The following is a 57,671-nucleotide window of genomic DNA, read 5'->3' as shown; positions in this document are numbered from 1 at the left end:
GGGCGGTGCGGATGTCCCACAGATCGTCCTTGTGCTCGGAGAGGAACAGCTTGAAGAGGATCTGCAGCGCCTCCCTGTCATGCTCCAGCCGGCGCAGGGCATCCTCCAGATCCAGCACGCCCATGAGGGCCGGCGGCTTGACCTCGATGGGCACCTTGGGCTCCCCGCCGCTGCTCTTCACCCATTGCAGCAGGTTGTTGTAGAGATCGAGCTTGCTCACCGGCTTGGTGACATAGCCGTTCATGCCGACGCCAAGGCAGCGCTCCCTGTCCCCCGGCATGGCGCTGGCGGTGAGGGCGATGATGGGCACATCGTGCTTGTCCACCATCTTGCGGATCTGGCGGGTGGCATCCAGCCCGTCCAGCACCGGCATCTGCAGATCCATCAGGATGACGTCAAACGGCTGCTCCGCCACCTGCTCCACCGCCTCGCGGCCGTTGTCCACCACGGTGACCTTGGCCTCCACCCGACGCAGGTACTCCAGAATGAGCTGCTGGTTGACCCGGTTGTCCTCGGCCAGCAGCACCCGGGTACCGCGCAGCAGCTCCCGGAACTGCTGCTGATCCCCCTGGGCCTCCGCCTGGCGGACCTTGCTGTCATGGGAGCTGCCGTTGAGCAGTTCGTCCACCTTGGCCAGCAAGGCGTTTTCGGTCATGGGCTTGGCCAGGAAATGGGTCAGTCCCATGCTCTCCATCCGCCCGTGCAGCCCCTCCCTGGACCAGGCGCTGGTCATCAGGACAGGCAGGCGCCGCCACTGGCTGTGCTGGTACATCTCGAGGGCCAAGTCCAGGCCATCCTCCTGACCCATGCGCCAGTCGAGGATGGCGAGGCGGATGTGATGCCCCTCTTCCCGCAGCACCTGACGGGCGCGGGAGAGGCTGTTGACCGTGATGACGGACGCCCCCGCCCGCCCCAGGATGTCCTTGGCCAGCTCCAGCACCAGCTCGTTGTCATCCATCATCAGGATCAGGGGCTGGTGATCGAAGAAGACCCGGCGCCCCGAGACCCCGTACACCGCTTGGGAGATGGGGATCTCGAACAGGAAGGTGGAGCCCACCCCGGGCTTGCTCTGCACGGTGATCTCCCCGCCCATCAGCCCCACCAGGCGCTGGGAGATGTTGAGGCCAAGCCCGGAGCCGCCATATTTGCGGGTATTGCCCGCCTCCAGCTGGGTAAAGGGCTGGAACAGCTGGGCCTGTTTCTCCGGGGCGATGCCGATGCCGGTATCCCGCACGCTGAAACAGACCCGCATGGGATGCTGGCTGGTGAGGGTGATGGCCACCTCCACCTCGCCCCGCTCGGTGAACTTGATGGCATTGTTCACCAGGTTGACCAGCACCTGACCGAGGCGCAGCGGATCCCCGCGCAGAAAGTCGGGCACGGCGGGAGACTTGTTGATGATGACCTCGATGTGTTTGCGCTCCGCCAGATCCGCGAACATGGCGGCGAGGGAGTCGAGCTGCTCGCTGAGATCGAAGTCGATCTCCTCCAAGGTCAACTTGCCGGACTCCACCTTGGTGAGATCCAGAATGTCGTTGATGAGCAGCAGCAAGGTGTCCGACGAGGATTTGATCTTGTTGAGATAGTCCCGCTGCTGGGGATCCAGACTGGTTTGCAGTGCCAGGGCGCTGAAGCCGATGATGGCATTCATGGGGGTGCGGATCTCGTGGCTCATGTTGGCCAGGAAGTCGCTCTTGGCCTGGGCCAGCAGCGCGGCATGGCGAGAGAGCTCGCTCAGCTTCTGGTTGCGACGCCACAGGGTCGCGGCCACCAGCGAGAAGCAGAGCAGCGCCCCCCCCAGCACCATCAGGTAGAAGCGGCTCTTGAGGGAGGAGGCCCGCTCCAGCTTGCTCTGCTTCCAGGCGGGCAGTGAGCTCAGCCCCTTCATCTCCACCACCTGATTGCGCAGGCGATGGTACTCCATCACCTGCTGATTGAACTCCTGGCCCAGCCGGACGAGGGCCGCGACCCTCGGCTGCTCGCCATAGCGGTCAAGCAGGTGCTGCTGGAGTTGCAACAGTTGCCGCTGCTCGTTCTGATCCCAGCTGCGTCGGAGGTAGTGGTGCAGGCGCATGAGTTCGGTTAGGTCGCGGTACTGCGCCTCACCGACCGGCAGGGTGCCTTGCAACGCCTTGAGCTGGCCCTGGAAGCGGGGAGCCAGATACTCGATGGTCATCTCCATGGTGTAGAGCCTGGCGAGATCCAGCAGATAACCGTCGATGTCCCGCTGCAACGCCTGGGAGCCGGGGTCGTCCACCGACTCCGGATCCTCGTGCACCAGCCTGACGAATCTGTCCAGGTGACTGGAAAGCAGGCTCAGGCGTTGCTGTACGCTGCCATCGCTGGCCTTCTCGCGCCCCAGCAGATAGACGGTATCGGTATTGACCCGATTGAGCACTATCTCAGCCGCCACGCTCAAATCGAAGGCACGCTGCTGCTGGCTGAGCAACTGCCAGCAATAGGCAGAAAAGCCCACCAGCGATACGATGATAAGGCCAAAGACAACACGATTGCCCCGTGCAACACTCTTCATCCCGTCTCGATTCTCATGTCATGGTCGGCCATCCGGTGACATCAGGTCACGGCCGGAGGCCAACTGTGAAAAACCACTGAGTGCTATGTTACCGTTAGTCGGCGCTCTGATTGCAATAAAGATGTTGCCGGGCCATGAAATAAGGAAGCAATTATGTCACTTGTCACCACCTATTGTAGCCAATGCTTTACCCGCAACCGCCTGCCTGTCGAAAAAGCAGACTCAAACGCGAAGTGTGGCCGTTGCCGTCACGCCCTCTTCGAACAAACCCCGGTGGCGGGGCGTCAGGCCAGCTTCGATGCCCTGATCCAGTCCGACATCCCGGTGGTGGTGGACTTTTGGGCAAGCTGGTGTGGCCCCTGCCTGCAGTTTGCCCCCGTCTTTCAGGAGGTCGCCCGGGAGCTTGAGCCCCGCCTTCGCTTCGTGAAACTCGATACCGAGCAGGAGGCCGCCATCGCAGGTCGCTATGGCATTCGCAGCATTCCTACCCTGATGGTCTTCCAGCAGGGGGAGATCCTGGCACAGCGCAGCGGCTCCCTGCCCAAGAGCCTGTTCAAGGAGTGGCTGCTCTCCTTCACCTCCCCCGTCAAATGAAAATAAAATGTTTCATTTCTGTTTGATTGAAGATCCATTTTCACTTGACTCTGTGAGTCGCCACATGATTTGACCATATCCCCCTGTTTCAAACAGGGGGATATATGTAACCTCGGCATCACAACAACAACCATAAATTAACCGAGAGAACGTTATGCACACATCGGCTGTACCTCCGACTCCCCCCTCACGCTGGCTGGACATCAAGTCCGGGATCGTCATCCTGGATCTGCTCCTGCTCTGCGCCATGCTGGCATGGCTCCCGTTTGACCCCATGGTCAACAAGGGGCTGGCCATCCTGATCTTCATCGCCATCCTCTGGCTGACCGAGGCGGTGAACATCACCATCACTGCCATCTCCATCCCGGTGCTAGCCACCCTGCTCGGGGTGTTCGATATGAGCAAGTCGCTGACCGACTTTGCCAACCCCGTCCTGTTCCTCTTCTTTGGCGGCTTTGCCCTCGCTGCAGCCCTCTCCAAGCAGGGACTCGACACCCAGATCGCCGGCAAGGTGATGCAGCTCGCCAAGGGACACCTGGGCTGGGCTTCCATCGTGCTCTTCACCATCACGGCCGCCCTCTCCATGTGGATCAGCAACACCGCAACCGCGGCCATGATGATGCCGCTGGCCCTCGGCATGCTGAAAGGGCTGGACGTTCACAAGGAGCGCCGCACCCTGGTCTTCGTGCTGCTTGGCGTCGCCTATAGCGCCAGCATCGGTGGCATCGGCACACTGGTGGGCAGCCCCCCCAATGCCATCGCCGCCGCCCAGATGGGCTTGGGCTTCACCGACTGGCTGGAGTTCGGCATCCCCGTGGTGATCATCTTCATGCCGGTAGGCATCAGCCTGCTCTACTGGGTGACCCGTCCCAATCTCTCCCACCAGGTCAGCACCGAGCAGGTCACCATCGAGTGGACAGGTCAGCGCAAAGTGACCCTCGCCATCTTCCTGACCACGGTGCTGCTGTGGATTGGATCCCAACCTCTTGCCAAGGCGCTGGGCGGCATTCCCCAGTTCGATACCCTGATCGCCATGGGCGCCATCCTGGCCATCGCCATCAGCCGCGTCGCCAGCTGGGATGACATCAACCAGAACACCGACTGGGGCGTGCTGCTGCTGTTCGGGGGTGGTCTCACCTTGAGCGCCATCCTCAAGCAGACCGGGGCCAACGCCTTCCTGGCGGAGCACCTCTCCAGCGGCCTCTCCTCCATGCCCATCTTCGTGATCCTGCTCTGCCTGGCCGCCTTCGTGGTGTTCCTGACCGAGCTGGTCTCCAACACCGCCACTGCCGCGCTGCTGGTGCCGCTGTTCGCCGGGGTGGCCGAGGCTCTGGGGGTCTCCCCCATCGTGGTCTCGGTGCTGATCGCCGTCGGCGCCTCCTGTGCCTTCATGCTGCCGGTGGCCACGCCCCCCAACGCCATCGTCTTCGCCAGCGGCCATATCCAGCAGCGGGAGATGATGCGGGCCGGCCTGGTACTGAACCTGGTGTTCACCGTCATCCTGACCATGCTGGCCTATTTCATGGGGGATATCCTCCACTGAGGTTCGCCCCCTAATGCCCCTCCAAGCCCCGCATCGCCGGGGCTTTTTCTCGCCCCGAAACCACCGCACTCCCTACCCGCGAGATCACGGCGACATTAACTTGCACTTAAGAAATCGCCTCCATGACGCTGACAACGGCCATCACGCAGCCATGGCTGACGATGGCGATGATCATGTACATCACGACAAGGGGTCACCTCATGGGTAAGACGATGCAGAACAACCGTGAAATCAAAGTATGGGATCCGGTGGTCAGGGGATTTCACTGGGCCACTGTGCTGTTGTGCGTGCTGAATCTCTTCATCCTTGAAGAGGGGGCGCGCAACCACCGCTATGCGGGATATGCGCTGGCCGGACTGCTGGCACTGCGCATCGTATGGGGATTCATCGGCTCCTATCATGCCCGCTTCGCCCAGTGGCTGCCGACACCGACCGGCGTCATCACCTATCTCAAGGAGACGATCAAGGGGCGCCACCCCTACTATGCCGGTCACAATCCTTTGGGATCCTTGATGATACTGCTGCTATTGACCTGCCTTGTCGGCACCGCCGCCAGCGGGATCATGACCGAATACGGGCCGCTCTCCGGCACCCATCGCATGGAAGAGATCCACGAGTTCTTTGCCAAGGGGCTGCAGGTGACCATCTTCGTCCATGTACTGGCCGTCATCGCCCTGGATCGCCTGGTACGGGGCGATCTCGTCAGGGCGATGATCACCGGCAAGAAACGGGTGCCGGCGGACACCCGGGTGGTCGACAGGCCCTGAGCCTCTCTCAACCCGACAGATGAAAAAAAACCCCGCATCGCGGGGTTTTTCACAGGAGCAGACATCAGCCGACGCTGCAGCTCGTCAGTTTCCAGATCCGGTCTACGTAATCCTGGATGGAGCGGTCGGAGTTGAACTTGCCCATGGTGGCAGAGTTGATGATGGCTTTCTTCGCCCACAGGGCCGGATCCCGGTACCAGGCGTCGATCAGCTTGTGCGCCTCGGAGTAGGACTCGAAATCCGCCAGGGTCAGGTAAGGGTCTCCCCCTTCCAGCAAGGAGCGCTTGATGGAGGCCAGCTCACCCGGACGACCCGGCGTGAAGTAGTCGGTATCAAACCAGTCCAGCACGGCTTTCAGTTCGGAGTTGGCGTAGTAGAAGTCATACGGGTTGTAGCCGCGCGCCTTCAGGGACTTCACCTCGTCCACATTCAGACCGAAGATGGCGCAGTTTTCGGCACCCGCCTCTTCGGCGATCTCGATGTTGGCTCCATCCAGCGTCCCGATGGTGATGGCACCGTTCAGCGCCATCTTCATGTTGCCGGTACCGGATGCTTCGTAACCTGCGGTGGAGATCTGCTCGGAGACATCCGCCGCCGGGATCAGCTTCTCGGCAAGGCTCACGCGGTAGTTCGGCATGAACACCACTTTCAGCTTGCCCTGAATACGGGCGTCGTTGTTGACCCGCTCCGCCAGCTTGTTGATGGCGTAGATGATGTCCTTGGCCAGCTTGTAGCCGGGCGCCGCCTTGGAGCCGAAGATGAACACCCGCGGATGCATGTCATAGTCCGGGTTCGCCAGCAGGCGACGGTAGAGCGCCATGATGTGGATGAGGTTTAGCTGCTGGCGCTTGTACTCGTGCAGACGCTTGATCTGAACGTCGAAGATCGCCTCCGCGCTCACGTCGATGCCGGTTTCCGCCTTGATGACCTTGACCAGCTTCTCCTTGTTGTGGCGCTTGATGGTCATGAACTGCTGCTGGAACGCCTTGTCGTCGGCAAACTTCACCACGCTGCGCAGCTTGTCCAGTTGCAGCGGCCACTCCTTGCCCACCACCTCGTTGTAGAGTTCGGCCAGTTCCGGGTTGCAGGCCAGCAGCCAGCGACGGGGAGTCACACCGTTGGTGACGTTGCACATCTTCTCGGGCCACAGCTCGGCATACTCGGGGAAGAGATCTTCCTTCACCAGCTTGGAGTGGATCTCGGCCACACCGTTCACCTTGGAGGAGCCGATGACGCACAGGTTGCCCATGCGCACCTTGCGCACGTCACCCTCTTCGATGATGGAAAGCTTGGCCTTGATGGCATCGTTGCCCGGCCACTTGGGCTCCACCAGCTCGTTCAGGAAGCGGGCGTTGATTTCGTAAATGATCTCGAGATGGCGCGGCAGTACCTTCTCGAACAGGCTGACGGACCACTTCTCCAGCGCTTCCGGCAGCAGGGTGTGGTTGGTGTAGGAGAAGACCTGATAGCAGATGCCCCAGGCGGTATCCCAGTTCAGCCCCTCTTCGTCCACCAGCACGCGCATCAGCTCGGGGATGGCCACGGTGGGGTGGGTATCGTTGAGCTGGATGGCGATTTGCGCGGCAAAGTTGCTGAAGTCACTGCCATGCACCCGCTTGTAGCGACGCATGATGTCCTTGATGGAGCAGGCGCAGAAGAAGTACTGCTGGATAAGGCGCAGCTCCTTGCCGGCGTCGGTCTCATCGTTCGGGTAGAGCACCTTGGAGATGGTCTCGGCCTGGGCCTTTTCGGCCTGGGAGTCGATATAACCACCGGCGTTGAACACGTCCCAGTCGAAGAACTCGGAGGCGCGGGATTCCCACAGACGCAGGATGTTGACGGTGTGACCACCGAAGCCGACCACCGGAATGTCCCAGGGCACCCCTTTGATCTTGCGACCGGCGTGCCACACCTTCTTCAGGCCACCCTTGTCACCAAAGACGGTCTCCACGTAGCCGTAAAGCGGGATCTCCTGCACCGATTCCGGGCGGCAGATCTCCCAGGGGTTGCCATATTCGCGCCAGGAGTCCGGACGCTCGATCTGACGGCCATCCTGAATTTCCTGACGGAACAGGCCGTGCTCGTAGTGAATGCCATAGCCCACCGCCGGGTAGTTCAGGGTCGCCAGGGAATCGATGAAGCAGGCAGCCAGACGACCCAGGCCGCCGTTGCCAAGGGCCATGTCAGGCTCTTGTTCGCAAAGATCGGTCAGTTCCAGACCGAGTTCACCCAGCGCCTCTTCACAGACTTTGTAGAGGGAGAGGTTGTGCAGGTTGTTGGAGGTCAAACGCCCCATCAAAAATTCAGCAGAGAGATAGTGAATCGCACGAGTATCTTTCTTGAAGTGAGTCTGCTGAGTACGGGTCAGGCGCTCGTACACCTGTTCATTGACGGCGGCAGCGGTCGCTTTCCACCAGGCATCCGGAGAGGCTTTCTGTTCGCTTGTACCCAAGGTAGAACGCAGGTGACGCACGATACTCGCCTTGAGCTGATCTTTATCCAGTTGGAGATCCTGGTCTGTCTTCTTCTTGGTAGCCATAAACCATTTTCCTTCGTTACAAATAAAAAATGTCATCCCATCGGGGGGACCGGCGCTGTTGTTATCTCAGAATATGCTCCGGCGGGGGCATACTAGCTAAAGCCAAGGGTTTAAAAGTTAACGTGAGTCACACTTTAACGCATAAAAATGACAGTTTCACCATGAAAACCCTTTCCTTTAGTCCGCCTGAATGAAATATAAATTTCGTTTTAAATCATGGCGATACAAGAAAACAAAAAAGATAGTTTCATGAATAGGTTTTCAATGATTGCCTGTGACTGAAAATACGTGAAAATAACCGTCAACACGGGAGAAATTGAAAGCGTTTTCAATTCGCACCTCCTCGTCAGGTAATAAAAAGGATGCCCCAATCGGAGCACCCTTTGATTTCAATTAACCATGCGCCTTGAACTGATTGCTCATAGGGTCGTAGTGATACCCGATCTGTTGCAGACGGGTAGCCAGCTGATCTTCTGTCATGTCGTAGTAAGCCAGCAGCTCTTCCAGACCATCACACTCCAGCCGCAGCTTCTCGTTGATGATCCCGAGCAGAATGTTCGCATCCAGTCGTTGCAAGGTACTGACGTCCATCTCGCTCCCTCCTCTCCCTATACAGGACTGTATAACCATGAGCGCCGACCCGAAGTTTGTCTACAGGTTAAAAAACACCCTGTATAAGGAAGATATAAATATCCTTTTTAATCATGTAGTTAAAATCATCCCCTGTTAAACGGCTCACACTTTTAGCCACAAATGACTTGTCACTCCTTGCGAACAGAACTACTGTATGCGCATACAGCATGGTTATTCATACAGGAACGACATATGAGCCAGCCCCTGAATCTTTGCCCCCCCTCCTCCTCTGCCGGTCTGATCACCACCTGGCCCACTCGCCATCAGAGCAAGATGGGACAAGAGCAGCGGCGCGGCCCTCTCCATCAGGAAGCGCCGCTGCTCGATGCCCTGGGGCAACTGAGTCAGTCTGACAGTGGCTGGATCCTGCTCGTCGCCCCGCCCGGTCTGCCCGCCGCCGCGCAATTGCAGGCCAGAGGGATCAATCCTGCCAGGGTGCTTGTCGTGCACGCCCCCAAGATCAAGAATTGGCAGCGCCTGCTGGAGCAGAGCCTGATCAATGGTCACTGCGCCGCCGTGCTGACCTGGCTGCCCGAACAGGTCGCCCTGGACCGGAGCACATTGAGCACCCTGGGCCAGCGTGCCGGTGTCCTGACCCGCTTCTTCGAGCCCGCAACCCCTCTGGGTGGGGCACTGAGCTACGGCGGCCAGGATATCTACCTGAACCACTGATCGCCCCTTCGGCGTGACAGCCAATGCGCCGGCATTGCCCACCGGGTTATCCAGGCTTCCGACCCGGGATGCCATGGCGACAAAGACAAAGCAGCACAGCAGCACAGCAGCACAGCAGCACAGCAGCACAGCAGCACAGCAGCACAGCAGCACAGCAGCACAGCAGCACAGCAGCACAGCAGCACAGCAGCACAGCAGCACAGCAGCACAGCAGCACAGCAGCAGTAAATTAGCTCAGGCCCAGACCGTCAAATGAGGCCCGCAAAAAAGGCGACCCGAAGGTCGCCTTTCAACATGCTGCTGTACGGAGGCTAATCGCTCTCCGTTTGCATCGAAGTCCGATTGATCAAGCCAGCTTGGTCTCCAGCTCGGCAATCTTGGCGGACCAGTAGGCCGGGCCGGTCTCGTGGATGTTGTTACCCTGGGAGTCGACCGCCACGGTGACCGGCATGTCTTCCACCTCGAACTCGTAGATGGCCTCCATCCCCAGATCGGCAAAGGCCACCACGCGCGCCTTCTTGATGGCTTTCGCCACCAGATAGGCGGCGCCGCCCACCGCCATCAGGTAGACAGCCTGGTGCTGCTTGATGCTCTCGACCGTCTTGGGGCCGCGCTCGGACTTGCCGATCATGCCGATGAGGCCGGTTTCTCCCAGCATCATGTCGGTGAATTTGTCCATCCGGGTGGACGTGGTGGGGCCAGCCGGGCCGACCACCTCGTCACGCACCGCATCGACCGGGCCCACGTAATAGATGAAGCGGTTGGTGAAATCGACCCCTTCCGGCAGTCCTTCACCTTTTTTCAGCATGTCGGCGATGCGCTTGTGGGCGGCGTCGCGGCCGGTCAGGATCTTGCCGGAGAGCAGCACGGTATCGCCGCTCTTCCAGCTGGCAAGCTCTGCCTTGGTGATGCCATCCACGTTGACCCGGCGCACATTACCACCGGACTCACGGGTGATCTCCGGCCAGTCTTCCAGCCTGGGGGGTGTCAGCTCCGCCGGGCCGGAGCCATCGAGTTCGAAATGCACGTGACGGGTGGCGGCGCAGTTGGGGATCATCACCACAGGCTTGGAGGCGGCGTGGGTCGGTGCGGATTTCACCTTCACATCCAGCACCGTGGTCAGGCCGCCCAGCCCCTGGGCACCGATCCCGAGCTTGTTGACCTTGTCATAGAGCTCGACCCTCAGCTTCTCTTCGGTGGTCTCGGGACCACGGGCAATCAGCTCCTGGATGTCGATGTGCTCCATCAGGGCTTCCTTGGCGAGCACCGCCGCTTTCTCGGCAGTGCCGCCGATGCCGATGCCGAGCATGCCGGGCGGGCACCAGCCAGCCCCCATGGTCGGCACCGTCTTGAGCACCCACTCCACGATGTCGTCGGAGGGGTTGAGCATCACCATCTTCGATTTGTTTTCGGAGCCGCCCCCCTTGGCCGCGATACTCACTTCCACCTTGTCGCCGGGGATCATGTCGATGTGCACGACAGCGGGGGCATTGTCTTTGGTGTTCTTGCGGCTGCCGGCCGGATCCGCCAGCACGGAGGCGCGCAGCGGGTTGTCCGGATTGGTATAGGCGCGGCGGGTGCCCTCATCCACCATCTCCTGGACCGTCATGTCGCTGTCCCACTGTACCTGCATGCCGATCTTGACGAAGCAGGTGACGATACCGGTATCCTGACAGAGCGGGCGATGACCTTCGGCAGACATGCGGGAGTTGATCAGGATCTGGGCCAGGGCATCCTTGGCGGCCGGGTTGATCTCGCGGTCATAGGCGGCCTTGGCGGCCTGCACGAAATCGAGGGGGTGGTAGAAGGAGATGTACTGCAGGGCGTCAGCAATGGAATCGATAAAGTCCTGTTTTCTAATGATGCTCATATCATCCTCACTGGTCCTTGTTATCGCTTGCGCGAGCAAGGGCTTCCATATGAGCCGGGCCTTCGGCAGGTGGCAAATGCACCTGGAGCCGGCAGACTGCGGCGTGTTTTTATAACGGTGTTTTTCTTAAAAATGCCGGCGGCCATGATACGCTTGACCACCCGAACCGGCTAGGGAGCCGGGCGCAAACTGTTGCCTATGTAACAAAAAATGAAACCAAGACTGCATATCCACCATTTCGACCCGCAGGCCTCGCTCCACACCTGGTTTGCCTGCCTGCAACACCAACCCTGGGCCATCCTGCTGGAATCCGCCGGCCCCCTGGGGGCTGACAACGGTTTTGACATCATCAGCGCCGATCCGCTTGCCACCCTGGAAACCCGGGGTACCAGCACCTGCCTCACCCGGGATAACCACCAGCACCATCATGACGGCGATCCCCTCGCCCTGCTCGCCAAGACCCAGCGAGCCCTGCTTGGGGAGCGCGTTGAGGATGACTCGGGATTGCCGTTTATCGGGGGGGCCCTGGGACTCTTTGGCTACGATCTGGGCCGACGATTCGAGCGTCTACCCGCAGTGGCGCAACAGGACATCCAGGTGCCCGACATGGCGGTCGGGATCTACGACTGGGCGCTGCTGCGAAATGTCGCGACGGGACACTGGCAACTGGCCCACTGGGGTGATGACGCCGGCCTCGCCCGCAGGCTCGACTGGCTGATGGCGCAGCGCGAACGCCCCCCCCTCCCCCTTCGCCTGACCGGCCCCTGGCAGAGCAACATGACGCGGGCCGAATACGGAGACAAGTTTGCCCGTATCCAGGCCTATCTGGCGGCGGGGGATTGTTACCAGATCAACCTGACCCAGCGCTTCAGCGCCCCTTATCAGGGGGATGAATGGTCCGCCTATCTCGCCCTGAGCGCCGCCAACAAGGCGCCGTTCTCCGCCTTTATCCGCCTGCCGCAAAGCGCCATTCTGAGCCTCTCCCCGGAGCGTTTCCTGCTGCTCGACAAGCGCCATATCGAGACCAAGCCCATCAAGGGCACCCGGCCTCGCCACCCGGATCCCGCCCAGGATGCCAGGGTGGCCGAGTCACTCGCCAACGCCGACAAGGACAGATCGGAGAACCTGATGATCGTCGATCTGCTGCGCAACGACATCGGCCGGGTGAGCCGGCCGGGATCGGTCACTGTGCCGCATCTCTTTGCCGTGGAATCCTTCCCGGCGGTGCATCACCTGGTCTCCACCATTCACGGAGAGCTGGATGCGCGCTGGCAAGAAGTGGATCTGCTGCGGGCCTGCTTCCCCGGCGGCTCCATCACAGGGGCTCCCAAGATCCGGGCGATGGAGATCATCGAGGAGCTGGAGCCGGTGCGGCGCAATGCCTACTGCGGCAGCATCGGTTATCTGAGTCAGCACGGAAGGATGGATACCAGCATCTGCATCCGTACCCTGATCGCCGAAGCCGGTCAGCTGCACTGCTGGGCGGGGGGCGGCATCATCGCCGACTCCGATCCCGACGCCGAATATCAGGAAACCTACGACAAGGTGGCCCGCATCCTGCCACTGCTCAATACCCTTTGATCCCATCCGGCCCTGCGGGGCCGACACAAGGAGACCCATGGAGATGACGAGTGCCGAGCTGCTGACCCGCTTTTTGCTGCAGCGCCCCGCCCCCGCCCATCGCCTGGCACTGGCCGGGCTCAAACCTGCCGCCGTGTTGATCCCCCTTGTGGAGCGCCCCGAGGGCCTGTATCTGCTGCTGACGCGCCGCAGCACCGCCCTGCGCCACCACCCGGGACAGATCAGCTTTCCCGGCGGGCGCCAGGACCCGGAAGACCGGGACCTCATTCACACCGCGCTCAGGGAAACCGAGGAGGAGCTTGGCATTCCCCCCTCCCAGATCCGGATCATCGGCAGCCTCACCCCTCTCAATACCGTCTCGCGCTACGATGTGCTGCCGGTCCTCGCCATGCTCGACCCAGGCTACGGGCTGACCCTGAGCCAGGACGAGGTGGCCCAGGCCTTCGAAGTCCCTCTCGCCCACGTGCTGGATCCGGGGCAGCACATAGCCCTGAGCCTGCCAAGGGCGGACGGTCGTCACACCATCTATTGGATCCCTTGGGAGCAATCTTTCATCTGGGGAGCCACTGCCAGCATGATCCGCCAGCTTGCCCAGCACATCTCGACATAACATTTCGATAACATGATGAGGTGGGAAATTATCCAGTTAACATTCAAATAACACTGCATTTGATAAATAAATTTTGATTTTTTATTCTTTTGATCACATTTCTACAAGAAAGTACGGGTTTCAGCCGCACAAAGGTGAATTTGATCAACATTTTTGATTAAAAAGAAAGTATTCTTGCGCCGACTAATTAAAACCACACATTCGGGGTGAGACACATGTCCAATACTGTCACTGGCGCACAGGATGTTGCAGCCGCACAGGAGCAAGGAATCAGCTCGGTCCAATCTCGCGGTTGGAATAAACAAGACACCACCTGGGTGATCAGCCTGTTCGGTACCGCCGTTGGTGCAGGCATCCTGTTCCTGCCCATCAACGCCGGCATGGGTGGCTTCTGGCCGCTGGTGGTGATGGCGCTGCTGGTCGGCCCCATGACCTACCTGGCCCACCGTGGTCTGGCGCGCTTCGTGCTCTCCTCCAAGCAGCCCAATGCCGACATCACCCAGGTGGTGGAAGAGCACTTCGGCGTGGGTGCCGGTAAATTGATCACCCTGCTCTACTTCTTTGCCATCTACCCCATCGTGCTGATCTACGGCGTGGGCATCACCAACACGGTGGAAAGCTTCCTGGTCAACCAGTTGCAGATGACGCCGCCCCCGCGCTGGATCCTCTCCATCGTGCTCATCATGGCCATGATGTCCGTGATGCTGGCTGGCGAGAAGCTGATGCTGAAAGTGACCGAGTTCCTGGTCTATCCGCTCATCGCCATTCTGGCGGGCATCTCCCTGTACCTGATCCCGGACTGGACCGGTGCGGCCCTGAATCAAATGCCGAGCACCAAGGACTTCGCCACCACCCTGTGGCTGACCATCCCGGTGCTAGTCTTCTCCTTCAACCACAGCCCGGCCATCTCCAGCTTCGCCCTGGCCCAGCGCCGTGATCACGGTGAGCATGCCGTCGCCAAGTCCGACGCCATCCTCAAGCGCACCGCCATCATCCTGCTGGGCTTCGTGATGTTCTTCGTCTTCTCCTGCGTGATGAGCCTGACGCCGGCCCAGCTGGCAGAAGCCAAGTCCCAGAACATCGCCGTGCTCTCCTACCTGGCCAACCAGCATGCGAGCCCCATCATCTCCTACTTCGGTCCGCTGGTTGCCTTCGTGGCCATCGTCTCCTCCTTCTTCGGCCACTATCTGGGTGCCCGTGAAGGTCTGAAAGGGATGATCGTCCAGAACATGCGCAACTCCGGCAAGGCACCGAACCACAAGAAGGTGGAGCTGTTCATCATCGCCTTCTTCATCCTGACCCTGTGGGGCGTGGCCGTGATCAACCCCTCCATCCTCGGGATGATCGAATCCCTGGGTGGCCCCATCATCGCCACCATCCTGTTCCTCATGCCCATGTACGCCATCAAGCGCGTTCCGGCCATGGCGAAATACCAGGGCCAGATCAGCAACGTCTTCGTGGCGACCATGGGCCTCATCGCCATCTCCGCCATCCTCTATCAACTGGTCGGTTAAGCCTTCCTGCGATACCGTCGGGCCAGCATCTGGCCCGGCGCCTCCCACAGCCCGGCAGATCTTCTCTGCCGGGCTGTGTTCGTTATGATCATCAGGCACTGAGCTCAGATGATCAGAGTCCTCAGATCAGAGACAGCCCTTTCACCCACTCTCTTTCCCCTTGGTGACAGCTTGCCGCTCATATTCCTTCGCCCATGACACACGACCAAGGCGTGCTGCGTTATCCCGTCATCTGCCGCACGCCATCGGCCTTGCCAGGCAGAACACCAGAGCCCTTGTCCTTGCCAGGGACGCCCGCTCTTCGGGGTTTAGCCCAGAGAGCCGACACCCCCACCCAATGGAGCCTTTCTTCGAGGCACTCAGGGAAAGTACCGGCCACAGGGCGCAGGCAAACCGCCGAGAGGGCCTTGACCGGGCTTCTCGTGCAGAGCGACCGAAGAACAGATGACCCCTTCGATCACCAGAGGGGATGCCACAAGCCGCCATGCTGACAGCACAAACAGCCCGATATGCCCGGCCGAATGCAGCGCCGGGCACGTTGGTACAGGGAATGGCGTGTTGGCGGTGGCGAGAACACGAAGGCGGCCAACGGGCCCCTCCCGGGAAATCACACAGGGGGATCCGAGCACTGTCAATGCCATGACACGGCGAGAAGGTGCAGGGCGCCTGACGCGCGCGCAAATAAAAAGCGCCCTCCGAAGAGGGCGCCTGTGCAGAGCGGAACGTCTGAGGGGATCAGGCTTCGCGGCTGGGGACCGGGGCGGCATCCAGCAGGCTCTCATCCTCGGCCATGCAGGCCGCCGCAGTGAACAGCACGTCGGTGGAGCTGTTGAGGGCCGTTTCGGCGGAATCCTGCAACACCCCGATGATGAAGCCAACGGCCACCACCTGCATGGCGATGTCGTTGCTGATACCGAACAGGCTGCACGCCAGCGGGATCAGCAGCAGGGAGCCGCCCGCCACACCGGAAGCGCCACAGGCACTGATGGTGGCGACGACGGAGAGCAGAATGGCGGTCGCCATGTCCACTTCCATCCCCAGGGTATGCACCGCCGCCATGGAGAGCACGGTAATGGTGATGGCGGCGCCGGCCATGTTGATGGTGGCCCCCAGCGGGATGGAGACCGCATAGGTGTCTTCCGGCAGGCGCAGCCTCTCGGCCAGGGCCATGTTGACCGGAATGTTGGCGGCGGAGCTGCGGGTGAAGAAGGCGGTCACACCGCTCTCTTTCAGGCAGGTCAGCACCAGGGGATAGGGGTTGCGCTTGATCTTCCAGAAGACGATGAGCGGATTGACCACGAAGGCGATGAACAGCATGCAGCCGATCAGTACCACCAGCAGCTGGGCATAGCCAAACAGCGCATCGAAGCCGGTTTCAGCCAGGGTGGAGGCAACCAGACCCAGGATGCCGAGCGGAGCGCAACGGATCACGGCCTTGACGATGGCGGAAACTCCGTGAGACACATCGGAAATCAGTGATTTGGTGCTCTCATTGGCGTGACGCATGGCGATACCAAGGCCGATGGCCCAGGCCAGGATGCCGATATAGTTGGCTTCCAGCAGTGCTTTCACCGGGTTGGTCACCACGTTGAACAGCAGGGTCTGCAGCACTTCCGTGATGCCCCCCGGCGGCGTGATCTCGGTAGCGCCTGCCACCAGATGCAGGTTGGAGGGGAAGAGGAAGCTCGCCACCACTGCCACGGCAGCCGCCAGGAAGGTACCCAGCACATAGAGCAGCAGGATCGGTTTCATGTTGGTCTTCTGGCCCTGCTTGTGGCCGATGATCGCCGACATCACCAGCACGAAGACCAGCAGCGGCGCCACGGCCTTCAGGGCGCCGACGAACAGGCTGCCGAGCAGACCCGCCGCCTTGGCCCACTCGGGCATGAACATCGCAAGAAGGATACCGAATACCAGACCGACCAGGATCTGGCTAACCAGACTGGTGCTGTTGACCAGTCGAATGAGGGGGTGTTGTTGTGTCATCAAGTAGTCCCTGTGCACTCATGGTGCGTGAATCATTAGTCCTGTTGGCAACCAGCCCCGCGCATTGGCACCGGTCCGTTGACGGTGACGCCGTGGGCAGCTCTTCTGGTGGATCTGTCCCGTTCGCGTGGGGTTGCGGACAGGAATATCCCATCTGCCATGGTTTTTTTCCACATAATCACTGAAAAATATCAGGGTTACCTCACAAAAAATCTACAACAATGTGATAACACAATATCAACCGCGGTCAAAATGTCATCAAACCAGTCCGATCATCGGCCACCACTGGGCCAGAAGTGATATGATGACGCCCTTTTTCAGGGAGCCTTGCCATGATCACCTCTTTATTGACCCGACACTTCGGCTTTGATCGCTTGCGGCCCGGGCAGGAAGCGGTGATCAGTCGTCTGCTGGCCGGCAAGAGCGCCGCAGCCATCTTCCCGACTGGCGCGGGGAAATCCCTCTGTTATCAATTGCCCGCCCTCGCACTGCCCCACCTGACCCTGGTCATCTCTCCCCTGCTGGCCCTGATGCACGATCAGCTCGCCTTTTTGCGCAGCAAGGGGATCGCCGCCGCCACTCTGGACTCCAGCCAGACAGCGGAGGAAAGCCGGCGCGTGATGCAGCAGGCCAGCGATGGCCAGCTCAAGATCCTGATGATTTCGGTGGAGCGCCTCAAAAATGAGCGCTTTCGCCGCTTCATCGCCCACATCCCCCTGTCACTGCTGGTGGTGGACGAGGCCCACTGCATCTCGGAGTGGGGCCACAACTTTCGCCCCGACTACCTCAAGCTGCCGGATCATCGCCGTGAACTGGCCATTCCCCAGGTGCTGTTGCTGACCGCCACCGCCACCCCGGCCGTCATGGCGGACATGCAGGCAAAATTTGCCATCGACCGGGACGATCTGGTAGTCACCGGTTTCTACAGACCCAATCTGGATCTGGCCGTCCTCCCGCTGGCAGGCACTGCCCGCGATACCTGGCTGCGCGAGGAGCTGCACCGGGATCCGGCCGCCCCCACCATCGTCTACGTGACTCTGCAACACAGCGCAGAGCAGTGCGCCGCGCAGTTACAGGCCAGCGGCATCCGGGCATGCGCCTACCATGCGGGGCTCGATCCCGCCCTGCGCAGCCAGATCCAGCGCGACTTCATGGCTGGCAGACTCGACTGCATCGTGGCCACCATCGCCTTTGGCATGGGCATCGACAAGGCCGACATTCGCCGGGTCATTCACTACGACCTCCCCAAGTCCATCGAGAACTACAGCCAGGAGATAGGCCGCGCCGGACGTGACGGGCTTCCCTCCCGCTGCACCGTGCTGGCGAGCCGCGCCCAGTTGCCGGTACTGGAAAACTTCGTCTATGGGGATACGCCGGACAGGGACGCCATCGCGTACTTGCTCGATATCGTGCGCCAGAGCGGCGCCGAGTGGGAATTCAGCCTGCTGCGCCTCTCCAACGAGACCAACATTCGCCAACTGCCCCTCAAGACCCTGCTGGTCTATCTGGAGATGGCAGGGGTCATTGCACCGGCCTACAGCTACTTTGCCGAGTACCGTTTCAGGTTCGTACTGGAAAAACAGGCGATCCTCGCTCGTTTCAATTCCGAACGCCGCCTGTTCCTGGAGCAGGTCTTTGCCTGCGCACCCCAGGCGCGTACCTGGTGCACCATGGACTTCGAAGCGCTGTGGCAGGGATACCAGGGGGAACGCCAGCGCGCCGCGACGGCGCTGGACTACCTGCAGCAGCAGGGTTGGATCGAGCTTGAAAGCAAGCAGATGACCGAGGTCTATCGGGTGCTGAGCCAGCAAATCGATACCGCGACCCTGGCCGAAGAGCTGCATGGATTGTTTGAAAAGAAAGAGCAGAGCGAGCTGGCCCGCCTTCAGGCGCTGCTGGCCTTTTTCACCTCGACCACCTGCCTCAGCCATGAGCTTGCCCGCTATTTTGCCGACGACGCGGCCCCCGAGCGGTGCGGGCACTGTTCCGTCTGCCGGGGAGAGATCGCCGTGTTGCCGCCGTTGCCATCACCGGGCTTGCCCAACGAGCACGGTTTGCGCGCCTGGTGCGACCCGCTGATCGCCCTCTGCCATCAGCGCCATCCCAGGATCCTGACCCGTTTCCTGTGTGGCATCGCCACCCCGCTGACCACCCGTCTCAAGGCCAGGGATCTGGCCGGTTTTGGCCAGTTGGCGAACCATCCCTTCGCCGAGGTGCTGGCGGCGGTGTCAGCCCTCTATCCCGCCGAATCCTGAGCTTGCAGATTTGGCGCCGTTCAGGCGCTGAAAAAATAAGACCCTCGCGGATGCGAGGGTCAAGCCAACGGAAACGTGCTTAAACAGAGCTTAGTATCTGCACAATCACCCACTCTCTTGCTAAAGCGATGACTGCTCGACACAGGGCCAATCTAGAGCAGCTAGAATGTAGCGTCAATGTAAAAATTAGAGCAAAAACACCAAACAAATAGCATTACGTTGACGTAAGCGACATGCCTTTTCACCCTCTATTCCCTGCCGCCCTTGCCCTTGCTGGCACCGCCCCCTGACAAAACAGAGCGTCACCATTTTCTCCCTCTGGCACACAAAGATTTATTTTTTATGTCTTTGACATTTGCATCACTGTCGTGGCAAAAATAATTTAACAGTCAGTAACATAGGTATGTCACTTACTGCTTCTTCCCGCATGAGGATCGGGAAGCTCCCGCACAAACTTAAACCAATGATGGCGATGGATTACTGGGGGCTGTTGACTAGGCTTAAGAGGTAAACAGAACAAAAGTAGTGATCCACTCTTTTTCAGGGCAAGCGACTATAACGAGGGCTAAGTTATGGGCATCTTCGAGCACTATCAACAGCGGTATGAGAAGGCCAGAGAGGAGGAGTACAGCATCCAGGAGTTTCTGGATATGTGCAAACAGGACAAATCCTGCTACGCCTCTGCCGCCGAACGTCTGCTGACCGCCATCGGCGAGCCGGAAATGATCGACACCTCGACCAATCCACGTCTCAGCCGTCTCTTTTCCAACCGCGTCGTCGCGCGTTATCCCGCTTTCAAAGACTTCTATGGCATGGAAGAAGCCATCGAACAGATTGTCTCCTACCTCAAACATTCCGCTCAGGGCCTGGAAGAGAAGAAACAGATCCTCTATCTGCTCGGACCGGTTGGCGGCGGTAAATCCTCGCTGGCAGAGAAACTCAAATCCCTGATGCAAAAAGTGCCCATCTATCGCATCAAGGGCTCACCGGTGAACGATCACCCCTTCTGCCTGTTTGACATCGACGAAGATGGCGAAATCCTCGAGAAGGAGTACGGCATCCCTCGCCGTTATCTGCGCCCCATCATGTCTCCCTGGGTCGCCAAGCGCCTTCACGAGTTTGGTGGCGACATCACCAAGTTCAAGGTGGAGAAGGTGAACCCCTCCATCCTCGATCAGATCGCCATCGCCAAGACCGAACCGGGGGACGACAACAACCAGGACATCTCCTCCCTGGTCGGCAAGGTCGATATCCGCATGCTGGAACACTTCGCCCAGGATGATGCCGATGCTTACTCCTACTCCGGTGCGCTATGCAAGGCAAACCAGGGGATGATGGAGTTCGTCGAGATGTTCAAGGCCCCCATCAAGGTGCTGCACCCGCTGCTGACGGCGACGCAAGAGGGGAACTACAACGGTACCGAGGGGCTCTCCGCTCTCCCCTTCGACGGCATCCTGCTGGCCCACTCCAACGAATCCGAGTGGCAGCAGTTCCGCAACAACAAGAACAACGAAGCCTTCCTAGACCGGGTTTACATCGTCAAGGTGCCCTACTGCCTGCGCGTCTCGGAAGAGGTGAAGATCTATGAAAAACTGCTGTTCAACAGCGAGCTGACCGAGGCCAAATGCGCACCGGGTACTCTGGAGCTGCTGGGTCAGTTCTCGGTGCTGTCGCGACTCAAAGAGCCGGAAAACTCCAGCCTCTACTCCAAGATGCGAGTCTATGACGGCGAGAGCCTCAAGGACACGGATCCCAAGGCGAAGAGCTACCAGGAGTATCGCGACTATGCCGGTGTCGACGAGGGCATGAACGGCCTCTCCACCCGCTTCGCGTTCAAGATCCTCTCCCGCGTCTTCAACTTCGACCACGCGGAAGTGGCAGCCAACCCGGTGCACCTCTTCTATGTGCTGGAGCAACAGATAGAGCGCGAGCAGTTCCCGCAAGAGCTGCACGATCGCTATCTGGAGTTCATCAAGGGTTACCTGACTCCGCGCTACGTCGAGTTCATCGGCAAGGAGATCCAGACCGCCTACCTCGAGTCGTATTCAGAGTACGGTCAGAACATCTTCGATCGCTACGTCACCTACGCCGACTTCTGGATCCAGGATCAGGAGTATCGTGACCCCGAAACCGGCCAGCTGTTTGACAGAGCGTCTCTCAACAGCGAGCTGGAGAAAATTGAAAAACCTGCCGGGATCAGCAACCCGAAAGATTTCCGCAACGAAATCGTCAACTTCGTGCTGCGGGCCCGGGCCAACAATGCAGGCCGTAACCCCAACTGGACCAGTTACGAGAAGCTGCGCACCGTGATCGAGAAGAAGATGTTCTCCAACACGGAAGAGCTGCTGCCGGTTATCTCCTTCAACAGCAAAACCTCGGCCGAGGAGCAGAAGAAGCACGATAACTTTGTCGAACGGATGATGGAGAAAGGCTACACCCGCAAACAGGTGCGACTGCTCTCCGAATGGTATCTCAGGGTACGCAAGTCATCCTGACCCTGCCGTGTTCAAGGGGGAGTTATGGCGCATTTTATCGACCGCAGGCTCAACGGCAAAAACAAAAGCGCTGTCAATCGGCAGCGCTTCATCCGCCGCTACAAGAAGCAGATAAAACAAGCGGTCTCGGATGCTGTCTCCAAGCGCAGCATTCAGGACGTGGACAAGGGTGAGAGCATCAGCATCCCGACCAAGGACATCGGGGAACCCCATTTTCATCAGGGTCATGGCGGCAAACGGGAGATGGTGCATCCGGGCAACGACCAGTTCGTATCTGGTGACAAGATTGACCGGCCCAAAGGGGGTGGCGGCGGCCAGGGGAGTGGCGAGGGCCAGGCCTCGGATCAAGGAGAGGGCGTCGATGATTTCGTCTTCCAGATCTCCAAGGACGAGTACCTGGACTTGCTGTTCGAGGATCTGGAGCTGCCGCGGCTGCAAAAGACCCAGCTCAACCAGCTGATGGAGATGAAGACCTACCGGGCCGGCTACACCTCCAACGGGGTGCCTGCCAACATCAACGTGGTGCGCTCCCTGCAAAATTCGCTGGCGCGGCGCATAGCGCTGCAGGCAGGCAAGAAGCGTCAGTTGCGTGAACTGGAGGAGCGCCTGGCTCGGCTGGCCTGCGAGCCCAACGACCATTTCGCCGAAATGGCGCAACTTGAAAAAGAGATCAGGGAGCTGAAGCGGAGGATCGATGCAGTCCCCTTTATCGACACCTTCGACCTCAAATTCAACAACTTTGTCAAACGGCCCGTCCCCTCGAGCCAGGCGGTCATGTTCTGCCTGATGGACGTTTCCGGCTCCATGGATCAGGCCACCAAAGAGATGGCCAAGCGTTTCTATATCCTGCTTTATCTATTCCTGAGCCGGACTTACAAGAATGTCGAGGTGGTCTACATTCGCCACCACACCCAGGCCAAAGAGGTGGACGAGCACGAGTTCTTCTACTCCCAGGAGACCGGCGGCACCATCGTCTCCAGTGCGCTCAAGATGATGAACGACATCATCAACGAACGTTATCCCGCCAACCAGTGGAACATCTATGCGGCGCAGGCCTCTGATGGTGACAACTGGGCCGATGACTCACCCCAGTGCAGGGAGATCCTGATGCGCGACATCATGCCGCGGGTGCGTTACTACTCCTACATCGAGATCACTACCCGCGCCCACCAGACCCTGTGGCACGAATATGAGGCGGTGGCAGAGCAATACGCCCACTTCGCCATGGAGCACATTCGCAAGGTCGAGGACATTTATCCGGTGTTCCGGGAATTGTTCAAGAAGCAAGCGGCTTGAGGGATCACATATGGTAGAAACCGCAAGAAAGATAGCGCCACTGGACGATGGTCCTGACTGGAACTTCGATCTGCTGGAGCTTTATCACCAGGAGATAGCCCGGGTCGCCAAATTCTATCGGCTCGACACCTATCCCAACCAGATCGAGGTGATCACTGCAGAGCAGATGATGGATGCCTACTCCAGCGTGGGCATGCCCATCGGTTATCAACACTGGTCATTCGGCAAGCGCTTTATCCACACCGAACGCAACTACAAGCGCGGCCAGATGGGACTGGCCTACGAGATCGTCATCAACTCGGACCCCTGCATCGCCTATCTGATGGAAGAGAACACCATGCCGATGCAGGCGCTGGTCATGGCCCACGCCTGCTATGGTCACAACTCCTTCTTCAAGAACAACTATCTGTTCAAGGCCTGGACCGATGCCTCCTCCATCATCGACTACCTGTTGTTTGCCAAGAACTACATCACCGAGTGCGAGGAAAAACACGGCATCGATGCGGTGGAGAAACTGCTCGACTCCTGCCATGCCCTGATGAACTTCGGGGTGGATCGTTACAAGCGGCCCCAGAAGATTTCTCTGGCCGAGGAGAAGCGACGCCAGAAGGCGCGGGAAGATTATCTGCAAACCCAGGTCAATGAGCTGTGGCGTACCCTGCCCAAGCAGCACAAGATTGCCGGGGTGGAAGACAGGCGCTATCCTGCCGAGCCTCAGGAGAACATCCTCTATTTCATCGAAAAGAATGCCCCCCTGCTCGAGCCCTGGCAGCGCGAGGTGGTACGTATCGTGCGCAAGATCAGTCAGTACTTCTACCCGCAGAAGCAGACGCAGGTGATGAACGAGGGCTGGGCCACCTTCTGGCACTACACCATTCTCAACCACCTCTATGACGAGGGAAAAATCAGCGATCGCTTCATGCTGGAGGTGCTGCACAGCCACACCAACGTGGTCTATCAGCCCCCCTACAACAGCCGGTATTACTCGGGGATCAACCCCTACGCCCTTGGCTTTGCCATGTTCACGGACCTGCGTCGCATCTGCGAACACCCGACCGAGGAGGACAGATACTGGTTCCCCGATTACGCTGGCACCAACTGGGTCGAGACATTGCATTTCGCCATGCAGAACTTCAAGGACGAAAGCTTCATCAGCCAGTTCCTCAGTCCCAAGGTGATGCGAGACATGAAGCTCTTTGCCATCGATGACGACGATCTGAAGAACTACCTCAAGGTGTCCGCCATTCACAATGAAGAGGGCTACCGGCTGGTGCGTAGCACCCTGTCCGCTCAATACAACCTGAGCAACCTGGAGCCCAACATTCAGGTCTACAACGTGGCAGTGAAAGGCGATCGCTCCCTGACCCTGCGCTATGTTCCCCACAACCGCATCCCCCTTGGCGAGTCACGCCACGAGGTGCTAAAGCATCTTCATCAGCTGTGGGGCTTCGATGTGGTGCTGGAGCAGGACAATGGCGAGCTATCCGCAGATATCATCGGCCGTTGTCCGGACCGCAAGAGCATGACCTGACGTCAGTGCCGGGCATAAAAAAACGCGCCATCAGGCGCGTTTTTCTTGGATCAGGGCAATCAATTGTCACACAGGTTGCTTGGCATGTCCTGACGCAGACGGGTCCAAAGCTTGCCAGACTCGATACCGTACTGGCGTACCGTCATGAACACGGCTTCGTGATCCTTGGTTTCGGCCAGCTTGCGCAGCGTCTTGTAGTAGGCATCTGCGGTTTCCCGCGCCTGCTTGTCCGAGAAGTAGTAGCGGCCAACCCGGCTGTACAAGCCCTTGAAACCGTTGAGGATCAAGGCATAGATGGGGTTGCCAGAGGCAAACGAAAGCTGGTGATGCAAACGGTAGTCGAAGTCCGCATAGGCCTCGGCCGTGTTCTCCACATCATCGGCACCACGCAAGATCTCGGCGGCCTGTTCCGGGTTGTTGCGAATGGCGCCACGGATGAAGATGGTGCAGATGTTGGTCCGGGCGGAGAGCAGTTGTGCCACCAGATCAGGCACCTTGTCCTGATCGAGACGCGCCAGGGTCTCCAGGATGTTGAGACCGGAGGTTTCCCAGAAATTGTTGACCTTGGTCGGTTTGCCATGCTGGATGGTGAGCCAGCCATCACGGGCAAGGCGCTGCAACACTTCACGCAAGGTAGTGCGAGTCACGCCGATCAATTCGGACAGCTCGCGCTCCGCCGGCAGAATGGATCCAGGAGGAAAGCGATTGTTCCAGATGGACTCGATGATGTATTCCTCGGCAAACCCGGCAGGGCTTTGCGCTTTAATGACCATGTAATGACTCTGTTGTAGTGCGTAAAAAGGCCCCCGAATAATAGCAAAGCCGGTCATGCTGGCAAGCAGAAGGTCGGTCCTCTGCTCACATTACCCCGATCTTTTTGTTAAAAATATGTATGCGACGACAAGTGAGGAGTCAACCAACACCAAATGATGGGAATATAAGCGTTTGCTCGCTGGGCAAGTTCAGCGACCTTATTTATAGTTATCGCTCCCTTGATTAAAATCATGTGCAATCAATCTGATACAGGTGAATATCCGGATGTTCGGCTCGGGTCGGGCTCGACTGCATAGACGCAGATATCAACAACAGAACAGAGAACCATCATTATGCCAATCAGCCTAGGGCGCGCGTTTACAAAGAACTTTTTGGGCAATGCTCCGCGATGGTACAAAATTGCCATCGTTCTATTCCTGCTGATCAACCCGATCATTTTCTACGTTGATCCCTTCTTGGCCGGCTGGCTGCTGGTTGTCGAGTTTATTTTCACCCTGGCCATGGCCCTCAAGTGCTATCCGCTGCAACCGGGCGGACTCCTGGCCATCGAAGCCGTGCTCATCGGCATGACCTCCGCCAACCAGATAAAACATGAGCTGGTGGCCAATATCGAAGTGCTTCTGCTGCTGGTCTTCATGGTGGCCGGCATCTACTTCATGAAGCAGTTGCTGCTCTACGTCTTTACCAAGATGCTGGTGCGCATCCACTCCAAAACGTTGCTTTCTCTCGCCTTCTGCCTGGTGTCTGCATTCCTCTCCGCGTTCCTTGATGCCCTGACCGTGATCGCCGTGGTCATCAGCGTCGCAACCGGCTTCTACGCCATCTACCACAAGGTGGCCTCCCGGGATGAGTCCGGCAATCTGCATCATGATGACGAAGAGATTGACGAGCTCTCCCGCCAGCATCTGAACGAATTTCGTGCCTTCCTGCGCAGCCTGATGATGCACGCCGCCATCGGTACCGCCCTGGGGGGCGTCTGCACCCTGGTCGGCGAACCCCAGAACCTCATCATCGGTGAACAGGCGGGGTGGCACTTCGGTGAATTTGCCATTCGCATGGCGCCAGTCACCATTCCGGTCTTCATTTGCGGCCTGCTGACCTGCATCCTGGTCGAAAAATTCCGCTGGTTCGGTTATGGCGCCCGCTTGCCCGAGCCCGTGCGTCACATCATGGAATCCTACGAGCGCGACGAAGACGCACAACGTACCCCGCAGGACAAGGCCAAGCTGATCGTCCAGGCGCTGATTGCCACCTGGCTTATCACGGGTCTTGCCCTCCATCTGGCTGCTGTTGGGCTGATCGGCCTGACGGTCATCGTGCTCGCGACGGCGTTCACCGGCGTGACTGAAGAACACGCGCTTGGCAAGGCATTCCAGGAGGCTTTGCCATTCACCGCCCTGCTCACCGTCTTTTTCAGCGTGGTGGCGGTCATCATCGATCAACAGCTGTTCAAGCCGGTGATCCAGTGGGTACTGGCGGCCAAGCCGGAGGATCAGCTTGCCCTCTTCTACCTGGCAAACGGTCTGCTCTCCATGGTCAGTGACAACGTCTTCGTCGGCACCGTCTACATCAACGAGGTGAAGACCGCCCTGATCAACGGCGCCATCAGCCGGGAGCATTTTGATCTGCTGGCCGTGGCCATCAATACCGGCACCAACCTGCCATCGGTCGCCACCCCCAATGGCCAGGCCGCATTCCTGTTCATGCTCACCTCAGCCCTCGCTCCCCTGCTGCGCCTCTCTTATGGCCGCATGGTCTGGATGGCGCTGCCCTATACCCTGGTGCTGGGGCTTGTCGGATTTTTCTCCGTGGAACTGCTCCTCGGTCCTGTAACCGAATGGTTCTATCAGGCAGGGTGGTTGCTGGATCATGGGGCACTGCCACTGCCCACCCCGTCCACACACTGATCATGAAAGGGGCTGTTCGGCCCCTTTCTTTTCAGATGGGGCTCTGCTCTAATTCAGCCACTATTTTTCTCTGAGAGATCAATCAGATGATCGAGTATCTTCGCCGCATTGCCAGTCATCGCCTGGCCTGGGGATTGCTGGCAGCCTCCGCTTTCGCGCTGGAACTCTGCGCCCTCTTCTTCCAGCACGTGCTGGGTTTGCACCCTTGCGTGATGTGCATCTATGAACGTATCGCCCTCCTCGGCGTGCTCACCGCCGGGCTCCTCGGCATGGTCGCGCCAGAGCGCTGGTACCTGCGCTGGAGTGCCATGCTCCTGTGGGGTTACAGCGCCTTCTGGGGCCTGAAACTGGCGCTCAAGCACGTGGATTACCAGATGAACCCCTCCCCCTTCAACGTATGCGAAGGGTTTGTTGACTTCCCTGCCTGGGCACCACTGGATAAATGGGTTCCCTGGATGTTCTACCCGGACGGCGACTGCAGCGAGATCAGCTGGCAGTTCCTCGGTTTCTCCATGCCGCAGTGGCTCGTGGTCATCTTTGCCGCCTACCTGCTGGTGTTCGTCATCGTGGCTGCTGGCAACCTGATAAAAGGGCGCTGCTGCAACTAGTCGTTCACTCGACCCTAAGAAGGGAGCCCGTGGCTCCCTTTTTATCTCCTCTTATCGCCTCACGGCCCCATGCCCAGGGGGCCGGCTCCCCTTCTCCCTGTTCTGCCAATGAAGTGGCTGCCTGCAGGTGTGCATCATCGTAACAGGCCACAAGCGGGTCAAAGGGCGCAGCGGCGACCTGCCACTCAGCCAACCAACAAGAAGGGAGCCATAGGCTCCCTTCTTTCATGTCGTGCACGGCGATGTCACGCGCCTTCGGAGGTAGCCTTGCTGGCACTTCTCCTGGCCTTCACCATGCCGATCACCATGGGCAACAAGGAGACCGCGATGATGCCGAAGATGAGCAGGGTAAAGTTGTGGCGCACTACCGGCAGATTGCCAAAGAAGTGGCCGGCATAGACGAAGGAGAGCACCCACAAGAGCCCCCCCACCAGGTTGAACGCCAGGAAGCGGGGATAGGTCATAGCCCCCATGCCCGCCACGAAGGGGGCGAAGGTCCGCACTATGGGCAGGAAACGGGTGATGATGATGGTCTTGCCGCCATGCTTGGCATAAAAAGCATGGGTCTTGACCAGATAGTCCCGACGAAAGATTTTGGAATCGGGGTTGCGAAACAGCTGCTCACCGAAGAAGTGGCCTATGGTGTAGTTCACCACGTTGCCGAGCACCGCGGCGATGATCAGCACGGCGGCCAGGGTGTGCACGTCCAGCACGCTGCCCACTGTGAGGGCACCTGCAGCAAAAAGCAGGGAGTCCCCCGGCAGGAAGGGAGTCACCACCAGCCCGGTTTCACAGAAGATGATGAGAAACAGGATGGCGTATACCCAGACGCCATAATTCTCGAACAGCTCTTTCAGATGCACGTCAACGTGCAGAATAAAGTCGATGGCAAAGAGGATCAGATCCATTTTTTGGTACCCATGAAGTGAACGGCGTGGAGTCTACGCCAATGAGACCTGGCTCACAATCTCCCCATGGTCCCCTTTTTCGAACCCCATGAAGGGAGTCATTCAATCCCCCCTTCTTTTCCCCTTTCCCTGAACGTAGGCTTCGGCTCACTCGGCCTTGTCCAGAGCGGCCAGCACCTCGCCGGGCAGGCATTTCTCCCAGCCCCACAAGAGGAGCAGCAACAGGGTCGCGTCGTCGAGCCAGCCAAGGAGAGGCACCACATCGGGGACAACGTCCACCGGGCTGATGCCATAGAGCAGGATAAGGATCACCAGCCCCTTCGCCCACCAGGGTGTGCCTGGGTGGCGAAAGCCCTGATAGAGGCGGCGCAAACGCCGCCAGATGAGCCAGCGTCTGGCGCTCATGACTCGATCAGCTCGCCGCGCAGCCGCTGGATCTGATCCCGCAGCGCCGCCGCCTGTTCGAACTCCAGATCCCGCGCATGCTGGAACATCTGCTCTTCCATCCGCTTGATCTCCTTGCTGATCTCGCTGGCAGAGCGGGCATGGTACTCCCCTTGCGGTTCGGCAGCCTTGCGACTCCCCTTGCCGGCCTTGCCCGCCGTGCGGCTGCCCCCCATGTCCATCACATCGCCGATGGCCTTGTTGAGCCCCTTCGGCACGATGCCGTGTTCCAGGTTGTGGGCGTGTTGCAGGGCGCGGCGCCGCTCGGTCTCTTCAATCGCGACCTTCATGGAGTTGGTGATGGTATCGCCGTAGAGGATCACCTTGCCGTTGAGGTTGCGTGCCGCCCGGCCGATGGTCTGAATGAGGGAGCGGGTGGATCGCAGGAAGCCCTCTTTATCCGCATCCAGAATGGCCACCAGGGAGACTTCCGGCATGTCGAGGCCTTCGCGCAGCAGGTTGATGCCCACCAGCACATCGAACTTGCCAAGGCGCAGGTCGCGGATGATCTCCACCCGCTCCACGGTATCAATGTCCGAGTGCAGATAGCGCACCCGTACCTCGTGATCCGCCAGGTATTCGGTCAAGTCCTCCGCCATCCGCTTGGTCAGTGTCGTGACCAGCACCCGCTCCTCCACGGCGACCCGCTTGCGGATCTCGGAGAGCAGATCGTCCACCTGGGTGGTGACCGGTCGCACTTCCACCTCGGGATCGAGCAGGCCGGTGGGACGCACCACCTGCTGCACCACGTCACCGCCGGACTTCTCCAGCTCGTAGGGGCCCGGGGTCGCCGAGACGAACACCGTCTGGGGCATCAGCGCCTCGAACTCGTCGAACTTGAGGGGCCGGTTGTCCAGCGCCGAGGGAAGCCGGAAGCCGTACTCCACCAGGGTCTCCTTGCGGGATCTGTCCCCTTTGAACATGGCGCCGATCTGCGGCACCGTGACGTGGGATTCGTCGATGATGAGCAGGCCGTCCCCCGGCAGGTAGTCAAACAGGGTGGGCGGCGGCTCACCCGGCGCGCGACCGGAGAGGTAGCGGCTGTAGTTCTCGATACCGGAGCAGTAACCCAGCTCCTGCATCATCTCCATGTCGAACTGGGTGCGCTGGCTGATGCGCTGCTCCTCCACCAGCTTGTTGAGGCTCATCAACTGCTCACGCCGCCCCTTGAGCTCCTCCTTGATGTGCTCGATGGCACCCAGGATGGTCTCCCGCGGGGTGGCGTAGTGGGTCTTGGGGTAGATGGTGTAGCGCACCACCGTCTGCTCGATGGCGCCGGTCAGGGGATCGAACAGAGAGAGGCGTTCTACCTCTTCATCAAACAGCTCCACCCGCAGGGCCAGCTTGTCCGATTCGGCGGGGTAGATGTCGATCACCTCCCCCCGCACCCGGAAGGTGCCGCGCTGGAAGGCCATGTCGTTGCGGGTGTACTGCAGTTCGGCGAGGCGGCGCAGGATATCCCGCTGATTGATCACGTCCCCCACTTTGAGGTGCAGCATCATGCTGAGGTAGGCCTGGGGATCCCCCAGACCATAGATGGCCGACACCGAGGCGACGATCACCACGTCGCGCCGCTCCAGCAGCGCCTTGGTGGCTGACAGCCGCATCTGCTCAATGTGATCGTTGATGGAGGCATCCTTCTCGATGAAGGTGTCCGTGGTCGGCACATAGGCTTCGGGCTGGTAGTAATCGTAATAAGAGACGAAATACTCCACCGCGTTGTCGGGGAAGAACTCCTTCATCTCCCCATAGAGCTGGGCCGCCAGGGTCTTGTTGGGCGCCAGGATCATGGTGGGACGATTAAGAGTCGCGATGACGTTGGCCATGGTAAAGGTCTTGCCCGAACCGGTCACCCCGAGCAGGGTCTGGTGGGCCAGTCCCGACTCGATGCCATCGAGCAGCTGGGCGATGGCCCTCGGCTGATCCCCGGCGGGTTGAAACTGGCTGGCCAACTGGAATAACTTGCTCATGACGACTCCCGGCAAAAAACGGCAAGGGTGCAGTGTACCCCGAGTTGAAGGAGCTGGGTATCCGCTCACCCTCCCTGATGGCTATTGACCCCGAAATACGACCTCTGTATGATGCACCTCCTTGCCTGATGTTCCCCCGTAGTTCAGTCGGTAGAACGGCGGACTGTTAATCCGTATGTCACTGGTTCAAGTCCAGTCGGGGGAGCCAATTCCTCACCATCTCGGTGCAAGTTATCCACTTTAGTGCTTTCCTCTTCCAATTTTAATGCACAAGCCCTCCTCTGCGGCCTGACTCCCTTTTGATCTCCCGATACTGACCAGCAGCGTTTTGTTCTGCTGCGCATAACTATTTGATTTTTATAGAAACAATTTATTGCAGGTATTTTTTGAACAGTCCTTGCAGCCCAGTATTGGCGCGGCTTTCAGCCTGATCGCCAAGTTTCATGAACAGGGTTATCCACAGTTTCTGTGGGTAACTTGACCAAAGCCACGGTTCATCTGGGCTGGCAGCCATTGTCCCCGGTTTGCGATGGCTGCCCCCGCTCTTCCCCATTTTCTGCTGTTTTTCCCTTCCCCCCTAAATGGGATGAATCGACTCGCGGTGCTGCCTGTGGGTGATTTTTTTTCGCTATGCCGCATCCTGCGGGTCAGCCCTCGCCGGATGAGTCATGAGTCTCTTTTGTAACCCTTCAATTTCCTCAGTGGAAAATGCTGAAAAACGTGCCCGTTTGCTCCCCATGCAGCAGGTAATAAATTGTCCACAGGAGCGTCATCCCCTCCCGGCTCGACAGCATATTTCACTCATTGACAGCGGGCCTTGCAGCGTAAAATAGAGGTGTTTTCCCCAGCCCCCCCTCGCATCCCTATCTTCACCGAAGAGACCAGCACTTAACTGGCTGTTAATCCGCTTTGGCGCTTCTTTCTTGATACAGGATCCGGCACAATATCGGCCCCACTTTTTTCCTCGGTTTTTCCGGGCATGACCATAGATTTCGTGACACTGCTACATCAAAGCGACTCCCTGCTGCTGTTCGTGGTACTGGCCTTCGGGCTGCTGCTGGGCAAGGTACGCATCGGCAACTTCCAGATAGGCAACACCATAGGCGTGCTCTTCACCGCCCTGCTGTTTGGCCAGATGGGATTCCAGTTTTCCACCTCCACTGAAAACGTCGGCTTCATGCTGTTCATCTTCTGCGTGGGGATTGAAGCGGGGCCGCACTTTTTCAGCGTCTTCCTTCGCGACGGCATCCACTACATCACCCTGACCCTGGTGATCCTGCTGTCGGCCCTGCTGCTGACCGTGGGGCTCGCCAAGTTCTTCAATCTGGGGCCCGGCATGGCCGCCGGCATTCTGGCAGGTTCCCTCACCTCCACGCCGGCCCTGGTGGGGGCCCAGGACGCCCTGCGAAGCGGATTGCTCAACCTGCCCCACCAGACAGACATGCAGTCGGTGCTCGACAACATGGGGATAGGCTACGCCCTGACCTACCTGGTGGGCCTGGTGGGCCTGATGCTGGTGGTGCGCTACCTTCCTTCCCTGGCCAGGCTGGATCTCAACACCGAGGCCCAGAAGATCGCCCGCGAGCGGGGGCTCTCCGACAGCGAGAGCCGCAAGACCTATCTGCCCATCATCCGCGCCTATCGGGTCGGCCCGGAGCTCGCCGCCTGGATCGGCGGTCGTACCCTGCGCGAAACCGGCATCTATCCCCACACAGGCTGCTATGTGGAGCGCATTCGCCGCAACGGCATTCTGGCCAGCCCCGATGGTGACGCCGTCATTCAGGAAGGGGACGAGATCGCCCTGGTGGGCTACCCCGAGAGCCACGAGAAGCTCGACGTCAACTACCGCAACGGCAAGGAGGTGTTCGATCGCAACCTCCTTGACCTGCAGATCGTCACCGAAGAGATCGTGGTGAAGAATGATGCCGTGGTGGGTCGCCATCTGGTGGAGCTCAACCTCACCGAGAAGGGATGCTTCCTCAACCGGGTGGTCCGCTCTCAGATAGAGATGCCGTTCGATCGCAACATCATGCTGCAAAAGGGCGACGTGCTGCAGATCAGCGGCGAGAAGCAGCGGGTCAAGCTGCTGGCCAACAAGATAGGCTTCATCAGCATCCACAGCCAGACCACGGATCTGGTGGCCTTCGCCACCTTCTTCGTGCTGGGCCTGCTCATCGGCTCCGTCTCCCTGGTGTTCGGCCAGATAGAGTTCGGCCTCGGCAATGCCGTCGGTCTGCTGCTGGCGGGGATCCTGATGGGCTACCTGCGTGCCAACCACCCCACGGTGGGCTATGTGCCACCAGGCGCCCTGCGCCTTGCCAAGGATCTCGGGCTCGCCGTCTTCATGGTGAGTACCGGCCTCAAGGCGGGGGGCGGCATCCTCGATCACCTGAGCGAAGTGGGGATGGTGGTGCTCTTCTCCGGCATGCTGGTGACCACCTTGCCGGTGCTGGTAGGCTACCTGTTCGGTGTCTGGGTGCTGAAAATGAACCCGGCCCTGCTGCTCGGCGCCATCACGGGCGCACGTACCTGCGCCCCGGCCATGGACGTGGTGAACGAAGCGGCCAACAGCTCCATCCCGGCGCTCGGCTACGCCGGCACCTATGCGGTGGCCAACGTCATGCTGACCCTGGCGGGCTCCTTCATCATCGGCTTCTGGTTCTAGCCGCCGAGTACCTGCCCGCCCATGAAAAAAGGGAGCCTCGAGGCTCCTTTTTTTCATGGGCGGGCACTCCTGGATGGAATAGTGGAAATCGTGCTATGGGGACGGGTCTATCAAACCCAATAAGCTAAATCCTCTACAAGGCGCCACTTACACTCAATAAAACGAGCGAGGTGTAAGTGATGAAACGCGCATGGATGATTGTGATCTGGTGGTTCTGCTCCCTGATGCCAACCTGGGGGGCCGAATCCGGCAAGCAGGTGGCCCCCGAAGCAGGGACGGAGAAAAGCGCCCTGAGCTTTGAAAACGACGAGTTTGCCAAACCCAGGCTGGGAGATCTCGACGTCATGCTGGAGCAGCGCACCATCAGGGTGCTCACCACCTACAACAAGACAGGATTTTTCATCACCAAGGGCGTGCAACGGGGGGCCACCTACGATGCCTTCATGCAGGTGGAAAAGCGCCTCAACGAACAGTTGCGCAAGCAAAAGGCGATCAAACGCCACCTCAAGGTGCACTTCGTCTTCATTCCCGTGGCCCGGGAAGCCCTGCTGACCTCCCTCATCGAAGGCAAAGGCGACATCGCCGCCGCCAACCTCACCATCACGGACAAACGCAGGCAACAGGGTATCGCCTTCACCGATCCCCTGCTTGAAAACGTGCGGGAGCTGCTCGTCTCCGGCCCCCTCTCCCCCAAGGTGGAAAGCGCCACCGATCTCGGGGGCCAGCGCGTCTTCGTGCGCCCCTCCTCCAGCTACTACGAGAGCCTGCTCGCCTACAACCAGGCCCGCAAGTCGGCGGGAGAGCCCCTCATCGACCTCCAGCCCGCCTCGGAGGTGCTCGAAGATGAAGATCTGGTGGAGATGGTGAACGCAGGCCTGCTCCCCTTCATCGTCATGGACGAGCACAAGGCCCGCTTCTGGAAAAAGATTTTCCCCAGGATCACCATTCACGATACCCCCGTGTTCCGGGAGGGGGGCGTCATCGCCTGGGCGGTGCGCAAGGAGAGCCCCCAGTTGCTCGCCATGCTCAACGAGCAGATAAAGGCGCTGCGCGGCAAGGCGACGGGGGACGAGATCCTGGCCCGTTATCTCAAGCAGAACAAGTTCGTCAAAAGCGCCGCCGCCGAGGCGGAGCGCAAGAAATTCCTGCAGGTGGTCGAGCTGTTCCGTGAATATGGCGAACGCTATGACATGGACTGGCTGCTGATGGCGGCCCAGGGCTACCAGGAGTCAGCCCTCAACCACCAGGCCCGCAGCCATGTGGGCGCCATCGGCATCATGCAGATCATGCCCGCCACCGGCAAGGGGCTGAAGGTCGGCGACATCCGCAAGCTCGAGCCCAATATTCACGGCGGCGTCAAATACATGCGCTGGATGATCGATCACTACTATGCGGACGAGCCCATGACCGCCCTCGACAAGGCCCTCTTCTCGTTCGCCTCCTACAATGCCGGCCCCGCCCGGGTGGCGCGGCTCCGCACCGAGGCCAGAAAACGGGGGCTGGATCCCAACGTCTGGTTCCACAATGTCGAGTACGTGGCGGCAGAGAAAATCGGCCCCGAGACGGTCACCTATGTGGGCAACATCTACAAGTACTACATCGCCTACAAGCTGGTGATGGAGCAGGTGGCCCTGCGCCAGCAGGCGAGCGATGCCCTGAAACAGGAGGCGAAGGAGGACGTCAGCACATCGGCGGCGAAACCGACCCAGTGATCCTTGCCGGACGAGGCGCCCATGGCGCCTCGTCTCTGTGCACATCCTTCTGTGGCCCGTGACCAGAATGAACACAATGGGCACAACAGCCTTAATAGCCATTACGGTCAGATTGTTTTCCAATCAGACATGATTAATTAACCTTCTTGCAACAATCACAAGGAGAGCACCATGTTGCAAGGAACCCTCAAACGCACCCTGATCGGTAGCCTGCTCGCACTGAGCGTCGGCGCCCACGCCCAGATCAACGAAGTCCACTTCCTGATCCCGGGCGGCGCTGGCGGCGGCTGGGATACCACGGCCCGCGGCACCGGTGAAGTGCTGGCCAAGTCCGGTCTGGTCAAGACCGTCTCCTACCAGAACATGTCCGCCGGTGGCGGCGCCAAGGCCATCGCCCACCTCATCGAGACCTCGGCCCAGTCCGACAAGACCCTGATGGTCAACTCCACCCCCATCATCGTCAAATCCCTCTCCAAGGAGCTGCCCCAGTCCTTCCGTGACCTGACGCCAGTGGCCGCCATCATCGCCGACTACCAGGCACTGGCGGTGAAAGCGGACTCCCCCTATCAGAACTGGGCCCAGCTGCTGGCAGCCTACGAGGAGAACCCGGCCAAGGTGAAGATCGCCGGGGGTTCCGCCCGTGGCAGCCTGGATCACCTGGTCGCCGCCCTGACCTTCAAGAACGCCGGGGCCGACGCCAGCAAGCTGCGCTACGTCGCCTACGATGCCGGTGGCAGCGCCATGGCCGCCGTGCTGGCCGGAGAGACCCAGGCCATCTCCACCGGCTTTGGCGAGGCGATGGAAGCGGTCAAGTCGGGCCAGATGCGGATCCTCGGGGTCACTTCCGACAAACGCCTGCCGGGGGCGGAGCAGATCCCCACCTTCAGCGAGCAGAACAACCCCACCGTCTTCGCCAACTGGCGCGGTTACTTCGCCTCCCCCACCATCAGCCCGGAGAAATCCGCCGAGTTTGCCGCCCTGCTCAAGCAGATGTACGACAAGCCGGAGTGGGAAGTGGTCCGCACCCGCAACAGCTGGACCAACCTCTACAAGTCGGGTCCCGAGTTCACCGCCTTCCTCGACGGCCAGGAGCAGCAGATCGGCGGCCTGATGCGCGAACTCGGCTTCATCAAATAACCCTCGCTGTCCCATCGCAGGCGGGCGCAGGCCCGCCGCTCATGTTGGAGTCAAAAGATGAACATTACCAAGGAGCGACTGGGGGGTCTGCTGTTTCTGCTGCTCTCCCTCGCCTATGGCTACTACGCCACCGAGATACCGGGCTACCCCGGCGACGAATACGAACCCTTCACCGCCAGCACCCTGCCCTATGCCCTGGCCGGGATCGGGGCGCTGCTCTCCCTGCTGCTGGTGCTCTTCCCCGGGGGCGAGCCCCTGCGCCGGGAAGAGGGGGACTGGCGCCGGGTCTTCATCCTGCTCGGGCTCATGGTCATCTACGGACTGGGGCTCACCTGGTTTGGCTTCGTGCTCTCGACCATCGCCTTCCTGAGCGTGGGCATCCGGGTGCTCGGTGAGCCCAGCCTGCGCTACGGCCTGATGATCAGCGTCCCCTTCTCCATCGGCTTCTGGGCCCTGCTCACCAAGGGGCTCAACGTCTATCTGGAGCCGGGTCGCCTGTTCACCCTGCTCGGTTTCTAAGGAGTCACCATGTTAGACGGAATCTTGCAAGGACTCGGCACCGCACTGCTGCCGGTCAACCTGATGATGGTGGTGCTTGGCTGCTTCATCGGCACCTTTATCGGCATGTTGCCGGGCCTTGGCCCGGTCACCGCCATCGCCTTGATGATCCCCATCACCTATGGCCTGGATCCGGCCTCCGGCATCATCTTGATGGCGGGGGTCTATTACGGCGCCATCTTCGGGGGCTCCACCTCCTCCATCCTGATCAACGCCCCCGGCTGCTCCGCCACCGTGGTCACCGCCTTCGACGGCTATCCCCTGGCTTGCAAGGGACAGGCGGGCAAGGCGCTGGCCATCGCCGCCTACGCCTCTTTCACCGGCGGCACCCTCTCCGCCATCATGCTGATGGTGGCGGCGCCCCTGCTCGCCAAGGTCTCCCTCTCCTTCCAGTCGGCGGACTACTTCGCCCTCATGGTGCTGGGCCTCTCCGCCGTGGCGGCCTTTGCCGGCAAGGGGCAGGTGCTCAAGGCGCTGATCATGGCGCTGTTCGGCATCATGATCTCCACCATCGGCATCGACCGCAGCGTCGGGGTGGACAGGTTCACCTTCGGGTTGCCGGATCTGCGTGACGGCTTCTCCTTCCTGCTGCTGGCCATGGCCACCTTTGCCCTCGCAGAGATCCTGATGGCGGTGCTGCGCCCCGGCAAGGACAACAGCGAGGAAGAGGCCAGGCAGATGCAGCAGCTCGGCAGCCTCAAGCTCAGCAAGGAAGAGGTCAGGGAGATCGCGCCTCCCATCGCCCGATCTTCGGTGCTGGGCTTTCTCATCGGCGTGCTGCCGGGAGCCGGTGCCACCATCGCCGCCTTCATGGCCTATGGGGCCGAGCGCAACATCGCCGGCAAGCAGCGCCAGGAGCAGTTCGGCAAGGGCAGCCTGCGCGGCCTGGCCGCCCCGGAAGCGGCCAACAACGCCGCCTCCACCGGCTCCTTCGTACCCCTGCTGACCCTGGGGATCCCGGGCTCCGGCACCACGGCCCTCATCCTGGGCGCCCTGGTGGCCTACGGCATCCAGCCAGGCCCGCGTCTGTTCATGGAGCATCCGGACGTCTTCTGGTCGGTGATCATCTCCATGTATCTGGGCAACGTGGTGCTGTTGATCCTGAACCTCCCCCTCATCCCCTACCTGGCCCGGGTACTGGCGGTGCCGCGCCCCGTGCTCATCCCCATGGTGCTGCTGTTCTCCCTGACCGGGGTCTATCTGGTCTCCTTCAACACCATGGACATCCATGTGATGGCCATCGTTGCACTGATCGCCATCGGCCTGCGCCTGCTCACCTTCCCCATGGCCCCCATGCTGCTCGGCTTTATCCTGGGGGGCATGCTGGAGGACAACCTGCGCCGGGCCCTGGTGATCAACGACGGCAGCCTGAGCTTCCTGTGGGAGCGCCCCATCACCCTCGCCTTCACGGTGATCACCCTGACCATGTTGCTGCTGCCCGTCTGGCAGTGGTGGCAGGCTCGCCGGGCCCCCAAGGGGGAGCCTGCCACCAGCCACTGAATCGATGAGCCTCTGCCACCTCTGAACCCTGACCATAACGCGCAGAGACCTTGATGCCCACGGGAAGCAAACCCTGATAAAAAGAGCGCCGAAAGGCGCTCTTTTCTTGTCTGGACAACAGGTTCCGGGCGACCGGATCACGGCTTGCGGTAACGCCGCTCCGGCCGCCCGACGGTGCCATATTCGAGCTCGGGGCTCGCCAGTCGCTGCCCCACCAGAAATTCCAGATAGCGGCGCGCCGTGGTCCGGCTCACCCCTATCCGGCTGCCTATCTCCTCGGCACTGGCGGCCTCCGGAGTCAGGGCCGTCAGCACCCGCTGCAGGGTGAGAGCATCGATGCCCTTGGGCAGTCCCTCTGCCGCCACCTGCTGCAACGGCGTACCGAACAGGGTGTCCACCGCCTGCTGGTCGATGTCGGCCAACGCCGCCAGGGCGGCGATGCTCTGACGGTACTTCTCCAGGGTGTCGCGCAGCCGCTCGAACACCACGGGCTTCAAGATGAAATCCACCACCCCGAGGCGCATCGCCTCCTGCAGGGCAGCAGCTTCCCGCGCCGCGGTGAGCAGGATCACATCCAGACTCGCCCCCGCCTGGCGCAGCTCTCTCAATAGCGAGAACCCCTCTCCATCGGGCAGCCAGACATCCAGCAGCACCAGATCGGGCCGGAGGATCCCTATCTGCTCCCTGGCATCGAACAGGGTCAACGCCACCCCCAGCACCTCAAAACCGGCGAGGCGCTGCACGAAGCGGCGGTGGATCTCGGCAATGGCGGGATCATCCTCGACGATCAGGATCTTGATCACTCACACCTCCTTGGGAATGTAACAGACGACGCAACTTCCCTGCGTCGTGGCTTCGATGGTGATCTCCCCCTGCAGGGCATCCAGGGTCTTGCGCACCAGGGAGAGCCCGATACCGTGTCCTGGCTCGGGCTTGCTGCTGACCCCCTGTTCGAACAACCTGTCCGCCAACTGCGGGTCGATGCCGCCAGCCCCATCCTCCACCTCCAGCACCAGATCCTGCCCCAGATCGCTCAAGGAAACCCGGATGGGCTGATAGGGCGCACCGTGGCGGCGGGTCGCCTCGAAGGCGTTGTCGATGAGGTTGCCCAGCACCGTTACCAGCTGGGAACCGCTGACACGGGCAGGAATATCGTGCAGACGGGCATCGGGATCGATCACGAGCTCAAGACCGAGCTCGTGGGCCCTGTGGTATTTGCCGAGCAGCAACCCCGCCACCTTGGGTTTGGCGATGGCCCCCATCAGGAAGCCGAGCAGGGTCTGCTCGGTGGCCGCCTCCCGCCCGATGAAGGCGAGCGCCTCCCGGGTGGCACCGAGCTCAATGAGGCCGGCGATGGTCCCGAGCTGGTTGTTGTGCTCGTGGGTCTGCACCCGCAGCAGATCGCTGTAGGCCTGCACCTGGGAGAGCTGGGCGCTGAGTTCCGCCAGCTCGTCCTTGCGGCGAAAACTCGACACGGCGCCGATCAGCTTGCCCTCGCGCACCAGCGGCAAGCGGTTGACGATGAGGGACTGGCCGTTGAGCACTATCTCCTCGTCAAACTGGGGGGTCTGCTCTTGCAGGATGGAGAGCATGCGACTGCCCGGCAGCAGGTGACCAATGGGCTGGCCGATGGCGCTCCTGGCGGTGGTGTCGTCCAGGCGCAGCAGCTTGATGCCGTTGGGGTTCAGGGAGGTGAGGCGCCCTTGCTCGTCGATGGTGAGGATCCCCTCGCGCACCGTGCGCAGGGTACAGTCGAGCTCCGCATAGAGACGCCCCATCTGCTCGGGTTCAAAGCCGAATATCGCCTTCTTGTAGCGCCGGGCCAGCCAGGCGGCTGCGACACTGTTGAGCACCACAATGAGCAATGTCATGGCCAGGCCGAAGCGCAAATAGCCCTGCAGATCCGCATCGATGTCCCGCACCAGATAGCCGACCGACACCACCCCGATGATCTTGCCCATCTCGTCCCGGATGGGCCCCTTGCCGCGCACCGAGACCCCAAGGGACCCTTGGGCCCTGGAGATATAGGCTTCTCCCTGCAGGGCACGCTCGGGATCATCCCCCACCATGGCTTTGCCAATCCGGTCCGCATTGGGGTGCACCAGGCGGCGTGCCTGCCTGTCCCCGATGACGATGTAGCTGGCCCCGACCTCGGCGCGGATCCGCTCCACCAGGGCATTGAGGCGGACCGTATCCGCCCGCTTCACCCCGGCGATGACGCCGGACTCCCGCGCCACCAGCCGTGCCACATCCAGGGCCTGATCCCCCACCTCACGGTAGCGCTGCTCGGCGACATAGTAGTAGCTGGCACCGCTCAGCAACACCAGTTGCAACAGACTGACCAGACAGAGAATGAGCAGGAAGCGTCCTTGCAACCCGAGCCTCATGCCTCCTTGTCGCCTCGCAACAAGTCGAGCAGCAGACTGCCATCGCGCAGGGCCTTGTGCACCTGCACCGAGGTGGGTTTGGTGGGATCTTCGTAGAAGTGGGTGGATTCAATCTGCAGGCGCACCAGGTACTCGGCGGGCAACTGGCTTGCCAGGGACTGGTGCAACATGGGGAAGAGCAGTCGATCGGCCCGGGTGATCTCCCCCCCAAGCAGCAGCTTGCCCGGATTGAGCAGGCAGATGAGGTTCGCCAGCACCCGGGAAAGGCGCCCTGCTGCCTGGTGCAGGATGTCCTGACACAGGCTGTTGCCGGCCAGCGCCAGCTCGCACAGCTCGCGTATGGTGACGCTTTCGGGCAGATCGAACTCCTGCATCCGTTCACGCAGCTCCCGATATTGCGCCTCCAGCGCCTGATTGGTCACGAGGGTGCAGGCGCAGCCGAAGCCACCGCAGTAGCAGCGCTGGCCATAGGGTTCGAGCTGCAGGTGGCTGAGATCCCCGAGCAGAGCCGACTCGCTCTCGATGAGCTGGCCATTGACCACCATGCCGACCCCGATGTCGTTGTGCACGAACACCAGCACCGCATCCGAGCAGTTCCTGGCGGCGCCCCACTCCCGCTCGGCCTGGATCCAGGTGCGCACGTCGCCGCTCACCAGCACGGGTACCGAGAAGGCTTCCTGCAGGGTGGGACCGAGGGGCCAGTTGCGCAGATCGTAATAGGGAAAATGCTTGACCATGCCGGAGTGGCGCTCCACCTGGCCGGGCAGGCAGAGGGCGATGCAGGCCAGACGCAACGCCTTCTTGGGCAAAAAGCCCTCGATGGCCCGCACCAGGCTGGCCAGCAGCTCGGCACGCTCCGCCTCGTTGAAGACATGGCGATGGCGCGCCAGGGAGTGACCAGCTAGGTCAAACAGGGCCATGTCCACATAGCCGCGCCCCAGACGCATGGAGAGAAACTGGAAGCGGCGCTCGTTGATGCGCAGCAGGGTCTGGCGACGGCCACGCCCCACCGAGCTCTCGCCGCAGGTGACCACCAGGCCGCCGTCCAGCAGCTCGCGGGTGATCTTGGTGATGCTGGCCGGCGACAGGCCGGTCAGACGGGACAGATCGGTACGGGACAGCTCCTTGTGCTCCTCCAGGCTGGCATAGACCAGGCCGTAGTTGAGCTGACGGATCAAATCGATACTGCCTTTCACGATCTCATTCATAGGGTTGGGGCTAACGAAAGGAACGAATGGCGCGATTTTCACACATTCTGCGCCGATCCCCAAATTTGCCGTCTGGAAATCCTGTCCAGACGGCAAAAATGTGATTAGTAACGGAAGCGGGAGACGAGTTGGCGCAATTTGTCACCCGTGCCTGCCAGGGCGCGGGTGGTGGTGCTGGACTCCCCGGACGCCTCGGTCAGCTCGCTGACGATCTGCTGGATGGCCACCAGGTTCTTGTTGATCTCCTCGGAGACCGCGTGCTGCTCCTCGGCGGCCGTGGCGATCTGGATGTTCATGTCGTTGATGGTGCCGACCGCCGCCACCATGCTGTCCAGGGAGCTGGCGATGTGGCTCGCCTCCTGCACCGTCTCCTGGCTGCGTGCCTCGCTGGCCTGCATCACCTCCACAGCCTGCTTCACCCCGCCCTGCAGGCGCTGGAGCATCTCGTTGATCTCCTTGGTGCTCTGCTGGGTACGGCCCGCGAGGGATCGCACCTCGTCAGCCACCACCGCAAAGCCGCGCCCCTGCTCGCCCGCCCGGGCCGCCTCGATGGCGGCGTTGAGGGCCAGCAGGTTGGTCTGATCGGCGATGCCGCGAATGACCTCCACCACGGAGCCTATCTTGCCGGTCTCATGGGCGAGCTGCTCGATGACCCCGGCCGCCACATGCACTTCGTCCACCAACCGGTTGATGCTGCCGATGGCGCTGTTCACCACGCCGCGGGCCGCATCGGACTCGCGGGCCGCATCGCTGGTGGCGCTGGCGGCGTTGGAAGCGCTCGCCGCCACCTCCTGGGCGGTGGAGCTCATCTCGGTCACCGCGGTCACCACCTGATCCGTCTCCTTGCCGTGGCCCTGCATCTGCCTGTCCGCATGTTCGCTCAGGCTATGCAGCCGATCCACGGCCCCCAGCAACTGGTGACTGGTCTCCCCCACCTGGCTCACCACCGACTGGATCCGCTCGACGAAGCGGTTGAAGGCGGCGGCCAGCTGCCCCACCTCGTCCTTGCTCTGCACCTTGAGGCGCTGGGTCAGATCCCCGTCCCCGTCGGCGATGTCGTTGAGGGCTGCGACCGCATCCGCCAGCGGGCGGGTGACCCGGTTGCCGATCACCACGGTGGCCGCCAGGGTCACCCCCAGGATCACCAGGATGAACAGCACCCCGGTTTTCAGGGAGCCATACATGGTCTCCTCCCGCTCGCTACGCAGGGTTGCAAGCTCATTGTCGATGTCGTCGATGTAGAAGCCCGTGCCCACGACCCACTGATACTTGTCGAGCACCAGATTGAAGGAGAGCTTGGGGGCATCCCGCCCGATAGAGGGCTTGTTGGTCCAGTACTCCGAGAAGCCATCTCCTTCCCGCGCCGACTTGATGATCCCCTGAATGAGGAAGGCACCCTTGGTATCCTTGTCCTGCCAGCGGTTCTTCCCCTCCATCTCGGGCCGGGTCGGCAGCAGCACGGTATTGCCCTGATAGTCGTAGACGAAGAAGTAGCCGTCGCTGCCATAGCGCAGCGGCCGCAATATCTCCTTCACCTGCTGGCGCACTTCGGGGCTGTCAGGCTTGCCGTAGCTGCCCTCGATGGCCGTCTTGGCCAGCATCAGATAACTGCTGAGCAGCGCCTTGCGCTCCTTGATTGCCCTCTCCCGCGCCACCACCAGATCCGATTCCAGATCGCTCCTGGCCACCAGGTAGTTGCTGAGATTGACCACCAGGGCCATCAGCAGCACGGGGATGGCCCCCAGTAACAGGATCTTCTGCTTAAGTGTCATTGTGTCACCCTTTGTGCTGTGTTCATTGCTGCATGATGTCTGCCTAAACGGCATGGGAAGCTGGCCGAAAGGGAAGTGCGTTCGCTACAATCCCGCCACCTTTAATTATCGACCAGATGAGCTGACTCATGAACCTATGTCCTTGCGGTTCCTCTCTTTTTCTTGCCAAGTGCTGCGGTGTACTCCACGCAGGCCAGCCCGCCGCCACCCCGGAGCAGCTGATGCGATCCCGCTACAGCGCCTTCGTGCTGGGATTGGGAGAATATCTGGTACACAGCTGGCACCCGGACTATCTGAACGGGCTGACCGCGGCCGACCTCTCATCGACCGACACCCGCTGGGATGGCCTCGAGATCCTCGCCAGCCAGGGCGGCCCCGATGACATCCTCGGCATGGTGGAATTCAAAGCCTGGTTCCTGGAGGGGGACGAACGTCACTGCCTTCATGAGCGCTCCCGCTTCGTGCGCCATCAGGGGCGCTGGGTCTACACCGACGGCGAGCAGGATCCGGCGCCGCTGCGGGTCGGGCGAAACGACCCCTGCCCCTGTGGCAGCGGCAAGAAGTTCAAGAAGTGCTGCGGCTGAGGTTTCCCCTACGCCACCCTCTGGCCAGCCCCCGGGCTGGCCTTCTTTTCCCCGCCATGCTTCCCCCTGCCGCGCCCCGACGGTGACGTGAGGTTCATCACATTTCGCTCATTTCCTCACATTAAATGAGCGTTTACGAACATTAATTTGGCCCATATCAAACATTTCACGTCGTGAAGGCGCCACACTGGCCTCATCTGGAAGAGATGAGACGGGCAAGAATGAAAAGAATCACCACACAAGTCGTCATCATAGGGGGGGGCGCCACCGGCGCCGGCATCATGCGCGATTGCGCGCTGCGCGGCATCGACTGCATCCTGCTTGAGCGGGACGACATCGCCGCCGGCACCACGGGCCGCAACCATGGCCTGCTCCACTCCGGCGCCCGCTACGCGGTGACGGATCAGGAGTCCGCCCGCGAATGCATTCAGGAGAACCGCATCCTCAAGCGGATCGCCAGCCACTGCGTCGAGGACACCGGCGGCCTCTTCATCACCCTGCCGGAAGATGACATCCATTTTCAAAATACCTTCATGGACGCCTGCGCCCTGGCGGGCATCGACGCCCGCCAGCTGGATCCCGCCGAGGCGCTGCGCCTTGAACCCAACGTCAACCCGGCGCTGATCGGTGCCATCCAGGTGCCGGACGGCACGGTCGACCCGTTCCGCCTGGCCGCTGCCAACGTGCTGGACGCCAAGGAGCACGGCGCCCGCATCTTCACCCACAGCAAGGTGCTGGGGCTTCTGCGCACCCAGGATAGGGTGCACGGGGTCAAGGCCATCAACACCCGCACCGGCGAAGCGTTCGAGGTGGAGTGCCAGGAGGTGATCAACGCCGCCGGCATCTGGGGCCAGCAGATCTGCGAGTATGCCGACCTCGGCATCCGCATGTTCCCGGCCAAGGGCTCATTGCTCATCATGGATTACCGCCTCAACCAACTGGTGCTCAACCGCTGCCGCAAACCGGCGGACGCGGACATCCTGGTGCCAGGCGATACCATCTCCCTCATCGGCACCACGTCGAGTCGCATCGATTACCACAAGATTGACCAGCTCACCGTCGAGCCCGAAGAGGTGGAGGTGCTGCTGCGCGAGGGGATAAAACTGGCCCCCATCATGGCCCGCACCCGATTGCTGCGCGCCTACGCCGGCGTTCGCCCCCTGGTGGCGGTGGATGGCGACGAGTCCGGCCGCAACATCAGCCGCGGCATCGTGCTGCTGGATCACGCCGAGCGAGATGGCCTCCAGGGGTTCAACACCATCACAGGCGGCAAGCTGATGACCTACCGGCTGATGGCCGAATGGGCCACCGACTTGCTTGCCAAAAAGCTTGGCAACAGCAAGCCCTGCCGCACCGCCGAGCTGAGCCTGCCCGGCTCGCGGGATCCGGAGAAGGTCTCCGCCCCCGGTCTCTCGGTACCCGCCGAAGGCTCGGCCCAGTACCGCCACGGCGAGCGGGTCATCGCCTTTTTCCGCGACAACCCCAAGGCCAACGCCCTCATCTGCGAGTGCGAGATGGTGACCGCGGGCGAGATTGAATACGCCCTGCGGGAGCTCGACGTGGACAACCTGGTGGACTTGCGCCGCCGCACCCGCCTCGGCATGGGCCCCTGTCAGGGGGAGCTGTGCGCCTATCGCGCCGCCGGCCTGATGCAGGAGTACGGCAAGGCGGACGGTCGTCAGGCCTGCGTCATGCTGCGCCAGTTCCTGGAGGAGCGCTACAAGGGTACCCGGCCGGTGCTGTGGGGCGATGCCCTGCGGGAAGCCGAATTTACCTACTGGATCTATGAAGGGCTGTTCGGCCTTGGTGAGTGGACGGCCCCCCACCTGGTGAGCGAGCCCCCCTTCCCGCTCGATGCCAGCACCGCCAATTCCACCAAGGAGCGCAGCCATGAAATTTGACAGCATCGTGATCGGCGGCGGCATGGCGGGCCTCTCCGCAGCCCTGCGCCTCGCCGAGGCCGGCCAGAAGACCCTGCTGATGGCCTCCGGCCAGAGCGCCCTGCACTTCTCCTCCGGCTCGGTGGATCTGCTGGAGAGCGACGGGGATCCCCGCGCCGCCCTGCCCGTCTTCATGGCGGCCCATCCGGATCACCCTTACAGCAAGGTGGGGATGCAGAATATCGAGGGGAGTCTGGCCGACCTGCAACGCCACTGCGCAGAAGAGGGGCTACCCTTGATGCGCCAGGAACACAACCACCAGCGGCTGACCCCCATCGGCACCCTCAAAGCCACCTGGCTCTCCCCCGACACTTGCGCCTGCATGACCGATGCCCCCGCCCCGGACGCCATCCTGCTCGCCACCCTGGAAGGGTTTCGCGATTTTCACCCGGCGCTCGCGGCGGCGAATCTCGCGACCCACGCCCGTTTTGCCCACAGCCGCATCCTGACCGGGGAAATTCGCCTGCCCCAGCTCGCCCAGTTCAGCCGCAATCCCCACGAGTTTCGCTCCGCCGACATCGCCCGCCTGTTCGACAAGCAGGGGCCTGGCCAGCAGGACCTGCTGGCGGATCTGGCCCGCGAGATCAGCCGCATGGTGCAGGGATGCGGTGTGCCCGACTGTCGCCATATCGTGCTGCCCGCCTGCCTGTCGCTGGGGCTGGTCGGCCCGCGTCTGAGCGAGCTGGAACGGCGCACCGGCTGCACCATCAAGGAGGTGGCCACCATGCCGCCGTCCCTCATCGGCATGCGGATGCAGGAGGCCCTCAAGCGCCGCTTCATGGCCCTTGGCGGCACCTTCCTCACCAGCGAGCGGGTGCTGGGCGCCCGCTATGACGGCGACAAGGTGATCGGGGTGCACAGCCAGCACGGGGAGGATCAGCTGTTCGAGGCGGACCACTTCGTGCTCGCCTCCGGCAGCTTCTTCAGCCGCGGGCTGGAGTCGCGCCTCGGAGGCATTCGTGAACCCATCTTCGATGCCGACGTACTGAGCCTTGCCGAGCGCGACGCCTGGGCCGGCCGCCGCCTGTTCGACCACCACCCCTTCATGGGCTTCGGGGTCAAGACCGACGAGCGGCTGCGGGTGCTGCGCGGCGGCAGGCCCCTCACCAACCTCTACGGCGCTGGCAGCGTGCTGGCGCACTATGACCCCATTAAAGAAGGTTCCGGCTCCGGCGTGGCCGTTGCCACCGGCTGGCAAGCCGCTGGCCATATTCTGGCGGAGGGCTGAGATGAATCACATATTCCCACTCCAACGACACGGCGTGCTGGCCCACGACGATGCCCAATCCAAAGAGGGCTCTGGCTCAGGTGTCGCGGTCGCCACCGGCTGGCAGGCCGCCGGTCACATTTTGAGTTCAGCCCAATGATGATTTCGCCCCATATCCCGTGCCTTCACACCCAACGGGAGGAGAACTGACATGCTACTGGATCATGCCAACCAGACTTTCGATCAGTGCATCAAATGCACCATCTGTACCGCCTACTGCCCGGTGGCCAAGGCCAACCCGGCCTACCCCGGCCCCAAGCAGGCGGGCCCGGATGGGGAGCGGCTGCGCATCAAGAGCCCCGAGCTCTTTGACAGCGCCCTCAAGTACTGCACCAACTGCAAGCGCTGCGAAGTGGCCTGCCCGAGCGGGGTGCGCATCGGCGACATCATCGCCAAGGCCAAACACCAGTACAGCGGCTTCAAACCGGGGATCCGCGAGTTCGTGCTCTCCCACACGGATCTGATGGGCAGCATGTCCACCCTGATGGCCCCGGTGGTCAACTTCACCACCGGCCTCAAGCCGATGAAGCAGGTGCTGGACAAGGCGCTGGGAGTCTCCTCCCACCGGGACTTGCCCAAATACTCACAAGGCACCTTCCGCGGCTGGTACAAGAAACAGAAAGCGAGTCAGGCCCGCTTCGAGCGCCAAATCGCCTACTTCCACGGCTGTTATGTGAACTACAACCACCCCCAGCTTGGCAAGGAGCTGGTGCAGGTGCTCAATGCCATGAACATCGGTGTCCAGCTGCTGGAACGGGAGAAGTGCTGCGGCGTGCCGCTGATTGCCAACGGCTTCATGGACAAGGCCAAGCAGCAGGCGGCCTTCAACATCCAGCAGCTGGAGAACACCCTGCTTGGCAACGAGATGCCGCTGTTGGCCACCTCCTCCACCTGCGGCTTCACCCTGCGGGACGAATATCCCCACCTGCTGGAGCAAGACAACCACAAGGTGCGGGATCGCATCTCCCTGGTGACCCGCTTCCTGTGGAATGAGTTCGATCGGGGCAACAAACCGGCCATGAAGCCCCTCAATCTGCACATCGCCTACCACACCCCCTGCCACCTGGAGAAGATGGGGGGCGTCATCTACACCCTCGAGCTGCTGCGGGCCATCCCCGGCGTCAAGGTGACGGTGCTGGACTCCCAGTGCTGCGGCATCGCCGGCACCTACGGCTTCAAGTCGGAAAACTACGACACCAGCCAGGCCATCGGCCAGGGGCTGTTTGATCAGATAAACCGGCTCAAACCCGATCTGGTCATCACCGACTGCGAGACCTGCAAGTGGCAGATCGAGATGAGCACGGCGTTTCGCTGCGAACACCCGGTGCACCTGCTGGCACGGGCGCTGGCCTGACCGCCATCCCCCCGGTCCGCCCATCATCCCGGGCACCGGCTTGGAGGCGACACGCCCCGGTCAATGCCTGCGCCCCCTCTGGCCGGCATTGACCGGGATCGGCGCGGCAAGGCCCTGACGCCGCCCGGGCAGCCCGATGGGAGGCCCGGGCGGCAAACCCTTTTGGTTGTTTGAACCACCCACACAGTGAAAAGCAGCAACAACACCCACTCTGTTAAAAACCATCTCCCATTACCACCACCAGGAAATATCAAGCCAGCATATTCAGCCAAAAAAAGAGCCGGCATTCGCCGGCTCTTTGCATCATCTCACCCCATCAGGGGTGCTGGATGATCAGGCTGTGCTGATCCAGCATGGATTGCAGGATGTCGTGAGAGGAGGAGCCGCTCAGGTTCCAGCCACTCAGATCCACGTCCTTCAGGGTGATCTGCTGGGTGACATTGCCATCCCCCGCCGGGGAGACCGACAGGCTCACGTCACTCAGGCCGTTGCCGGTGCTGGTCACCGATGCCTGGAGATGACCCAGCAGGCCATCCACGCTGTTGTCGGTCACTCCCTTGAGCAGGTCCGCCAGATCGATCCTGTCCCCCTCCTGGGGACGGAAGTCGGTGATGGTGTCTATCGCCGGAGAGGCCGTCGTCCCCTCGTCACCACTGCCCCACACGAAGAGATCGCTGCCGGCGCCACCGGTCAGGATGTCGTTGCCCTGACCGCCCCGCAGCACATCATCTCCCATGCCGCCCAGGAGGCGATCATTGCCGGAGGAGCCGAACAGCCAGTCCCCCTGATCCGAGCCCAGCAGATCGTGGCCGCTCTGGCTGTGGATGGTGACGGTCTCCGTGGCCGAGCTCAGGGTGCCGCCACCCAGGCTGGATTCGGCACTCAGGGTGAGGGCATGATCCCCCGCCGGCAGATCCTTGAGGTAGATGGGCACGGACTGGTCCATCGGCAGCAACCAGTCGTTGCCATCCGCGTGGCCGACGCTCTGGCCGTGCTCGTCCACCACCTGGGCGCTGCCGAGGTTCTGGATCCGCACCGACAGCTCACCCGGGGCCGGATTGACCACGCTGGCGCTGAGGTTGAGCGGCACCCAGGCCCCTTGCAACGCAAGGATATCGTGGGTGCCGACCCCCAATTGGGGATCGTCCGGCTCGGCCGTCACCTGGATGGCAATCTGGGCGCTGTCGGTCAGGACGCCACCGGCACCGGTATTGCCCTGATCCGAGGTGGTGATGCTCAGGTTGTCCTGACCCCAGAAGTCCCTGGCTGGCTCGTAGTGCAGGTTGCCTGCCAACAGACCGTTGAGATCATCGAGCGACCCGACCAGGGTCACCACGCTGGTCCCCGCCCCCTGCACCGAGACGGCGCCTGCCGCCCCCAGCAGGGTCAGCACACCGTGCTCCACCCGCAGCACCATGGAGATGGGCGCACTGCCCGCATCCACGTCCTTCACGCTGATCCCGGTGAGCGACAGGGAGCCATCCTCTTTCACCTGCAATGAGCCCGGCACCTGGGTGACAGGGGCATCATTGACTGGCTCGACCTCGATGGGCAGCACGTCGGTATCGCTCAGGGGGCCACCGCTGCCGGTGTTGCCAAGATCATTGGTCACCATGGTCAGGGCATCCTGACCATTGAAGTCCTGCTCGCCCTGATAGGTCACGCCCCCTGCGAGCAAGGCATTGATGGCATCCTGGGAACCGCTCAGCACCAGGGTGTTGCTGCCGCTGCCACTCACCGTCACGCCACTGCCCGCCGCCAGTTCCAGGGTACCGTGCAGCACGGAGAGGGTGACAGAGAGGGGGCTGTTGCCCGCATCCACATCGCTCACCTGCAGCCCGTGAATGGTGAAGGGCTGATCTTCCTGCGCCACCTGGGGCGTCGTTGGCAGCTGGTTGACGGGGGCATCGTTGACCGGTTGTACCAGGATGGGCAGCACATCGGTGTCGCTCAGGGCGCCACCGCTGCCGGTATTGCCCCGATCGTCCGTCACCATGGTCAAGGCGTCATTGCCATGGAAGTCCGGGTCGCCCTGATAGGTGACGCCGCCCGAGAGCAGGGCATTGAGATCCGCCAGGGTGCCGGTCAGCACCACATCGCCGGTGCCGTTGCCGGTCAGGGTCACGCCGCTCCCGGCCGGCAGGGTCAGGGTGCCGTGCTCCACCGAGAGGCGCACTTCCATGATGCCGTTGCCCGCATCCACGTCCTTGACCTGCAGACCCTGGATGACGAACGGCTCGTCCTCCTGGGCCACCTGGGGATCATCGGGCAGCACGTTGACGGGGGCGTCGTTGACCGGGCTCACATCGAGATGGATGGTGCCGTTCACTTCGGGGCCGAGGGCGCCGTTGTCCAGGCTCTGAGCCGTCACCTTGATCGCCATGGCGCCGTTGGCGTCGTTGGTCACGAGCTCCACCGCGTCGAGCTTGCCCCCATCCGTGGTGACCTGCCAGCGGCCACCGCCGAGATCCACTACGGTGCCGCTCACCCCGCTCGGCAGGCGGATTTCTGCCCCGTCAGGCACCCCTTCCAGGGTGACGCGCACCTGCTCGGGCCCGTTCTCGTGCACATTGCCGGCATTGCCGCCGGTGGCATGGGTATCCCGGGTCTCCACCCCCAGGTTCAGGGTGATCACATCCCCTTCGGTGCCGCTCGCCTGCTCCTGCATGTCGGTGATGACCGCATCCCCCACCGGATTGACGGTGACGGTGAAGCCCGCACTGGTTTCAAGGGGCAGGGTCAGCCCCTTGTCCAGGGTGAAGGCGCTCAGGGTCAGACTCACGGTGCCGCTGAAGTCCGCAGGCGGGATCAGGGTCAGCTTGGAGAAGTCGGTGCCCACAGGCACCTGCCACACCCCGCCACCGTTGTTGACCGCCGGGGCGGACAGGGTGAAGCCATCCGGCACCCCCTTGATCTGCAGCCCGACGATCTGCTCGGAGCCATCGTTGTCGATGAGGCTGGCCCCCAGCCCCCCCAGGCTCACGCTGCCATCTTCCTGGCCCGTGACGTTCTGGACCGTGAGGTTGGCCGGATCGTTGACCGGCAGCACCTCGAAGCTCACGTTGCCGCTCCAGCTCCCCCGATCCGTGCCCGTGGTGGCGGTATCGAGAATATCCACCTTCACCGCCAGCGGCACCTTGCCGCTGAAGTGCTCCTTGGGCACGAACACCAGATCCTTGAGATCCGCCGGGTCGTTCACCGTGAGAGTGGAGACCGGCTGGCCGTTCTTGTCGAGGAAGTGACCATATTGGGGATCCACGGTCACGACCACCTGCTCCACGGTCTCGAGACCGCCATCGGCCACCGAGGGGCTGATGTCGGCGAGCTTGACCGAGAGATCGAGATGAATGTCGGTGTCTTCCAGGTTGTCAGGCTGACCGTCGCCGTTTACGTCCTTCACGTTCAGTTGCAGCTCGGGCAGGCCGTCCGCCCCGCCGTTGATGTCCACCTCCGGGGTGATGGAGAGGGTGACGTCCTTCTCCACCATCTTGGTGTCACCGCTCACGGTGTCGGTGTTGACCAGGCGCACATTGAAGTGCAGGCCGTCACCGGCATAGTCTTGCGGCAGGGTCAGGGTCAGGCGGTCGAGATCATCGAGGCCGCCCGGCAACTTGATGAGGTACTCGCCGTTGACGAAGTCATAGGTGAGCCCCTGTACGTTGACGCCCGGAGGGAGACCAGTGATGACGATGCTGAGCTCGTCGTCCCCGATGTCCGCCGTGCCCAGGGTCACCATCTGCTTGAGCTGGCTGCCGAAGTTGACGCCGTGATCCTCCACCCCGGTGATGGGGGTACTGTTGTCAAAATCGACATCGGCGGCCACCTGACCCGAGTGGGTCGCGCCATGGAAGTCGGCGCTGGCGGTGATCTCCCGATAGGCCGGGGCGCTCACATCCCCCTCGTTGTTGTCACCAAGGTCGACCACCCTGGCGCTCACCTTGAAGGTGACGGTGCCGGTGAAGCCATCCGGCGAGCGCAAGGCATAACTGCCGAGGGCGTCGTGGGGCACCGTCCAGTTGCCCTTGCCATCGTTGATGCCGCCCACCACCACGAAGCCGGGGGGCAGATCGCTGATCACCAGGTAGTCGATGACCTCATCGCTGCTGGGGTCCAGATCCTCGAACACGAAGACGCCGTCCAGCGGGATGTCGTGCCCGTCCGGGCTCTCCAGCTGACCGGTCTGCACCAGGTTGCCATCGGGCTCCACCACCGCCTGGATATCCACATGCAGGGTGCCGTCGATCACCTTCTGGGCAGTGGCGCTGGAGTCCACATCCACTTGTGTCACCGTGACATGGCTCTGGAGGGTGGTGTCCCTGTCGCTGTCCTCGGGCCCTTTCACCAGCAGCTGGCCACCGCCGAGCAGGCTTTGCAGCTCGGCGTCGCTCAAGTCCACGGCGCCGCCGCTCACGGTCAGCTGGGTCTCGACCCCGCCCACGCGGATCCAGACTTCATACCCGGGTTCGATACCGGAAAGGCTGAGGTGGGTCACCTTCTCGGCGCCGTCGGTCAGGTCAGGCTGCCAGTCAAGGACGGTGAACTGATCCTCCAGGCCATGGCTGGTCTTGGCATAGTCGGTAGCGTCGATGGCCGGCTCCACCTTGATGGTGAGGGGTACGTCGAAGCTTTTGTGATCGCCGTCATTCTCGGTCACCACCACGTGGCCGACCAGGTGCAGATCGGCGGTGCTGTTGGGCGGCGGCTGGATCTGCAGGTTGCCAAGGCTGGTCACATCCACCTGATAGAGAGGATTGCCCTTGCCATCGAGCCCGGCGAAGGTCAGGGTCAGCTCCTTGCCACTGCCGTCGAATACCTTGGCCCCTTCCGGCAGCCCTTCCAGCACCAGGTTGAGGGTTTCCGAGTGATCGAGCGGGGTATCCGTCCACTCCCCCGAGGTGAGCTTGAAGTCCAGCGGTGCCCGGCCATCCTCCTGGATGATGATGCTGTAGCCGTTGCCATCCTGGGTCCAGTCGGTGGTATTGAGATCGAAATGGGGTTCATCCACCACCCCCACCAGATCCACGTGCAGGCTCTGGCTGCCGGTCTCCTTCTCGTTCACCACGGTGTGGGTCTGGCCGCTGGCATCGGTCAGGATGGCGGTGTCCTTCACCACCCCCTTGATGGTGAGATCGAAATCGACGTTGCTGTTTTTGGGCGGCTGCAACTTGAGGTCATTGATGCGGCCATAGGGCACCTCGTAATAGCCGTTGGCATCCAGGGTGACCGCCAATCCACCCAGCAGCAGGGTGGCACCGGCGGGCAGGCCGCTGATGCGCACGAACAGCTGCTCGGAACCATCTGTGGTGTCTCCCAGATGGGCGAGCCCAATCTTGCTGCCCAGATCGATCAGGGTATCTTCCTTGCCCTGGATCTCGCGCACCGTCAGCTTGGCGTCGTCCGCCAGCGGGTTCACGTTGACAATCACCTCCAGCGGATCGCCGAGGGCCGTCTCCTTGCCGGTCACCACCGGGGTCTTCTCCGTGCTGACCGGGGTCACAATGAGTTTGATGTCACCGCTGTAGTCCTTGCCGGGCACCACCGTCACCTTGTTGATGTCGCCACCGGCCACCGTATAGAGGCCGTTCGCCCCCGGGGTGAGCACCTTGCCGTTCAGGGTCAGCGTGCCCTGGCCGGACGCCCATTTGATCTGGTAGCTCAGGGTCTCGGAGCCGTCCGTATCGGTGAGACCCGCCTTGACGTTGAGGGCGATGCCGCTGCTGTCCTCGTCCGTGGTGTAGTGCTGGTGCGTGCTGCCCACATCCCACAGGGGTTTGTCGGCAATGCCCTGCACCGTGATGTCCAGATTGCCGGTCAGCACCGGGGGCTTGCTCCCCTCGGTGACCCCCACCTGCAACTGCACCGGGAAGCGCAGCGCAGCACCTCCGTTGTTGTAGCTCGAGTAGTCGTGGTTCGGCACAAAAGTGACACCGGTGAGCTGGAACTTGTCATCGGTGTTGGCCACCGCCACCATGGCCGCGGGCGGCACCTCATACCAGGTCTTGCCCCCCTGGGTGATGGTGGTCAGTGCGACGCCGTTGAAATAGAAGGTGCCCTGGGCGTTGGCTGGCGCCTGGATAAGCAACTGCTCCACATGCTCGCCCCGATCGAAATCCCCCACATCCAGGTTCATGGTGATGGGGATCCCCTGGCCCGGATCGCTCGCCCCCGCATCCTCCTGGCCAGTGACTGCGCTCACGGTGAGCTTGCCCGCCTCGTCCCTGATGGTCAGGGTCAGAAGACCGTCGTCGGTATCTCCGTCGCCATCCACCAGGTGGAAGCCTATCTGCTGTACCAGGGTGCTGTTGCTGTGATCGATGCCTGATTTGGCGGTGAAGCTGTAGTCACCCTCGGCATTGATCACCAGGGTGCCGATGATCTGCCCCGTGCCATCTGTCACCGAGATGGTGGTGTTGCCCGTGGCGGCGATGGGGTGCTCGGTACCATTGATGGTCACCGCTCTCACCACCGCATCATCCGCCCCCTCGCTGGCAGTGGCCAGCAGATCGCCGGTCACTTTCGCCCCTTCATTCAGGGTCTTGCTCGCGTCCACGGCCACCGGCACGTCGTCCTGCACGCTCACATGACCGATCACTTCGGCGCTCAGATCCCCGTCACTGTCCCGTGCCTGCAAGGGCAGCTGGATATCCAGCAGATCCTTGCCCTGGACGCTGTGATCCAGGTTGCCGGTCAGCTCGAAGGTGTAGCGGCCGGACACATCCAGGGTCAGCTTGAAGATGAGCTTGCCTGCGCTGTCCTTGCCAAGGTAGACACCCGGCTGGCTGTCTGCCCCAATGGTGACCGCCTTGCCCCCCGACGTCAGGGTATTGAGGGCGTTGAAGCGGGCTACATCCAGTTGCAGGGAAACCACCCGGTCACTCCCGGCGGCGATCGTCACCTGGCCGATGGCAACCTCTCCCGTGCCTGACGGGCTGGTGCCCCCATGCTGGCCACTGCCCCCGTTGAGGTCCGACTCCTTGACGGTCACCCCCTCGATGGCTGTGATCACGGGATCCGCCGCATCGGTGATCACCGCCGTGGTGCTGCCGGTGATCACACTGCCATCGCTGTCAGTCACCTTCACCGGCAGGCTCAGGTTGAGCTTGTCGTCGGCACCGTGATCCAGGTTGGTGTGTACCGTCACCTGGTAATCGAGGGTTGCCTGGGTGTGGGCTTCGATGCGCCCCGGCACGCTCGGCAGGGTCACCGTCAGCACCAGGGTGCCGCTCGCAGTCACTGCCTGGAAACCGTGGCCGTTGCTGCCCGCCACCTCTTGCCAGGTGAGGGTCTCACCGTTGTGGGTGATGGCCTTGCCACTCCCATCCACGACTTGGCCCGAGAGGGTCAGCCGCACGTCCACCACGGGATCGGAGTCTGCAGTGATGGTCAGGGTGCCAGTGGCATGCTGATCATCGCCGGTCTGGTTGTTGCCGGCGCCATCGAAGCGCCCTTCACTCACCGTCACGCCGGTCAGGGTGAGGGTCGGGTTGGCCCCTTCCGAAATGCGGATGTTGAGGGTACCCGTGGTGCTGTCGTTGTTGCCGCTGCCCTTGTCGCTGTCGACGATGTTGAGCTTGAACGGCAGGTCGGTCGCGGTGTTGCCGCTCTGATGAACCCCCTCGAACAGGGTCACCTTGTAGTCAAAGCCGTTGCTGGCAGCGTTGTCCAGCTTGCCCACCAGTTCGACCTGAAGCACCTCGACGCGCTGGCCATTGACTTCCACATAGCCTTTCAGCACCTGGTTGCCCGGGATGCTGGCATCGCCGTCGACCAGCTCGTATTTGACGCTCTGGCCCAGGGCGGTCAGGGCCGGCTGCTCGCTGATGTCAGCAAACGACACCTCGCTCACCCGATCCGAGCCCGCATTGACCTGGAAGTGGCCGGTGCCGGTCAGAGTATTGCTGCCGTCGAGCCCACGCTCATCCAGGCTCACTCCGCTGCCCGCCACGAAGTGCGGTGCATGGCCGTCCTTGATGGTGAGCGGCAAGTCGGTGGAGACCCTGTCTCCGTCCTTGTCGGTCAGGGTGACGGTGAGCGGCAGGTCGAGGGATTCGCTGCCCTGGTGATCCAGCTCGGCCCCCAGGGTCACCTTGGCGGTGACGCTCCAGTTGCCGTTGTTCTCAACGAGGCTCAGCTCGGCCCGCAGCACCTCGCGGCCGTCCGCGCTGGTCCCCACCAGCTCGCCGCTGGCATCCAGGGTGAAGGTGACCGGGCTGCCATGGCTGCTGTACTTGCCATCCAGGCTCTGCTGAATGGCGGCGATATCGAATTTGAGGCTGCTCGTATCGAGCGCATCAGCCCCGTGGCTCACGGTGAAGCTCATGGAGCTCACCACGGCGCCGTCCCCCTGGTTAGCCTCCGTCATCTCGGTGCCGGTCACGGCGCTGATGACCGGATTGGCCCCGTCGCCGATGGCAACGCTCAGGGTGGAGGAGACTTTATCTCCGTCACTGTCGGTCAGGGTAAAGCCCGCCTTGAGCAGACTGTCTGCGCTCCCCTGATCCAGCGGCTGGTTCAAGGTAAAGACATAGTGACCGTTCTGATCCAGCGTCAACGTGAA

Annotated in this window: 38 protein-coding genes and 1 tRNA gene (1 of these 39 running past the window's edge); 25 read left to right on the top strand and 14 right to left on the bottom strand. The window is 61.4% G+C overall.

The features are described 5' to 3' along the window. Positions 1–2,533 carry the 5' portion of a response regulator gene (locus AB5Y59_RS12965; RefSeq protein ID WP_368212098.1) on the bottom strand. Its footprint begins 266 nt before the window's first position, so only the first 2,533 of its 2,799 coding nucleotides appear in the window; the start codon lies at positions 2,531–2,533; its stop codon lies off the left edge, out of view. Positions 2,534–2,686: 153 nt separating this feature from the next. On the opposite strand from AB5Y59_RS12965, the gene trxC reads away from it, so the two are divergent. The 3 genes from trxC (at position 2,687) to AB5Y59_RS12950 (ending at position 5,437) form a co-directional block, all read left to right on the top strand. Then, a complete protein-coding gene (gene trxC / locus AB5Y59_RS12960) occupies positions 2,687–3,127 on the top strand; it encodes a thioredoxin TrxC (RefSeq protein ID WP_368212096.1) in 441 nt (146 codons plus the stop codon). A gap of 154 nt (positions 3,128–3,281) precedes the next feature. Further along, the gene (locus tag AB5Y59_RS12955) at positions 3,282–4,670 is read left to right on the top strand and encodes a DASS family sodium-coupled anion symporter (RefSeq protein ID WP_368212095.1); all 1,389 of its coding nucleotides are present in this window, start codon (positions 3,282–3,284) and stop codon (positions 4,668–4,670) included. A gap of 200 nt (positions 4,671–4,870) precedes the next feature. Continuing rightward, entirely contained in the window at positions 4,871–5,437 is a 567-nt protein-coding gene (locus AB5Y59_RS12950; protein ID WP_124244941.1) for a cytochrome b/b6 domain-containing protein, read from the top strand. A gap of 64 nt (positions 5,438–5,501) precedes the next feature. Here the strand turns inward: AB5Y59_RS12950 and AB5Y59_RS12945 are convergent, their stop codons facing one another. After that, positions 5,502–7,976: a glycogen/starch/alpha-glucan phosphorylase gene (locus AB5Y59_RS12945; protein ID WP_045524561.1), complete on the bottom strand. Its 2,475-nt coding sequence runs from the start codon at positions 7,974–7,976 to the stop codon at positions 5,502–5,504. Between the two features lie 393 nt (positions 7,977–8,369). Continuing rightward, entirely contained in the window at positions 8,370–8,567 is a 198-nt protein-coding gene (locus AB5Y59_RS12940; RefSeq protein WP_005323525.1) for a DUF4250 domain-containing protein, read from the bottom strand. A gap of 234 nt (positions 8,568–8,801) precedes the next feature. On the opposite strand from AB5Y59_RS12940, the gene AB5Y59_RS12935 reads away from it, so the two are divergent. Together AB5Y59_RS12935 and AB5Y59_RS12930 are read left to right on the top strand one after the other, a co-directional pair. Further along, positions 8,802–9,281 carry a cell division inhibitor gene (locus AB5Y59_RS12935; RefSeq protein WP_010674896.1) on the top strand — a complete coding sequence of 160 codons (480 nt, stop codon included), beginning with the start codon at positions 8,802–8,804 and terminating at the stop codon, positions 9,279–9,281. A gap of 73 nt (positions 9,282–9,354) precedes the next feature. Further along, entirely contained in the window at positions 9,355–9,537 is a 183-nt protein-coding gene (locus tag AB5Y59_RS12930) for a hypothetical protein (RefSeq protein ID WP_368212092.1), read from the top strand. A gap of 90 nt (positions 9,538–9,627) precedes the next feature. Here the strand turns inward: AB5Y59_RS12930 and AB5Y59_RS12925 are convergent, their stop codons facing one another. After that, positions 9,628–11,151 (bottom strand): fumarate hydratase, encoded by a 1,524-nt coding sequence (locus tag AB5Y59_RS12925; protein ID WP_039040872.1) that lies wholly within the window; start codon positions 11,149–11,151, stop codon positions 9,628–9,630. A gap of 210 nt (positions 11,152–11,361) precedes the next feature. Between AB5Y59_RS12925 and pabB the strand changes: the two genes are divergently transcribed. The 3 genes from pabB (at position 11,362) to AB5Y59_RS12910 (ending at position 14,856) form a co-directional block, all read left to right on the top strand. Next, positions 11,362–12,732 carry an aminodeoxychorismate synthase component I gene (gene pabB / locus AB5Y59_RS12920; protein WP_368212091.1) on the top strand — a complete coding sequence of 457 codons (1,371 nt, stop codon included), beginning with the start codon at positions 11,362–11,364 and terminating at the stop codon, positions 12,730–12,732. A 43-nt stretch (positions 12,733–12,775) separates the two neighbouring features. Beyond that, complete coding sequence (locus AB5Y59_RS12915) at positions 12,776–13,342, top strand: CoA pyrophosphatase (RefSeq protein ID WP_124244220.1); 567 nt, start codon at positions 12,776–12,778, stop codon at positions 13,340–13,342. 215 nt (positions 13,343–13,557) lie between these two features. After that, on the top strand, positions 13,558–14,856 hold the full coding sequence (locus AB5Y59_RS12910) for a serine/threonine transporter (protein WP_043155190.1): 1,299 nt from the start codon (positions 13,558–13,560) through the stop codon (positions 14,854–14,856). 735 nt (positions 14,857–15,591) lie between these two features. On the opposite strand, the gene sstT is transcribed toward AB5Y59_RS12910, so the two are convergent. Next, positions 15,592–16,842 carry a serine/threonine transporter SstT gene (gene sstT, locus AB5Y59_RS12905; protein WP_010674901.1) on the bottom strand — a complete coding sequence of 417 codons (1,251 nt, stop codon included), beginning with the start codon at positions 16,840–16,842 and terminating at the stop codon, positions 15,592–15,594. A gap of 332 nt (positions 16,843–17,174) precedes the next feature. Between sstT and AB5Y59_RS12900 the strand changes: the two genes are divergently transcribed. From AB5Y59_RS12900 to AB5Y59_RS12885, 4 genes are all read left to right on the top strand, one after another. Continuing rightward, positions 17,175–19,097, top strand: coding sequence for an ATP-dependent DNA helicase RecQ (locus AB5Y59_RS12900; protein WP_223919576.1), 1,923 nt, complete (start codon positions 17,175–17,177; stop codon positions 19,095–19,097). A 572-nt stretch (positions 19,098–19,669) separates the two neighbouring features. Beyond that, positions 19,670–21,592 (top strand): PrkA family serine protein kinase, encoded by a 1,923-nt coding sequence (locus AB5Y59_RS12895; RefSeq protein WP_010674903.1) that lies wholly within the window; start codon positions 19,670–19,672, stop codon positions 21,590–21,592. Between the two features lie 24 nt (positions 21,593–21,616). Continuing rightward, complete coding sequence (locus AB5Y59_RS12890) at positions 21,617–22,888, top strand: YeaH/YhbH family protein (protein ID WP_216944314.1); 1,272 nt, start codon at positions 21,617–21,619, stop codon at positions 22,886–22,888. 10 nt (positions 22,889–22,898) lie between these two features. Then, a complete protein-coding gene (locus AB5Y59_RS12885; protein WP_039040868.1) occupies positions 22,899–24,419 on the top strand; it encodes a SpoVR family protein in 1,521 nt (506 codons plus the stop codon). Positions 24,420–24,478: 59 nt separating this feature from the next. On the opposite strand, the gene fadR is transcribed toward AB5Y59_RS12885, so the two are convergent. Then, a complete protein-coding gene (fadR, locus tag AB5Y59_RS12880) occupies positions 24,479–25,192 on the bottom strand; it encodes a fatty acid metabolism transcriptional regulator FadR (RefSeq protein ID WP_010674906.1) in 714 nt (237 codons plus the stop codon). A gap of 333 nt (positions 25,193–25,525) precedes the next feature. Here fadR and nhaB point away from each other — a divergent pair, with 333 nt between their 5' ends. Both nhaB and dsbB read left to right on the top strand, forming a co-directional pair. Next, a complete protein-coding gene (gene nhaB / locus AB5Y59_RS12875) occupies positions 25,526–27,100 on the top strand; it encodes a Na(+)/H(+) antiporter NhaB (RefSeq protein ID WP_045524552.1) in 1,575 nt (524 codons plus the stop codon). Positions 27,101–27,186: 86 nt separating this feature from the next. Continuing rightward, positions 27,187–27,708, top strand: coding sequence for a disulfide bond formation protein DsbB (dsbB, locus tag AB5Y59_RS12870; RefSeq protein ID WP_010674908.1), 522 nt, complete (start codon positions 27,187–27,189; stop codon positions 27,706–27,708). Positions 27,709–27,953: 245 nt separating this feature from the next. On the opposite strand, the gene AB5Y59_RS12865 is transcribed toward dsbB, so the two are convergent. The 3 genes from AB5Y59_RS12865 to uvrB form a co-directional block, all read right to left on the bottom strand. Beyond that, positions 27,954–28,616: a DedA family protein gene (locus AB5Y59_RS12865; protein WP_010674909.1), complete on the bottom strand. Its 663-nt coding sequence runs from the start codon at positions 28,614–28,616 to the stop codon at positions 27,954–27,956. Positions 28,617–28,763: 147 nt separating this feature from the next. Then, on the bottom strand, positions 28,764–29,021 hold the full coding sequence (locus AB5Y59_RS12860) for a DUF1232 domain-containing protein (RefSeq protein ID WP_010674910.1): 258 nt from the start codon (positions 29,019–29,021) through the stop codon (positions 28,764–28,766). Beyond that, complete coding sequence (uvrB, locus tag AB5Y59_RS12855; RefSeq protein WP_128342388.1) at positions 29,018–31,030, bottom strand: excinuclease ABC subunit UvrB; 2,013 nt, start codon at positions 31,028–31,030, stop codon at positions 29,018–29,020. Before uvrB ends, AB5Y59_RS12860 begins: the two co-directional genes overlap by 4 nt. 132 nt (positions 31,031–31,162) lie before the next feature. On the opposite strand from uvrB, the gene AB5Y59_RS12850 reads away from it, so the two are divergent. The 6 genes from AB5Y59_RS12850 (at position 31,163) to AB5Y59_RS12825 (ending at position 38,602) form a co-directional block, all read left to right on the top strand. Further along, positions 31,163–31,238: transfer RNA gene (locus tag AB5Y59_RS12850), tRNA-Asn, on the top strand. Positions 31,239–32,009: 771 nt separating this feature from the next. Next, complete coding sequence (locus AB5Y59_RS12845) at positions 32,010–33,695, top strand: aspartate:alanine antiporter (protein ID WP_029314601.1); 1,686 nt, start codon at positions 32,010–32,012, stop codon at positions 33,693–33,695. A gap of 224 nt (positions 33,696–33,919) precedes the next feature. Further along, on the top strand, positions 33,920–35,407 hold the full coding sequence (locus tag AB5Y59_RS12840; protein ID WP_368212105.1) for a transporter substrate-binding domain-containing protein: 1,488 nt from the start codon (positions 33,920–33,922) through the stop codon (positions 35,405–35,407). 171 nt (positions 35,408–35,578) lie between these two features. Then, a complete protein-coding gene (locus AB5Y59_RS12835) occupies positions 35,579–36,544 on the top strand; it encodes a tripartite tricarboxylate transporter substrate binding protein (RefSeq protein ID WP_124244209.1) in 966 nt (321 codons plus the stop codon). 57 nt (positions 36,545–36,601) lie between these two features. After that, entirely contained in the window at positions 36,602–37,063 is a 462-nt protein-coding gene (locus AB5Y59_RS12830; protein WP_005300329.1) for a tripartite tricarboxylate transporter TctB family protein, read from the top strand. A gap of 9 nt (positions 37,064–37,072) precedes the next feature. Next, positions 37,073–38,602 (top strand): tripartite tricarboxylate transporter permease, encoded by a 1,530-nt coding sequence (locus AB5Y59_RS12825; RefSeq protein WP_045524545.1) that lies wholly within the window; start codon positions 37,073–37,075, stop codon positions 38,600–38,602. Positions 38,603–38,739: 137 nt separating this feature from the next. Here the strand turns inward: AB5Y59_RS12825 and AB5Y59_RS12820 are convergent, their stop codons facing one another. The 4 genes from AB5Y59_RS12820 to AB5Y59_RS12805 form a co-directional block, all read right to left on the bottom strand. After that, entirely contained in the window at positions 38,740–39,405 is a 666-nt protein-coding gene (locus AB5Y59_RS12820; RefSeq protein WP_261999491.1) for a response regulator, read from the bottom strand. Continuing rightward, a complete protein-coding gene (locus tag AB5Y59_RS12815) occupies positions 39,406–40,989 on the bottom strand; it encodes a sensor histidine kinase (RefSeq protein ID WP_043155894.1) in 1,584 nt (527 codons plus the stop codon). Beyond that, positions 40,986–42,197: an ROK family transcriptional regulator gene (locus tag AB5Y59_RS12810; RefSeq protein WP_029314606.1), complete on the bottom strand. Its 1,212-nt coding sequence runs from the start codon at positions 42,195–42,197 to the stop codon at positions 40,986–40,988. The genes AB5Y59_RS12815 and AB5Y59_RS12810 overlap by 4 nt, the downstream gene beginning before the upstream one ends. A 104-nt stretch (positions 42,198–42,301) precedes the next feature. Next, positions 42,302–43,969, bottom strand: a complete 1,668-nt coding sequence (locus AB5Y59_RS12805; protein WP_010674921.1) for a methyl-accepting chemotaxis protein — start codon at positions 43,967–43,969, stop codon at positions 42,302–42,304. A gap of 128 nt (positions 43,970–44,097) precedes the next feature. Between AB5Y59_RS12805 and AB5Y59_RS12800 the strand changes: the two genes are divergently transcribed. The 5 genes from AB5Y59_RS12800 to glpC all read left to right on the top strand — a co-directional run bounded on the left by AB5Y59_RS12800 (position 44,098) and on the right by glpC (position 49,114). Continuing rightward, complete coding sequence (locus AB5Y59_RS12800; RefSeq protein ID WP_109111836.1) at positions 44,098–44,553, top strand: YchJ family protein; 456 nt, start codon at positions 44,098–44,100, stop codon at positions 44,551–44,553. Between the two features lie 221 nt (positions 44,554–44,774). After that, the gene (gene glpA, locus AB5Y59_RS12795) at positions 44,775–46,454 is read left to right on the top strand and encodes an anaerobic glycerol-3-phosphate dehydrogenase subunit A (RefSeq protein WP_041215061.1); all 1,680 of its coding nucleotides are present in this window, start codon (positions 44,775–44,777) and stop codon (positions 46,452–46,454) included. After that, complete coding sequence (glpB, locus tag AB5Y59_RS12790) at positions 46,444–47,721, top strand: glycerol-3-phosphate dehydrogenase subunit GlpB (protein WP_368212088.1); 1,278 nt, start codon at positions 46,444–46,446, stop codon at positions 47,719–47,721. Before glpA ends, glpB begins: the two co-directional genes overlap by 11 nt. 1 nt (position 47,722) lies before the next feature. Next, a complete protein-coding gene (locus AB5Y59_RS12785) occupies positions 47,723–47,860 on the top strand; it encodes a hypothetical protein (RefSeq protein WP_158657322.1) in 138 nt (45 codons plus the stop codon). A gap of 51 nt (positions 47,861–47,911) precedes the next feature. After that, a complete protein-coding gene (gene glpC / locus AB5Y59_RS12780) occupies positions 47,912–49,114 on the top strand; it encodes an anaerobic glycerol-3-phosphate dehydrogenase subunit GlpC (RefSeq protein WP_368212086.1) in 1,203 nt (400 codons plus the stop codon). Positions 49,115–49,430: 316 nt separating this feature from the next. Here the strand turns inward: glpC and AB5Y59_RS12775 are convergent. Beyond that, on the bottom strand, positions 49,431–57,671 hold an 8,241-nt coding region (locus AB5Y59_RS12775; RefSeq protein ID WP_368212084.1), incomplete at its 5' end, for a type I secretion C-terminal target domain-containing protein.

It is taken from the genome of Aeromonas sp. s10 (genome assembly GCF_040907975.1).
GTDB classification, from domain to species: domain Bacteria; phylum Pseudomonadota; class Gammaproteobacteria; order Enterobacterales; family Aeromonadaceae; genus Aeromonas; species Aeromonas caviae.
This window is presented reverse-complemented; position numbering and strand designations above follow the sequence as displayed.

What these genes read in the sequence shown, in the direction of transcription:
- trxC (WP_368212096.1), top strand. Translation starts at nt 2,687, where the DNA reads ATGTCACTTGTCACCACCTATTGTAGCCAATGCTTTACCCGCAACCGC.
- AB5Y59_RS12955 (WP_368212095.1), top strand. Translation starts at nt 3,282, where the DNA reads ATGCACACATCGGCTGTACCTCCGACTCCCCCCTCACGCTGGCTGGAC.
- AB5Y59_RS12950 (WP_124244941.1), top strand. Translation starts at nt 4,871, where the DNA reads ATGGGTAAGACGATGCAGAACAACCGTGAAATCAAAGTATGGGATCCG.
- AB5Y59_RS12945 (WP_045524561.1), bottom strand. Translation starts at nt 7,976, where the DNA reads ATGGCTACCAAGAAGAAGACAGACCAGGATCTCCAACTGGATAAAGAT.
- AB5Y59_RS12940 (WP_005323525.1), bottom strand. Translation starts at nt 8,567, where the DNA reads ATGGACGTCAGTACCTTGCAACGACTGGATGCGAACATTCTGCTCGGG.
- AB5Y59_RS12935 (WP_010674896.1), top strand. Translation starts at nt 8,802, where the DNA reads ATGAGCCAGCCCCTGAATCTTTGCCCCCCCTCCTCCTCTGCCGGTCTG.
- AB5Y59_RS12930 (WP_368212092.1), top strand. Translation starts at nt 9,355, where the DNA reads ATGGCGACAAAGACAAAGCAGCACAGCAGCACAGCAGCACAGCAGCAC.
- AB5Y59_RS12925 (WP_039040872.1), bottom strand. Translation starts at nt 11,151, where the DNA reads ATGAGCATCATTAGAAAACAGGACTTTATCGATTCCATTGCTGACGCC.
- pabB (WP_368212091.1), top strand. Translation starts at nt 11,362, where the DNA reads ATGAAACCAAGACTGCATATCCACCATTTCGACCCGCAGGCCTCGCTC.
- AB5Y59_RS12915 (WP_124244220.1), top strand. Translation starts at nt 12,776, where the DNA reads ATGACGAGTGCCGAGCTGCTGACCCGCTTTTTGCTGCAGCGCCCCGCC.
- AB5Y59_RS12910 (WP_043155190.1), top strand. Translation starts at nt 13,558, where the DNA reads ATGTCCAATACTGTCACTGGCGCACAGGATGTTGCAGCCGCACAGGAG.
- sstT (WP_010674901.1), bottom strand. Translation starts at nt 16,842, where the DNA reads ATGACACAACAACACCCCCTCATTCGACTGGTCAACAGCACCAGTCTG.
- AB5Y59_RS12900 (WP_223919576.1), top strand. Translation starts at nt 17,175, where the DNA reads ATGATCACCTCTTTATTGACCCGACACTTCGGCTTTGATCGCTTGCGG.
- AB5Y59_RS12895 (WP_010674903.1), top strand. Translation starts at nt 19,670, where the DNA reads ATGGGCATCTTCGAGCACTATCAACAGCGGTATGAGAAGGCCAGAGAG.
- AB5Y59_RS12890 (WP_216944314.1), top strand. Translation starts at nt 21,617, where the DNA reads ATGGCGCATTTTATCGACCGCAGGCTCAACGGCAAAAACAAAAGCGCT.
- AB5Y59_RS12885 (WP_039040868.1), top strand. Translation starts at nt 22,899, where the DNA reads ATGGTAGAAACCGCAAGAAAGATAGCGCCACTGGACGATGGTCCTGAC.
- fadR (WP_010674906.1), bottom strand. Translation starts at nt 25,192, where the DNA reads ATGGTCATTAAAGCGCAAAGCCCTGCCGGGTTTGCCGAGGAATACATC.
- nhaB (WP_045524552.1), top strand. Translation starts at nt 25,526, where the DNA reads ATGCCAATCAGCCTAGGGCGCGCGTTTACAAAGAACTTTTTGGGCAAT.
- dsbB (WP_010674908.1), top strand. Translation starts at nt 27,187, where the DNA reads ATGATCGAGTATCTTCGCCGCATTGCCAGTCATCGCCTGGCCTGGGGA.
- AB5Y59_RS12865 (WP_010674909.1), bottom strand. Translation starts at nt 28,616, where the DNA reads ATGGATCTGATCCTCTTTGCCATCGACTTTATTCTGCACGTTGACGTG.
- AB5Y59_RS12860 (WP_010674910.1), bottom strand. Translation starts at nt 29,021, where the DNA reads ATGAGCGCCAGACGCTGGCTCATCTGGCGGCGTTTGCGCCGCCTCTAT.
- uvrB (WP_128342388.1), bottom strand. Translation starts at nt 31,030, where the DNA reads ATGAGCAAGTTATTCCAGTTGGCCAGCCAGTTTCAACCCGCCGGGGAT.
- AB5Y59_RS12845 (WP_029314601.1), top strand. Translation starts at nt 32,010, where the DNA reads ATGACCATAGATTTCGTGACACTGCTACATCAAAGCGACTCCCTGCTG.
- AB5Y59_RS12840 (WP_368212105.1), top strand. Translation starts at nt 33,920, where the DNA reads ATGCCAACCTGGGGGGCCGAATCCGGCAAGCAGGTGGCCCCCGAAGCA.
- AB5Y59_RS12835 (WP_124244209.1), top strand. Translation starts at nt 35,579, where the DNA reads ATGTTGCAAGGAACCCTCAAACGCACCCTGATCGGTAGCCTGCTCGCA.
- AB5Y59_RS12830 (WP_005300329.1), top strand. Translation starts at nt 36,602, where the DNA reads ATGAACATTACCAAGGAGCGACTGGGGGGTCTGCTGTTTCTGCTGCTC.
- AB5Y59_RS12825 (WP_045524545.1), top strand. Translation starts at nt 37,073, where the DNA reads ATGTTAGACGGAATCTTGCAAGGACTCGGCACCGCACTGCTGCCGGTC.
- AB5Y59_RS12815 (WP_043155894.1), bottom strand. Translation starts at nt 40,989, where the DNA reads ATGAGGCTCGGGTTGCAAGGACGCTTCCTGCTCATTCTCTGTCTGGTC.
- AB5Y59_RS12810 (WP_029314606.1), bottom strand. Translation starts at nt 42,197, where the DNA reads ATGAATGAGATCGTGAAAGGCAGTATCGATTTGATCCGTCAGCTCAAC.
- AB5Y59_RS12805 (WP_010674921.1), bottom strand. Translation starts at nt 43,969, where the DNA reads ATGACACTTAAGCAGAAGATCCTGTTACTGGGGGCCATCCCCGTGCTG.
- AB5Y59_RS12800 (WP_109111836.1), top strand. Translation starts at nt 44,098, where the DNA reads ATGAACCTATGTCCTTGCGGTTCCTCTCTTTTTCTTGCCAAGTGCTGC.
- glpA (WP_041215061.1), top strand. Translation starts at nt 44,775, where the DNA reads ATGAAAAGAATCACCACACAAGTCGTCATCATAGGGGGGGGCGCCACC.
- glpB (WP_368212088.1), top strand. Translation starts at nt 46,444, where the DNA reads ATGAAATTTGACAGCATCGTGATCGGCGGCGGCATGGCGGGCCTCTCC.
- AB5Y59_RS12785 (WP_158657322.1), top strand. Translation starts at nt 47,723, where the DNA reads ATGAATCACATATTCCCACTCCAACGACACGGCGTGCTGGCCCACGAC.
- glpC (WP_368212086.1), top strand. Translation starts at nt 47,912, where the DNA reads ATGCTACTGGATCATGCCAACCAGACTTTCGATCAGTGCATCAAATGC.